Here is a 57,671-nt window from a genome sequence, read left to right as displayed (position 1 = left end):
GCTTGTAAAAAACGATGGAGTAGAAGTTCAAATCACAGGCATAATGGTGCTTTATAATAATATGCTCCAAAGTCTTTTTTCATCGCAATTTGATACTCTTATATTTGTAATTTTAGCTATTTTTATACTTTTTATCATTGTTTTTAGAGATTTAAAATTTTCAGTTGCGGCTATATTGGTAAATGTTATTCCTTTAAGTGTGGTTTTTGCTCTTATGGGGCTTTTAGGTATTCCTTTGGATATGATGAGTATTACTATAGCTGCTATTGCTATAGGTATAGGCGTTGATGATGCTATACATTATATTTATCGTTTTAGAGAAGAAATTAAAAACAAAAGCCTAGAAGAAGCCATTATGATTTCTCACCTTAGTATAGGTTCAGCACTTTATTATACTACCATTAGCATAGTTTTAGGTTTTAGTGTTATGATGAGTAGCAATTTTATTCCAACAATTTATTTTGGAATTTTAACCGTTTTTGTAATGATTTTGCTTTTAAGTGGAAGTTTGTTCTTATTACCAAGCTTTTTAATCACTATTTATTCTAAGAAAACCAAGTTTCCAAACCAACATAAAGAGCATATATTAAAACAATAATAGCTATATATTTTAAAAAATTTTTCATTTTTATCCTTTATTTAAAATCTTTAAAATGATTTTTGCAAGCTCTAAAGCTTTAAAACGATGAGAGATATTATTCTTCTCATCCACGCTAAGTTGGGCTAAGGTTTTATCAAAACCCTTTGGAATAAAAAGGCTATCATAACCAAAACCATTTTCACCTTTTTCTGTATCTATTACTTTTCCATGCATGGTTCCATGCGTACTAAATTCCCCCATCAAACCTACCATAGCAATAGCAGCAACATAATATGCCTTACTTTGTTTAAAACCTTTTTTTACCATTTCATTGACAAGTTTATCACGGTTACTTTTATCATCACCTTGACCACTAAATCGAGCAGAATAAATTCCTGGATTTCCTTCTAAAACATCTACACAAATGCCACTATCATCACTTAAAGCGATAAAATCTTTTTTTTGCTTTTCATCCAAAGCATTAAAAACCGCTCTTGCTTTAATCAAGGCGTTTTCTTTAAAAGTTTTTCCATTTTCTTCAATCTCAAAAGGCATTAAAACTTCATCAAAGGCATGAATTTCAAAATCTTTCAAAATTTCTTTAAGTTCTAAAACCTTATGCTTATTGCTCGTAGCTAGGATAATCTTCATAACAAAAGCTCCAAAATAATATCAAAACAAAAATATGATTTTATAAAATTTATCCTTGTGCATAGCTTTTAAATATCAAATGATAAAACGATGTTAATCAATGCTTAATCCATTTCATAGTAAAATTATCCTAATTTAAATTTCAAATTTAATAGGAAATTGATAATGCTAAATAATGTCTTACCCTTATCTTTCATAGTTGGAACAAGATTTTTTGGGCTTTTTATAGTTTTGCCAGTTTTAAGTCTTTATGCTTTAAAACTTGAAGGTGCTAATGAATTTTTAGTCGGACTTTTAGTAGGTGTTTATGCCTTAACTCAAATGATTTTACAGATGCCTTTTGGAATTTTAAGTGATAAAATTGGTCGTAAAAAAACCATGCTCATTGGACTGATTATTTTTATAATAGGCTCTTTAATCTGCTCTTTTGCAGAAAATATTTACACCATGCTTTTAGGAAGAATGCTTCAAGGCGCAGGAGCTATTGGAGCAGTAGCTACGGCTATGATAAGCGATTTTATCACAGAAGAAAATCGTGGTAAAGCCATGGCGGTAATGGGTTCTTTTATAGGACTTAGTTTTGCAGCTTCTATGGTGATCTCTCCTTTAATGAGTGCAAAATGGGGTTTATCCAGCCTTTTTGATCTTAGCGCAGCTTTGTCTCTTTTATGTATAATTTTACTTTATACTGTTGTACCTAAAGAAAACAAAATCACTCATGAAAATGAAAAAACTCCTTTTTTTCATCTTATTAAACAAAAAAATTTAGCCCTTATGAATCTTACTAATTTCATGCAAAAAATGCTTATGAGTATAGCATTTTTAAGCATTCCTATCATTCTGGTAAAACATTTAGGCTTTGCTTCTGATAAACTTTGGATTGTTTATAGCACTTCTATGGTGGCAGGTTTTATCGCCATGGGCTTTGCTGGAAGTTTAGGCGAAAAAAGAGGTTTAGCTAAACAAATTTTACTCTTAGGAATTGTTTTTTTCATACTTTCTTATCTTTTTTTTACTTTTAGTAATTCTATAGATTTTTTTATCATAGCAGTTGTGATTTTTTTTATAGGTTTTAATTTACACGAGCCTATTATGCAAAGTTGTGCATCAAAATTTTGTAAAGTTCATGAAAAAGGCGCAGCATTAGGACTGTTTAATGCTTTTGGATATGGCGGAAGTTTTACAGGTGGTATTATCGGGGGGATATTTTTGCATCTAGATGCCTTAAATCTTTTGGCTATTATTTTAGTAATTTTAGCTCTAATTTGGCTTGTAGCATTATTTTTCTTAAAAAATCCAGCTGATTTTAAAAACCTTTATCTACCTTTAGAAACACCTTTAAATTTCAGTACTTTTAGCGAAAATTTAGGAGTTGTAGATATTTATAAAAACTCTAAAAATCTTGTTGTTAAATTTGATAGCAAACTTACAAATAAAGAAGAATTAGAAGGCAAAATTAAGATCTAAATCTAATTTTGCCCCGTAAAACCCATTGCTTTTATCATCACTTTTGCCTTGCAATCTGCACAGCAATAAAGTGTTTTGATTTTATTTTCATCATTACCAAATTTAGGCTTCATTAAATTGGCTATTTTTTCTACAGCTTTTTTGGTGGCAAATTCTTTACCACATTCTATACAGGCAAAAAGCTCATCTTTTGCCATGGTTTGATATTCAAAATAAGAAGCTCTAAACTCCATTCCACTACGAAATAATTTTAAAGTATCTTTTTCAGCACAACTTAACTCACAATACCCACAAGTCGTACAAAGAGAAGCATTAAATTTCAAAGCATTTTCTTGTTTATCAGCGATTAAAGCTCCTACATTACAAGCACCCACGCAAGAAAGACAAAGCGTACAGGTGTTAGGATTAATTTCTACCTTACCATAACGCAACCATTCACCACTTTCTATACTGCCAAAATCTTCACTTTTTATCATTTCTTGCATTCTTTTGGCAAAATTTTCTCTTGTAGTTAAGGTGTTGTTATGAAAATCATATTTTAAATCTTGTATGAATTCTTGCTCTTTTAAAACATTTTGCAATTCTTTTTCATCTTTAGCAACAAAAATAGCTTTTTTTTGAAATTTTCTTTCAAAAAAAGTATTTAAAAGTGTAATGGCTTCATTGCTACCACGAGATACAAAATCCGTATAAAAAACTAAATTTGCTCCACTATTTTGCAAAAGCGCTAAAAAATGCACAGAAGAAAGCCATTTTTCACCCTCTATCATAAAGGGTAAAACATCTTTTGGTAAAGCAAGATTTAAATTTTCTAAAGACATTTTTTTAGGAATGATTAAAATTTTTTTATCTTTATAAAACTCACAAAGGATAAAAAAACTTTCTCTTGGCATAGGAGCATAATCAAGCGATCCGCTAGGACACACACTAATACATCCTCCACAACCCAAACAATCCACTTGAGAAAATTCCAAATGTTTGTTTTCATCATCTTTTAAAATCGCCACAGTAGGACAAATTTCAGCACATTTTGCACAATGCTCACTGCGTCTTTCGTGGTATTGGCACACGCTAGCATTATAGCTAATATAAGTTTTATAATGATATTTTGGACTTTTGCTTTGTAAAAACTCAAGCAATACTTCAAGATTTTCAAAATTTAAAAGATTATAACATCCACTTTGTCTTGTAAAATCTTTACGCACAACGCTTAAATCCTCAGCTTTAAAAAGTAAAAAATCAAAATCTATTTCCACTTCTTCGCCTTGATTTTTAACCACAGCACAAAGCTCCCCTACACTTCCAAAAACAGCTAAAATTTCTACACTGCTTAAAGCAATAACCTTAAATCCATGTTCTTTTAAAAACTCTACGGTTTGAGTATCGCTATCTACTAAAATCAAACGATTTTGCACTTCTTTGCTTTGTTCTAAATCAAGCCCTAAATCATAAACACTAGCTCTTGCTTCATAAAGCGTTAAAACATTTTTACTTTGCTCTAAAATTTCATCTTGAGAATTTTTAAGATAAAAATTAATCTCAGGGGCATAAATTTGTGCTTTTTGATTTTTATCATTGCAAACTAATGCTTCTTTATCATTTACCTGATCTAAAATTTCAATAGCATCGGGCAAAGGGATCAAAACATCATTTTTTATATAAACAAAATCTTGCATTGTCTTCCTTAATCTCTTTAAAACATCATTTTATAAATTCTATGTTAAAATAACCAAATATTTTCTTAAGGCTTAAGATGAACAAATTTAGAACTTTTCCACAGATTAACACTCTTATTGAAGATGAGAGTTTAAAATCCTATCCTTTTTATATCAAAGCATTTTTTTGTAAAAAAGTTGTCGCAAAACTAAAAGAAAATTTTTCCCAAGATGAAATTTCTAAAGATAAACTACTTTTAGAAATCAAAAAAGAAATCAAAACTTTTTACCGCAAAGATTTACAAAGTGTGATTAATGCAAGCGGAGTGGTTATACACACAAACCTTGGCAGAAGTGTAATCCATGAAGAACTTTATGAAGCGTGTAAAGATATCATTTGTAATTATTCTAATGTAGAGTTTGATTTAGAAAATGGAAAAAGAGGATCTCGCTATGCTTTGGTACTAGAAAAACTTAAAATGCTTTTTGAATGTGAAGATGCTTTAGTGGTCAATAACAACGCTGCGGCAGTTTTTTTAGTACTTAATTCTCTTTGTTATGATAAAGAAGTCATAAGCTCAAGAGGAGAACTTGTAGAAATTGGTGGCAGTTTTCGCGTGCCTGAAGTAATAAAAGCTGCAGGTGTAAAGCTTTGCGAAGTTGGAACTAGCAACAAAACACACTTAAAAGACTATGAACAAGCTATCAGTGAAAATACCGCTCTAATTTTAAAAACCCACAAGTCTAATTTCGCTCTTATGGGTTTTCACAGTGAAGTAAATATAAAAGATCTACATGAACTAGCAAAAGAAAAAGGGCTTTTGAGTTATTATGATCTAGGTTCTGGCTGGTGTGAAAATTTAAACAAAAAACTGATTAAGAATGAACCTAAAATCAAAAAACTCGTGCAAGAATGTGATATTTTAAGTTTTAGTGGAGATAAACTTTTTGGTAGCGTGCAAGCAGGCATTATACTTGGAAAAAAAGAACTCATAGAAAAGCTTAAACAAAATCAACTTTTAAGAATGCTAAGAGTGGATAAATTAACTTTATCTTTTTTAAATGAAAGCTTAAAAGCTTATTTACAAAAAGATTATGAAAAAATTATTACCTTAAAACTTTTAAATGATGATTTATCCTTTATAGAGGAAAAAGCTTTAAGAGTGCAAAAAGAATTAAAATTTCAAACTCAACTTAAAAAAAGTAAAAGTTTAGTAGGTGGAGGTTCTATGCCTGATAAAAGTTTAGATACTTATATACTAACTTTTCAAGGAGATGCTTTAAAACTACAAACTCGATTTAGAAAAGAAAATATCGTAGGACGCATTGAAAATGATGAATTTGTTCTTGATTTTAGAACTATACGAGAAAATGAACTTCAAAAACTTATTCTTACAATCAATCAAATGGAAAACTTATGAAGTCTGTTATTATAGGAACTGCAGGGCATATTGATCATGGAAAAACTTCACTCATTAAAGCTTTAAATGGTTTTGAAGGCGATAGTTTAAAAGAAGAACAAGAAAGACAAATCACCATTAATTTAAGTTTTTCAAATCTTAAATTAAAAGATAAAAACATTTCTTTTATCGATGTTCCAGGACATAAAGACTTGGTTAAAACTATGGTAAGTGGAGCTTTTGGCTTTAGTGTTTGTTTATTTGTCGTAGATATTAACGAAGGTTTAAAAGAACAAAGTTTAGAACATTTAGAAATTTTAAAAATTCTTGATATTAAAAATATCATTTTAGTGCTTAGCAAATGCGATCTTTGTGAAAATATAGAGCAAAAAAGTGTAGAAATTTTAGAAGAGTTAAAAAATTTAGATTATCCCATTTTAAAAGTATTTCACACCAGTATAAAAAATAATCAAGGCATAGAAGAATTAAAAAATTATCTTTATACCATAGAAAACAAAGAAAACGATGAAGAACTGATTTTTCATTATTATATCGATAGAGTTTTTTCTCTAAAAGGCATAGGAACTGTCGTTACAGGCAGTCTGAATGAAGGAAGTATCACTTTAAATGAAAAAATCATCTGTTTAGACACCCAAAAAGAACTCATTGTTAAAAATATACAAAATCACGATACTAATTTAGAGCAAATCAAAGCTTGTAACCGTGTGGCTTTAAGTTTAAATTGTGATTATAAAGAGTTAAAAAAAGGTTATTTGCTAAGTAAAAAAGGTTATTTTAAAGCCTTTAAAGAATGCGATGCTTTAGTTAAAGCAAAAAATTTACAAAATAGCAAAATGATTTTTTGCGTGGGTTCAAGACAAATAGAATGCAAAATAAATATATTAAAAAAACTAGAAAATGATGAATTTTTTGTGCATTTTAGTTTTGATAAAAATGTATTTTTAAGTTTTGATGAGGCTTTTATTTTATTACAAAACAATCGTGTTATAGGTGGTGGTAAGGTTTTAAATCCTTTAAGCGAACCTTTAAAAAAAGAACAAAAAAATAAATTTTTAATGTTTTTGAAAAATAAAGATTTTAAAGCAGCTTTTTCTTTCTTAAAAGACGCACATAAATACGGCTTTGGTTTGCTTTCAAGCTATCAAAGATTTAAACTCTCTCATCAAAAAGCATTGAAATTAGCAAAAGAATTAAATCAAGTATTTGTCGATGAAAAAAATCTTAATGTATATCATTTACAAAGTCTAGAAGAAATTAAAAATTTCATCAAATTCATACTTGAAAAAAATCCTTATGCCATGCTTTCAGCACATTCTTTAGCTTTAAGGATTACTTGGGCAAGTGAAAATTTTTGCGAACTCGGACTTAAAGAAATGTCAAATTTATTGGATTTTCAAAATGGAATTTATTTTAAAAAAGGCATAGATTTTGAAAAACTTCAAGAAAAAAATAATAATCAATTATATGAAATTTTAAAAAAACAAGGTATTAAACCCGAAGCTCCTTATAATCTTTATGATTTTTTAGAACTTGATAGAAAAAGCGGAGATAATATACTCAAAAAACTTACCCAAAAAGGCTTGATTGTAAGACTTTCACACAATCTTTTTATAGAAAAACAAGCTCTTGAAAAACTTATGCAAGAATGTTTAAATTTATTAAAAAATCAAAGTCTTGATGTGCAAAGCATGAAAGAATATTTTAATCTTTCAAGAAAATATGCTATTGCTTATTTAGAATACTTAGACAAATTTCCTCAAGTAAGTAAAGAAGCTGAAAAAAGATTTTTAACAAACATTTAGAAAATCATTATAGAATTAAACATAATTTATTTAAAGGATTTATAAACTATGAAAAAATTAAGTTTAATTCTTGCCTGTTCAGCATCTTTGTTTGCTGCAAGTAATTCAGAAATTAGTGATTTTTATTCAAAAAGCATTAAAGCACAATTTCCAAATGCTACCGTTAGTGTATCAAATCGTCAAAAGGTTGGTAATACGGGTTTTGAAAGTGTTATTGTAAGCGTTGAATTAAATGGACAAAAACAAGAAAACATTCTTTTTACAAAAGATAGTCTTATTACACCTGATCTTATCGACTTGAAAACGGGAATTTCTTATGCTCAAGAATATGAAATGAAAAAATTTCAAGAAGCAAGAGAAAATTTTACAAAAAATGCTAAAGCTGTAGCACAAAAAGAAACCATGGTAATAGCTTTGGGAGATAAAAATAAACCTGCAATTTATGTTTTTTCAGATCCTGAATGCCCTTATTGTAGAGAACATTTAGCTCAAATTGATAATGAACTTAAAAACTATCAAGTTAATTATATTTTAACTCCAGTACATGGAAAATCTGCTTTTGAAAAATCCGCTCTAATCTACAAAGAAGCAAAAAAAGCAAAAAATGATAAAGAAAAAATCGCAATTTTAAACAAATACTATGATGCAAATATCAAAAATTATCCAAAAGTAAGTGATGCAGAATTAAAAGAAGTTTTTTCCTTATATGAAAAATATCGCTCATTAGGTCTTAGCGCTACTCCAACTATTATTAAATAAACCTAATGTCTAAATTTGCTTTAATTTTAAGCTTTTTTATAGCACTCTTTATGAGTGCTTGCACCAATGCAACTTTCATACAAAGCTTTATTCAAACAAGCAATGAAGGCATTTTTATCAGATCACAAAAACAACAAAGTTTTAAAATTTCCTTTCAAAATCCTAGCCAACTTCGAACTACTTTGGATAGAGATTTGGCTTTAAAACTTAAAAATTTAGGCTTAAAAGAAGTAAAAGAGAATGCAGATTATGAAATTTTAATCAATCTTGTAGATATGAAAAAGCATTCTTATGCTCAAAAAATCACAACTTCAGCAAGATTTTTTTATGATTTTGATCCTTTGGAAAGTGATGGAGAATGGATGGTGGAAAACTACTATACTATGCAGGTTAATTTACAAATCAACTCTAAAAATCACAATTCTCAAAAAACAAGTCTTCTTGCAAGAACAGCTTATCTTGGAAATAAAGAACGCTGTCAATTATCTTTAGAAAATAAAATTATAAATCAAATAGTGAGTTTTTTTTATTTTTAAGAAAAGACAATCAAGAGTATAAAAACTCTTGATTTTAAGAATTATTAAGCAAAATAAGGTTTAATTTGTTCTACCCAAACATCAATTCTTGATTCAGTTTGATCTTCTTGATTATCATTGTCAAGAGCAAGTCCAACAAATTTACCATCTACAACCGCATCGCTTGCTTCAAATGTATAACCATCAGTTGAAACTTCTCCTACCAAATTTGCACCTGCATCTTTTAAATTTTGAGCTAATTTACCCATGCCGCCACAAAAAGTGTCAGAATAACTTTCACTATCACCCATACCAAATACAGCTACAGTTTTTCCACCAAGACTAAGCCCTGAAAAATCAAAACCATCCCAATCATCTTGTAAATCACCACTTCCCCAAGTTGAAGTTCCACAAATTAATTTATCGTAAGAATTCATTTTAGCTGCATCAATATCTGAGATATTAAAAACATCACTAATTCCAAGTTTTGAAGCAATTGTATTAGCCGCTCCTTCTGTATTTCCCATAGCACTACCATAGATTACTGCTACTGACATTATTTTCTCCTTATAATTTGATTTGATATTTTATACGGAACTAATTTTAACATAGTTTTGTTTAAATCACACAAAAAATGTTTTATTTCAATAAAATGTGTGAAATTTTTGTTACGCGGACAAACAATATAAAATTTTTCAAAATTGTTTTCTTTTATTAAATTCAATAATTCATAAATTTCATTTTCAATTTCTAAATTATGTGTATTAATCTCTTTGCAAAGTGGCAAAATTGCAAATTTCTTATCTATTATAATAAGATCACCATCTTGATCTATATTTTTTCCATTATTTTGAAAAGAAACCTTATCATAAACATAGGAGCTAAATAAAATTTGCGCATCAAAACAAATGCCATAAAGATAAATTCTTAAAAGTCTTAAAAGATCGACATTCTTAGATATTTTAGTATTAAAAATCAAGCTTTTTCTTTTTTGAAAGTAAAAAGCGCATGCATTAAGCTTGATATTTATATTTTGAATCTTACCAAATGAAACATGCATTATATCATGTAAAAAATTTCCAAATATCATTTTTAAACTCTTGGTATTTTTTGCATATAAAAGAGGAATTTTTAGAGCGCTATCAACGCTCGCATTATATTGAGTTAAAAAAGTCAACATAAGCTCTTGATTGTTTAAATAGCGATAAATTTGCGGTATAAATTCTTGCTTATCATCAAATCCAAATAACATCTTTAACCTTTATAGCAAGAAAATTCTTTATTAAGATTAAAAATTTTACAATATTCACAATACACACAACTTACACTTCTTTTTGCACAAACTAATGGAATTTTGCGCTTTTTAGCTTCATTTTTGATTTTTTTCATAGTATTATGATTTAAAAAGCTTGTTAACATTACTATACATTCTGTATCACAAGGAATCGGCTTACGATTAACTCTATTTTCATTACGCGCATCCCAGTGTTCTATTTTTTTAGCACCTAAATCATGTAAAACAGCTCTAATAGGAGTGATTTCATCTGCACCAATAACCAAAACTGACATAAATTCTCCTTTGTGATTTTTAAAATATATTTTGATAATTATTATTATAATATAAAAAAACTAAATTTATTTTGAAATTTATTATCAATAAAATGCAATTATTCAGTTAATTTTAATTTTTAATAGATATAATTTACTAATTAATAAAATTTATTATTTAGGAGAAAACAATGAAAAAATTGACTAACGATTTTGGAAACATTATAGCCGATAACCAAAATTCATTAAGCGCAGGCGCAAAAGGACCTTTACTTATGCAAGATTATCTTTTGCTTGAAAAACTTGCTCATCAAAATAGAGAAAGAATTCCAGAAAGAACCGTTCATGCTAAGGGAAGTGGAGCTTATGGCGAAATAAAAATTACAGCAGACTTAAGTGCTTATACCAAAGCTAAAATTTTTCAAAAAGGCGAAGTTACTCCATTATTTTTACGCTTTTCAACAGTAGCAGGTGAAGCAGGTGCAGCAGATGCTGAACGCGATGTGAGAGGTTTTGCTATTAAATTTTACACCAAAGAAGGAAACTGGGATTTAGTAGGAAATAATACTCCAACTTTTTTTATCCGTGATGCGTATAAATTTCCTGATTTCATCCATACTCAAAAAAGAGATCCAAGAACTCATCTAAGAAGTAATAATGCTGCTTGGGATTTTTGGAGTTTATGTCCTGAAAGCTTACATCAAGTAACCATTCTTATGAGTGATAGAGGAATTCCTGCAAGTTATCGTCATATGCATGGATTTGGAAGCCATACTTATAGTTTTATTAATGATAAAAATGAAAGATTTTGGGTGAAATTCCATTTTAAAACCCAACAAGGGATTAAAAATCTTACCAACCAAGAAGCTGCAGAGCTTATAGCAAAGGATAGGGAAAGTCATCAAAGAGATCTCTATAATGCTATAGAAAATAAAGATTTTCCAAAATGGAAAGTTCAAGTTCAAATTCTTGCTGAAAAAGATATAGAAAAGCTTGGATTTAATCCTTTTGATTTAACAAAAATTTGGCCTCATAGTCTTGTACCTTTGATGGATATAGGCGAAATGATTCTAAACAAAAATCCTCAAAATTATTTTAATGAAGTTGAACAAGCTGCCTTTAGTCCAAGCAATATCGTTCCTGGAATTGGCTTTAGCCCTGATAAAATGTTGCAAGCTAGAATTTTTTCATATCCTGATGCACAAAGATATAGAATAGGAACTAATTATCATCTTTTGCCCGTAAATCGTGCAAAAAGCGAAGTGAATACTTACAATGTCGCTGGTGCTATGAATTTTGATAGTTATAAAAACGATGCAGCTTATTATGAACCAAACAGCTATGATAATAGCCCAAAAGAAGACAAAAGCTATCTTGAACCTGATTTAGTCTTAGAAGGCGTAGCACAAAGATATGCTCCACTAGATAATGACTTTTATACTCAACCAAGAGCTTTATTTAATCTTATGAATGATGATCAAAAAACTCAACTTTTTCATAATATTGCCGCTTCTATGGAGGGAGTTGATGAAAAAATTATCACTAGAGCTTTAGAACATTTTGAAAAAATTTCACCTGATTATGCAAAAGGAATTAAAAAAGCTTTAGAAAAATAATTTTTACTTGCCACTTTTGGTGGCAAACTAAAGATTATAATAATTAAGGAAAAACAATGACAACTCTTAGTTTAGAAGAAGAAAAAAGATTTGAAGAGCTTTGCAAAATGGCTTTTAATTTTGCAAGAAATAATGAATGTGAAAATCTTAAAATCATGATAGAAGCAGGTTTAAATGTAAATTTAAAAACTCATAAAGGCGATAGTTTGCTTATGCTTGCAGCTTATAATAATTCTTATGAAAGCGCTAAAATGCTTTTAGAAAAAGGTGCAAAAGTAGATGAAAAAAACGATCGTGGACAAACCCCATTAGCGGGAGTTTGTTTTAAAGGATACTTACCTATGTGTGAACTTTTAGTTAAATATGGAGCAAATATTGATGAAAACAATGGTTTAGGAATGACACCTTATACTTTTGCTATTATGTTTGGACGCAAAGATGTGGCAGAATTTTTACTCAAAAAATCTAAAAATAATTTTTTAAAGAAAATGAGCCTAAAAATACTAAAATTTATCAAAAAATTTTAGTTATTTTTTAAATTTCTTCAGATACCTATAAACACTAGGTTCTGAAATTTTTAAAAATTTTGCTACGATAGGAACTGCTCCTTTTATGTTAAAAATACCTTTTTCATATAGCTTTTCAGCAATTTCTTCTTTTTGAGTAATGCTTAATTGATAATCAGAATTTAAATAACTAGAATCTACACTTTGAACTAAAATATCCTCTATCGAGTGACTTAATGTTTCTATGTTTGAATCATTTTGAGAAAAACTAATATTTCCTAAAATATCACCCATATCTCCAATTTTTTCTAAATCAATCATCTTACATATTAAATCTCTCATAATGCTAGTATCATGATTGATACATAAAATACCTACTAATTTATCATGATTTTTAATAAAAAAAGTAGATCCTCTAATTAATTTTGATTTTCCAACAAGAGCCTTATAATCACATAAAAAATCTTTTTCTAAATATTTTTTATTTTGCATAAGCTCACTTGCAAAAGCAGTCAAGGGAGAATCTAAACTTCTCCCACTAATGTGATTGTTAGCAATTGCCGCAATATAAGCCCCATCTTCAGTAATTACATGAAAAACTATCTCATATTGCTCACCTAAAACTTCTCCTAAAAAATATGTCAACTTTATAAATTGTTGTTTTTGTCCCTCATCCATAAAACTGCCTTCAATAAAAAATTAATATAATATTAAATTCTACTCTTTATACTTTAAAACATTTCTTAAAAATAAAATTTTATTATTATGATAATAAACTATTGACAAATTATTATTGTAGTGATAAAATGCATTCTGTTTAAGCTATATTTAACAAAGGAGAATTCATGTCAAACTATCCAAAGGCCATTGGTCCATACTCAGCTTATAGGGAAGTAAATGGACTTTTATTTATATCAGGACAACTTCCTATCAACCCTGCTTCAGGAGAAATAGAAAGCTCTGATATCAAAGAACAAACCAAACAATCTTTAAAAAATATCGGTGCTATCTTAGAAGAAAATGGTATCAGTTATGATAAAGTGATTAAAACCACTTGCTTTTTAGCTGATATTAATGATTTTGTAGCATTTAATGAAATTTATGCTGAATTTTTTAAAGCTCCTTATCCAGCAAGAAGTGCTTTTGCAGTAAAAGATCTGCCAAAAAAAGCTAAAGTAGAGATAGAGATCATCGCTCAAAAAGGATAAAACATGCTAGGTATTGTTTTTTCTTTATTTAGTGTTTTTTTACTTGTTTTTATGCTTTATAAAAAAATCAATGCTCACATGGCATTGCTTTTAAGTGGTTTACTTTTACTTTCCTTAGCTGCTATTTTTGGACTTTCTCCACACATTGTCGCTAAAGGTTCTTTAAATTTAGGTTTTTTTGATATTTTTCAAGTTTTCAATCAAACCATGTCAAGTACATTAGCAGGGCTTGGACTTACACTTATGACTATAGCAGGTTTTTCTGCTTATATGGATCATGTAGGGGCTTCTTATGCACTTTTTAAAGTTTTTGAAAAACCTTTAAAAGCCGTAAAATCTCCTTATGTTTTACTCATAGTTGCTTATTTTATTGTGCAATTTTTAGTTCTTTTCATCCCTTCTCACGCAGGCTTGGCACTTTTACTTATGGTTACTATGTATCCTATACTTGTACGCTCTGGTGTTTCAAAACTTTCTGCCTTAAGCGTGATTGCTATTTGTCAATATATCGATCATGGACCTGGAAGTGGAAATGTGATCATGGCGTCAAAAGTAGCCGAAGTTGATCCTGCAATTTATTTTGTACATTATCAACTCCCTACAACCTTGCCTATCATTATAGCTGTAGGTATTGCAATATATCTTTGCAATAAATTTTTTGACAAAAAAGATAATTTTGTCTTCAATGCACAAGAAATTGAAAAAGAACTAAATGAAAATGAAGGTAAAGAAAAAGAACTTAAAAAGCCTCCTAGAATTTATGCGATTTTACCTATAATTCCTTTAGTTTTAATCCTAGGATTTAGTTCCGTACTTGATAGAATCTTGGTTTTAATGGGAATAAGTAGTGCTGAAGAAGTTAAAGCAGCTGCTAGCACTGCAATTAAAATGAATGTTCCAGTAGCAATGGTGATTTCAACTTTTGTGGCTATTATTTTTGAAATGATACGCTATAAAAGTATAGTAGAAACTCTTAATTCTATTATGATTTTCTTTAAAGGAATGGGACATTTATTTGTTATCACAGTTTCACTCATCGTTTGTGGTCAAGTATTTGCAAGTGGTCTTTTATCTGTAGGTTTTGTAGATACTTTAATAGAATTTTGCAAAAATGCAGGATTTGGAGTTTTGGCTATTATTATCGCCGTTTCAATCTTGCTTGCGGTTTGTGCTTTCTTAATGGGTTCAGGAAATGCGGCATTTTTTAGCTTTGCTCCACTTATCCCAAATATAGCAAAACACTTTGGAGTTGAAACTATCACCATAATAGCACCAATTCAAATTATGACAGGCTTTGGAAGATGTGTTAGTCCTATTGCACCAGCGATTTTAGCTATCTCAGCTATTACAAAAGTAAGTCCTTTTGCCGTGGTTAAAAGAACAGCTATTCCTATGCTTGTAGCGGCTATTGTAAATGTTATTATGACTTATATCTATCTTTAAAAAGGAGAAAAAATGAACTCAAAAACTAAACTTATTCATTGTGGCAGAGGCGATCAAGGCGCTGAAGTAAGATCAGTTAATCCTACACTTATGCGTGCATCAACCATACTTTTTAAAGATCACGCAACTTGGCAAAAATACAGAGAATTAAGAAAAACAGATCGTGTTTTAAGTTATGGAGCTAGAGGAACAACAACCAATTTTGAACTTGAAAAACTTATTTGCACTCTAGAGGGTGGTTATAGAGCACAACTTTTCCCAACAGGACTTGCAGCATTAGCTATGGTGCTTTTAAACTATGCAAGCAAAGATGCACATTTTTTAATCACCGATGCAATTTATGGGCCTGTAAGAACGATTTGCGAATTATTTTTAGACAAAATGGGAGTTGAAATTGATTTTTTAAAAGCTGATGCAAGTGATGTAGAAGAAAAAATCAAACCTAATACCAAGCTTATCTTATGTGAAAGTCCAGGTTCTATACTTTATGAAATCATAGATTTACCAAAACTTTGCAAAATTGCCCATGCGCATAATATCCCTGTAGCTATTGACAATACTTATTCTAGTGGATATTTTCTAAATCCTTTAGAACTTGGAGTGGATATTTCAGTTATCGCCGCTACAAAATATCTTAGCGGACACTCTGATGTAACCATGGGTATAGTAGTAATCAACGAAAAAGAATGGAAAAATTTTGACAAACTTCCAGAAGCTTTAGGCTTTACAACAAGTCCTGATGATGCTTACTTAGTACTTCGTGGTATGAGAACACTAGATGTAAGAATGAAAGCCCATGAAAAAAGTGCTGATGAAATTGTAGAGTTTTTACAAAGTAGAAAAGAAATTAAAACAATTTTCTATCCAAAACTCAAATCCCACCCAAATCATGAAATTTTCATGCGTGATCATAAAGGTGCAAATGGTATGATTACCATAGAATTTGCAGAAGGTTATAGCAAAGATGATGCTATTAAATTTGTAGATAAACTAGAATACTTTTCAATTGGTGCTAGCTGGGGTGGATATGAAAGCTTAGCCACCGTAACTACTCCACCTAGAACTGCAACAGATTGGAGTGCAAGAGGACCATTTGTAAGATTTCATATAGGTCTTGAAGATACTAAAGATTTAATTGCTGATTTAACACAAGCTTTTGATAGTATTAAAAAATAAGGAGATAAGATGACAGGAATTAGCGTATTTGATCATAGATTACTAGCAGACTCATGGAGCACACAGGAAATGCGTGCTATTTTTTGCGAACAAAACCGCATACAAAAATGGCTCGATGTTGAAGCAGCTTTAGCAAAAGCACAAGCAAAACTTAAAATTATCCCTAAAAAAGCAGCTGATGAGATCGCAAAAAAAGCTCATTATAAATTTATGGATATGGACTTTATCTTTGCTGAATTTAAAAAGACTAAACACCCTTTAGTTCCTACTGTAAGAGGATTAGAAAAAGCTTGCGATAATAATTTAGGCGAATATGTACATTTTGGAGTAACCACTCAAGATATCATCGATACAGGACTGGTTTTACAATTTAAAGAAGCAATGACTCTTGTAAAAAGCGAATTAAAAGCTATCGCAAAAGCCTTAGCGAAACTAGCTAAAACCCATAAAAACACTGCTATGATGGGAAGAACTTTAGCACTTCAGGCTTTGCCTATTACTTTTGGACATAAAGTGGCTATTTGGTTAAGCGAACTTGAGCGTCATTTTGAAAGAATACTTGAGCTTGAAAAAAGACTTTATGTAGGTAGTATAGTAGGTGCTGTAGGAACTAAAGCAAGTTTAAGTGATGAGTGCAATGAAGTAGAAAAACTCACTTTAGAAAATTTAGGACTTGATGTGCCTAATATTTCTTGGCAACCCGCACGTGATCGCTTTATAGAGCTTGGTTTTGTACTAGGTAATATCAACGCAACCTTTAACAAAATCGCTCATGAAATTTTAATCCTTTCGCATAATGAAATTGATGAAGTTGCTGAACCTTTTGGAAAAGGACAAGTAGGATCAAGCACTATGCCACACAAAAGAAATCCTGCAGTAAGCGAAAATGCGGTTACAGTAAGCAATGCCTTTAAAGCAAATTTAGCCATTTTAAGCGATATTGAAAGACATGAACATGAAAGAGATGGTCAAGTTTGGAAAATGGAATGGAAGCTTTTACCTGAAATGTTTTTAATGCTTTCTGTGGTTTTAGCAAATATGAAATTCGCTCTTAGTGATTTAGAAGTAAAAAAAGATAAAATGCTTAAAAATTTAAATACTCTTAATGGTTTTGTTTTAGCCGAGCGTGTTATGTTTGCATTAAGCGATCATTATGGAAAACAACATGCCCATGAAATTGTTTATGAAAATGCTATGCTAGGTATAGAAAAACAAAAAACTTTTAAAGAAGTTTTACTTGCAGATAAAAGAGTATCTAAGGTATTGAAAGAAAAAGAAATTGATGCTTTACTTGATGCAACAACCTATGTAGGATATGCACCAAAACTTGTAGATGAATTTTTAGCAAAAATCAAAAATAGCGCTATCTTAAAATAGGAAAAATCATGTTCTATAGTGAAATTTTAGCGGATTTTATTTTCAATCTTAAATATGAAAATATCCCTAATACAGTTGTTCAAAGGGCTAAAGAGCTTATGTTTGATAGCCTTGGAACAGCTATAGCAGCAAGCAAAGAAGAATGTGTTTTAAATGCTTTTAAAGCTTTTGAAAATTTAAGCACAGAAAAAAATACTCCTATTTGGGTAAATGATCAAAAATTAGATCCTATATATGCAGCTATGCTAGATGGCATTGCTTCTCATGCGTTAGATTTTGATGATACGCATACAGAAGCGATTTTGCATGCAAGTGCGATTTTAACTCCACTTTGTTTAAGTTATGGTTTTCATGTTAACAAAGATGCAAAAAAAATCATCAAAGCTTTTATAGTAGGCTGGGAAATTGCAGCTAGAGTAGGCATTGCAAGCAAAGGCACTTTTCATAAGCGTGGTTTTCATACTACTGCTATTGCAGGAATTTTTGGAAGCGTAAGTGCAAGTGCAATCTTGCTAGATCTTAACAAAGAACAAATCATCAATGCCTTAGGACTTGCAGGAAGTTTTGCAAGTGGGGTTAATGAGTTTTTATCCAATGGATCTAATTCAAAAGTTTTACATATTGCTAATGCTATTAAAAACGGCATTATGGTGGCTCATTTTGCTAAAAACAATATGAGTGGGCCTTTGAGTATTTTTGAAGGTAGAGACAATATCTTTAAATGTTTTGGCATAGAAGAAGAATGCGATAAAACAGAACTTAGCAAAGCCTTAGGTAAAATTTGGCAAACCATGCAAGTTTCAATCAAGCCTTATCCAAGTTGTCATTTTGCTCATGGGCTTATTGATTGTGCTATTGCTTTAAAAAATGATGGTTTAAAAGCTGATGAAATTAAAAGTATTCATTGCTTTGTAGATGAAGTTCCTATTTCTTTTATCTGCGATCCTTTGGAAGCAAAATACACTCCAAATAGTGCTTATGAAGCTAAATTTTCCATGCCTTTTTTAATGGCTCTAGGATTCTTTGATGGTAAAATCACTCTTGAATCTTATGAAAATTTAAAGCGTAAAGAAGTACTAGAATTTGCTAAAAAAATCAGTTACGAAAAAAGGAAATCTCAAGGCTTTCCAAAATATTTTCCAGGGCATTTAGAAGCCAGTTTGCAAGATGGACGCATAATCCAAAAAGATGTTTTTATCAATAAAGGTAATTTTGATAATCCACTAAGTTTTGAAGAATTAAAAGCTAAATTTTTAGCCAATGCACAAATTTACCTTGATAATGCTAAAGCTAACAAAATTCTAGATCAAATCATCAATCTAGAAAATTTAAACCACTTTTCTTTTTAAATATTTATCCTTCTTTTTACAAGAAGGATAATTTCATTACACTTTTTTATTATAATATTTATTATTAATTTAGGAATTACAATGACTTTAAACGAGTTAAAAGATGGACAAAAGGCTATTATTGTCAATTTAAACGCTCACAAAGAACTCAAAAATAGACTTTTAAGCTTTGGATTTATAAAATAAAAACTTGAAAAAAATTCACTCCTCTTTAAAAAATGCCACCATAATGGTAGAACTTGATACAAGTTGTGTTATCCTAAGATCTGATGAAGCTAAAACCATAGAAGTGAATCTTATATGAAAAAAATCAAAATAGCCCTTGTAGGTCAGCCTAATGTAGGCAAAAGTCTTCTTATTAATGCGCTTTGCAAAGCTAATATGAAAGTAGGAAATTTTAGCGGAGTTACTATAGAAAAAGCAAGTGCAAAAACTTTTTACAAAAACTATGAATTTGAAGTCATTGATTTACCAGGAACTTATTCTTTAGATGGATATAGCGAAGAAGAAAAAATCACACGTCATTTTTTAAATCAAAATGACTATGATGTTATTGTTAATGTTTTAGATTCTACCAATTTAGAACGCAATCTTATCCTTAGTGCAGAACTTTTAAGCCTTAATAAAAAAAATGCTTTTAGCTTTAAATATGTGCGATGAAGCCAAAAAAGAAGGCATAGAGCTTGACACTTCTATTTTAAGCCAAGAATTTCAAAGTCAAGTTGTTGAAATTTCAGCAAAAACAAAAGAAAATTTAGAACTTTTGCTGCAAAAAATTATTATTTTATTTGAAAGTAAATTTATTCCAAGATCCCAATTTTACACTCCGCTTTGCGAAAAAAGTCCAGAAAAAGAAGATTTATTATATTTTATTAATGAACTTTCAAAAAAAATTATCACGCACAAAAAAGAAGAAAGAAATTTAACCAAAAAAATCGATGCCTTACTTATCCATAAATTCTTTGGCTTACCTATATTTTTATTTTTAATGTGGCTTTTATTTCAACTCACCTTTAGCTTAGGACAAATTCCTATGGATTATATAGAATCAGGCTTTAATGCCTTAGGTGAATTTGTTAAAAACAATATTTCTAATACCTTTATCGCTTCAGCTTTGGCTGATGGGATTATCGCAGGTGTTGGTGCTGTGATACTTTTTTTGCCTAATATAATGATTTTATTTTTAGGCATAGCTCTTTTAGAAACCACAGGCTATATGTCAAGAGTAGCTTTTTTACTTGATGGGATTTTACATAAATTTGGTTTGCATGGTAAAAGCTTTATTCCGCTAATCACTGGTTTTGGTTGTTCGGTACCTGCTTTTATGGCTACACGCACTCTTAAGAACAAAAGAGATAGACTTTTAACTCTTTTTGTGATCAATTTTATGAGTTGCGGGGCAAGACTTCCTGTATATGTGCTTTTTATCGGTGCTTTTTTTCCAAGTGAAAAAGCAGGAAATTATCTTTTTGGAATTTATATTTTAGGTGCGATTTTAGGACTTTTTGCTGCAAAATTTTTAAGAATGACAGCATTTCGTGGACTTGATGAACCTTTTGTTATGGAAATGCCAAAATATCGTATGCCAAATTGGCATTTAATTTGGTTTATGGTTTATAATAAAGCCAAAATGTATCTTAAAAAAGCAGGAACTTTCATACTTTTGGCCTCTTTGCTTATATGGTTTGCTAGTAATTTTCCAAAAAGTGAAGAAAATTTAAATGATTTTAATGCTCAAGAAAGAGCTATAGAACAAAGTTATTTAGGACAATTTGGCAAAGGCATAGAACCTATTTTAAACCCCTTGAGTTAGATTGGAAATTAAGCGTATCTTTAATCAGTGGTTTGGCTGCTAAAGAAGTGATGATCTTAACTATGGGAGTACTTTATTCACTAGGAAAAGATGTAGATGAAACAAATAATGATTTAAAAGGAATTATTGCCAAAAATATACCTATACCAAGTGCAGTGGCTTTTATTTTATTTGTAATGATTTATAATCCTTGCTTTGCAGCAACTATAGTTTTTTCAAAAGAAAGTGGAAAGCTAAAATACACTCTCTTTCTATTTCTTTTTACCTGTACAAGTGCTTATATAGTAGCTTTTATAGGACTTCATATTGCTAAAATTTTATTAAATTAACTTGCTTTTAATGATGAAATTTTAGCGATATTATCTTCAAAAGCTTTTAAAATGCTATAAGCAACACCTTCAAAATCAAGTCCGCCGCAAAGATAGATTAAAGTCATACGAAAAGATTTACTCACATCAAGCTTTGGTTTTTCAGCGTTCATATTTAACTTAAAATCATAAGGACTTGCATGTTTAAAAGCGTAATTTTTTGCCGCAATTAAAAAATCATTCTTATCTTTTAAAAACTCGCCTTTAACTAAAATAAAGCTTATCTCAAGATATTTCCAAAAATCTTTTGAAGGCATAGGATTTTCATCAAAATTTTGTTCTATAAAAGCATAGTTTTTTTCAAAAGATTTTTTATAATTTTCTACAAGCAAAGCACCTAATTTATTTTTAGCTATATTTTGTAAAATAAGTTTTATATTGCTTTCAAATTCAAAATCTATTTGTTCTAAAATTTTAATTTGCTCTTCTAGAAAAAATTCTTGTTTTAACTCTTCATTACAAAGTTTAGCGTAAGAAAAAATATTTGCCATAGGCTTTTCATAATTCCCAAACTCATCCCAAAAATTTTTCTCACTACAGGCTATACAACCATGTCCTGCAGCCACTGGCCAAGAAGTTTTAGCATTGAATTTCACTTTAGGACAGTTGTTGTAAGTATAAGGTCCTTTACAACCTATCTTAAATAAACAAGCCCCATTCTTTGCAGCCTCATCGTCAAAATGTTCAGCAAAAATCCCACTTTCAAATTTCGCCTTTCTTTCACACATATCATGCAAACATTTACCATAAGCCCACACAGGACGATTTTGCTCATCAAGTTCAGGCAAAACTCCAAATAAAGCAAAAAAACTTAAAGTCGCAATGATATTTATATCACTTGGAGGACAACCTGGAATATTTACTACTTTCTGACTTAAAACTTCGCTAATACCACAAGTTTTACTAGGATTTGGATAAGCAGCCTGAATACCACCATAACTTGAACAAGTACCCACTGCAAAGATAGCCTTGGCTTTAGCGGCTAGTTTTTCTAAAATTTCATAGCCACTCTCTCCTTGCGCTCCTATAGTAAGAAAAAAGGTATCAATGGCTGCAACACCACCTTCAACCGCTAAAATAAAATCTTCTTCTAAAACATACTCTAAAAGCTCTTCAGCCTTAGTGCCATTTGCCGCCATTAAAGTTTCATGATATTCTAAAGAAAAAAAATCAAAAATAAGCTCATCAAAACTTGGCAACTCAGAACGCAACAAACTCTCGCTACACCCTGTACATTCACAAAGATGAAGCCATACTAACTTTGTTTTAGGTGCGATTTGAAAAAATCTTTGAGCAAGAGCTGGAATTTCATTGCCTAAAGATAAATGCCTAGCAAGAATTTTTACACTTTCTTCATTGATAACCTTATCCTCTTTTAAAGTAGAATTCTCAAGTTTTTTAATGCGATCTTCAAGTATATTTTTTAATTCTTCATTGCTAAGCTTTGCCATTTTTTATCCTTTTTGATTATCCCAACAAAGAATAGTTTGCCCTTCTTCATTTTTTTCAACATCGCCCATACCCATGATGTTATATCCTGCATCAACATAATGTACTTCACCTGTAACACCATTTGCTAAATCACTAAGTAAATACATAGCCGAATTTCCTACATCTTCTATACTAACATTGCGTTTTAAAGGAGAATTGATTTCATTGTATTTTAAAATCATTCTAAAATCCCCTATTCCGCTTGCTGCTAAAGTTTTAATAGGACCTGCTGAAATAGCATTAACACGAATTCCTTTTACCCCTAAATCTCTTGCCAAATAACGCACAGAACTTTCAAGTGCAGCTTTTGCTACACCCATAACATTATAATGAGGTACATATTTAACCCCACCAAGATAACTTAAAGTCAAAATCGAACCCTTATCTTTTAAAATAGGTAAAAGCGAACGTGTTAAAGAAAGTAAAGAATACACAGAAGTTTGCATAGCCATATCAAAAGCTTCTTTTGAAGTTTCTAAAAAAGAATTTTCTAAAGCTTCTTTTGGAGCAAAAGCAACCGCATGCACTACAAAATCAATCTCGCCTAAATCTTTTTTGATTTTTTCAGCGATAGAATCTAAATGCTCGTTATTATTTACATCAAGCTCATAAATAAAATTAGAATTAAACTCTTGTGCTATAGGTTCTACGCGTTTTTTTAAAGCATCATTTAAAAAAGTAAAAGCAAGCTCGGCTCCTTGATCAAAACATGCTTTTGCTATGCCATAAGCGATAGATTTATTATTCGCAACCCCTACAATAAGGCCTTTTTTACCCTTCATAATCATCTTTTATCCTTTGATTAATTTTATAAAATTTTCTACTTTTAAAGCTGCAGAGCCTATCAAAACTCCACCACAATGATTTACACTTAAAATTTCTTTGATATTATTTTCATTCACACTTCCACCATAAAGCAAAGGTACCTTGGTTAAACTCGCTAAAAATTCAAGCACTTTAGCGATATCTGTACTTTGTGCGCTCACTCCCGTTCCTATAGAATAAATAGGCTCATAAGCGATGATGAGTTTTTCATAATTTAAATCAATAATTTCAAGTTGTTTTTTTAAAAACTCTAAAGTCTTGCCTGAATTTTTTGTATCTAAATTTTCACCTATACAAAAAACAATTTTATAACCATGCTCTTTAGCAAAATCAAATTTAGCCTTAATAAATTCTTCATCTCCTAAAGCTCTTCTTTCAGAATGCCCGATTAAAACACATTTGATCCCAAATTCGTCCAAATGCTCTTTTCCAAGCTCGCCTGTAAAAGCACCATTAACACAAGGATAAAAATTTTGCGCTCCTTGTATGAAGTTATTTTCATTTTCTAAAAATGCTACACTAGGTGGGAAAACGATAATATCATCACATTTTGCTCCCATAGTTTTATTTAAAATTTCAGCATAAATTTTAAAACTTGCTCTTGTGTGATTGCATTTTAAATTTGCAGCAAAGATCATTCATTTTCCTTAGATCTTAAAGCTTTTACGCCTGGAAGTTCTTTACCTTCTATAAGTTCAAGAGAAGCACCACCTCCAGTGGAAATAAAAGTCATTTCATCTGCATCACCTGCGCGCGCAACCACATCAGCCGTATCACCGCCTCCAACAACAGAAGTTGCATGTCCTTCGCTGATATAATGACTCATTTTAATGCTACCTTTTGAAAATTTATCAATTTCAAAAACACCCATAGGTCCATTCCACCAAATCGTTTGCGCATCAGAAATCACCTCTTTAAAAAGTCTCACACTCGCAGGTCCTATATCTAAACCCATCCAACCATTTGGAATTTCTTGCGCTGGAACAAATTTCATCGGCGCATCTTGTGAGCACGCAGGAGCGGCTACAACGTCTACTGGAAGATAAATTTTCACTCCTAAATTTTTACCCTTGGTAAGAATTTTATTAGCTTCTTCTAAAAGTTCTTCTTCTAAAAGTGAATTTCCTATATCATAACCTAAAGCTTTTAAAAAAGTAAATGCCATACCTCCGCCTATGATTAATTTATCTACCTTTGGTAATAAATTTGTCAATGCTTGAAGTTTTCCACTTACCTTTGAACCTCCAACAACAGCGACAAAAGGACGTGCTGGATGTTTGATAAGATTGCTTGCAAAATCAATTTCTTTTTGGAGTAAAAATCCTGCGCCTTTGTGTTTTTCATCAAAAAATTTAGTAATCGCCTCTACACTAGAATGTGCTCTATGGCATACTCCAAAAGCATCATTGATATAAACTTGAACCATAGAAGCAAGTTCTTTGGCTAAATTTTCATCATTTTTAGTTTCGCCTTTTTCAAAACGCAAATTTTCAAGAAGTAAAATTTCGCCCGCTTTTAAATTCATAGCTTTGGTTTTTGCATCTTCGCCGATAACATCTTTTGCCATAATAATTTCTTTATCTAAAAGTCTAGCAAGACGCTTAGCCACAGGTTCTAAAGAATATTTAGAGCTAATTTCTTTTGGACGCCCTAAATGAGAGGCTAAAATCACACTACAACCATTATCCAAACAATATCTTATCGTAGGAATAGCTGATCTTATGCGTCTATCATCAGTGATATTTAAAAAATCATCTTGAGGAACATTAAAATCACATCTTATAAAAACTTTTTTCTTAGCTAAATCAATGTCTTTTATAGAAATAATATCACTCATGATTAAGCCTTATTTGCAATATATACTGCCATATCTACTAGACGACTTGAATAGCCCCATTCATTATCATACCAAGCAATTACCTTGATAAAATCATCCGCAATCACTTGAGTTAAATCACTTGCTACAATGGCTCCATAAGAACAAGTGATAAAATCGCTTGAAACTCTTTCATCATCATCTACCATTAAAATGCCTTTTAAATTTGTAGTTGCAGCTTTTCTAAAAGCTTCATTGATTTCATCTTTGCTGACTTTACGGCTTAGTTGTGCAGTTAAATCCACGCTTGATACATCAATCACTGGCACACGCATACTTTGTCCATGAAGCTTGCCATTAAGTTCAGGCATAACAAGTTTCATAGCTTTTGCTGCGCCTGTAGAAGTTGGAATGATATTTTGCGCTGCAGCACGAGAACGGCGTTTATCTTTAGCTTTAGCATCAATAATACTTTGTCCATTTGTATAAGCATGTATTGTTGTCATAAGTCCTTTTTCTATGCCAAAATTATCTTGTAAAACACGACAAACAGGACCTAAACAATTTGTTGTACAACTTGCATTAGAAATAATGCTTTCACCCTTGTAAAGTTCTGAATTTACTCCTAAAACATAAGTAGGAGTATCATCTTTTGCAGGAGCACTCATGATCACTTTTTGTACTCCCATATCTATAAATTCTTGACATTTTGCCATAGTTAAATGCGCTCCTGTGCACTCTAAAACAATTTGTGCGCCGTGTTTTGCAAAGTCAAGATCTTTTACATTGCGACTTTTAAATACTTTGATTTTTTTACCATTTACCACTAAATCATCGCCTTCACTATCAACACTGCCTTTAAATTCACCATGTACTGTATCGTATTTAAAAAGGTATTTTGTAAGTTCAATATCCGTAGTATCATTTATCGCCACAAGCTCAATATCATTTCTTTCTAAGATGATTCTTGCAACACATCTGCCTATGCGTCCAAAACCATTTATAGCAACTTTTACAGCCATTTAATTTCCTTTTGCAAAATATAATGTTAATATTCTACAAAAAAAAGGTTAAAATTTTAATGAAGATAGCACTTTTTGGTGGCAGTTTTGATCCACCACATAATGGACACAATAGCGTTGTTTTAGAGGCTTTGGAAAAATTAGATATTGATAAACTTATTATTATGCCTACTTATATCAACCCTTTTAAACAAAACTTTAGTGCTGATGAAAAGCAAAGATTCTTATGGGTTAAAAAACTTTGGGGACATTTTCCAAAAGTTGAAATTTGTGATTTTGAAACCAAGCAAAAACGTCCTGTTCCTAGCATAGAAAGTGTTAAGTATCTTTATAAGCTTTATAATCCTAGTAAATTTTATCTTTTAATCGGCGCAGATCATTTAGAAAAACTTCATCTTTGGCATGATTTTGAAAAACTTAATTCTTTAGTAGAATTTGTTATTGCTAATCGCAATGATATAGGAATTCCTAAGAATTTCAAAGATTTAAAAACCAATAAAAAAATCGCTTCTTCTTTCATACGCGACACTTTAAATACAAATGAGGTTTGTGAAGAAATTAAAGATGAAGTAAAAAAATATTATGAAAAATTACAAAAAAATTGATACAATTTCAAAAATTAAAGGACAATAATGCAAGAAAGAATAGATTTAATCGTTAAAATTTTAGATGAAAAAAAAGCTGAAAATATCAAAACCATTGACATGAGCGAGCAAGAATACTTTGTAAAATATGTCATTATTGCAGCTACTTTAGGAGAAAGACACGCTCTATCCTTGATCGATGAGCTTAAAACACAACTTAAAGCCAAAGGTGAGGAATTTTTAAACATAGATAGTAGCGAAGAATGGAGCGTGATTGATCTTGGCGATATTTTAATCCATCTTTTAACACCAGAACACAGAGGAATTTATAATATAGAAGAATTACTAGAAAACCTTAAAAAAGGCAGGGTTTAAAAAGGCTAAAATTTAATTAGCCTTTTTAATTTTTAGAGATTATCGATATATTCTTCAATCTCTTTTTTAATTTTCTCTTTTTGCTCTTTTAAAGCTTTTTTCTTAGCCTTATACTCAACCTTGCTCATATAGTCTTTTTGATCATGTAAAGCATCGAGTTCTTTTTCGATTTTTTCCACTTCTTGTTCTTTAAGTTTTTTAGCTTCTAGTTTTTTATCATAAAACATAGGATCTTTAGTACAATCATTTTGCACTTGCTTTAAAGCAAGTTCTAAACTTAAAGTTCTAGCTGTGTCATTATGTGCTTTAGAAAAACTGATTTCTTTATTGATACGATCGATTTTTCTATCACATTCACTTGCACCAAAAGCAAAAGCACATAGTGTAAGTAGAATAAGTATTTTTTTCATTTTTAATTCCTTTTTAAAATAAATTAAATCGCGGAATATTATCTCATCAATTCTTAAATCTAGCTTTTATATCATTAAACAAAGTAAATACCATACTTTCAAGCTCTTTTGCTCTTTCTAAAGATGTTGCCTCAAAGCGTGTGATAAGATAAGGACTGGTATTAGATGCACGAAGTAAAGCCCATCCATCGCCAAAATCTATCCTAGCTCCATCAATTTCACAAAGACTTTTAACACCTTTTAAAGCTCCTTTTTCAATCTCTTTTTGAAATTCTTCCACAAGTTTGAATTTTTCTTCTTCATTTACAGGAATTTTAATTTCAGGTGTAGTATAAAGTTTTGGTAAAGCTTTAATCATACTTTCTAGATCAAAACCTTTATAAACAAGCTCCAAGGCTCTTAAAAATGCATAAATTCCATCATCATAACCAAAATATCTATGTTTAAAGAAAATATGCCCACTCACTTCAGCAGCTAAATCAATATCTTTTTCTTTCATCATTTTTTTGATATTAGAATGTCCTGTTTTTCCCATAAAAATAGTTCCAAATTTAGCCACTTCATCAAAAAGATTTTTAGAACATTTTACCTCACCTAAAATGCGTGGATTAGGGATATCTTTAGCAAACAAATAACAAAGCTCATCCCCACAAAATACATGAGTTTTACTCAAAGCAACCATTCTATCAGCATCCCCATCAAAAGCAAAAGCTAAAGAATAATCTTGATTTTGATTTAAAAATTCTCTAATCGCACTTAAGTTTTCTTCTTCTGTAGGATCTGGAGCATGGTTTGGAAACTGTCCATCAGGCTCTGCAAACATTACATGAGCTTTTAAATTTAAAGCTTTAATTAAAGGCTCTATCACTACTCCAGCCGCACCATTTGTGCAATCAACACCAAATTTATAATTAAAATCCTTTAAAAAGCTAAATTGCTCGCACATAAATTTCACATAAAGGTTTAAAATATCGTATTTTTCTACTTCTAAATTTTCTTCAATATCATCATCTAAATGCTTATAAACTTCTTTTGAAAACTCTTTTAACTCTACGCCAAAAAAACTTTCTTTATTGATAGTGATTTTAAAACCATTATAATCTTTTGGGTTATGAGAGCCTGTTATCATAACATTTGCATCAAATTTCAAGCCCTCATAAAGACTAAAATACCCCAATGGAGTTGGCGCAAGCCCTATATCACAGATTTTTATTCCCGCTTTGTTAAGTCCACTCACTAGATAATTAAAAAGTTCATTTGCACTATATCTTGCATCATAGCCCACACTTACATTTTTACAGCCTTTATTTAGCATGGTTTGTCCCAAGCAAAAACCTATAGCTTTAACGCTTTTTTCATTCAGTTCTTTGCCATAAAGTCCTCTTATATCATATTCTCTAAAAATCACATCTAACATTTTTTTCCTTCAAATTCATCTCTTCTTTAACCTAAATTTATCGTTTTTCTAAAGCAAATTTGGATAGAAAAGAAATTTTTGCTACAATTTTACATTAATTTCACTAAATGAAGGAAAATTTATGGATGAAGAATTAGAAAACGAAGAAACGAAAAAGAAAAAAGGCGGTTCACTTGTAATTATTATTGTTATTTTACTTTTTGTTTTACTTCTTAGTATTATGGGAGTAATTGCTTGGCTTATTTCAAGCAGTTCAAGTGATGAAAGTGAAGTCAAAGAAGCCCCAAAAGAAGAGGCAAAAACTGATAAACCTAAAGTTTCAGCTCCTACTCAGCGAGGTAGTGATTTTGCTAATATAGGTCCTATGTATCCACTTGATCCTTTTACCCTAAATTTACTTAGCGATAGCGGCTCAAGATATGTAAAATGCACTATAGAACTAGAACAAAATAGCGAACTTTTAAAACCTGAACTTGATAAAAAAGTCCCAGTGATTCGTGATATTATTATTCGTACATTAACAGCTAAAACCTTTGAAGAAGTAAGTACACAAAAAGGCAAAGAACGTTTAAAAGATGAGCTAGTTGGAAAAATCAATGAAATTTTAACCGATGGCTTTATTAAAAATGTTTATTTTACGGATTTTGTAGTTTCTTAATGCGTGTAGGCTGTGATATCATCGCCATTTCTAGAATAGAAAAAATTCATTCTAGACATGGCAAAAATTTTTTGGATAAATTTCTAAGCCCAAAAGAACAAATACTCATTAAAAATCCAGCAACTCTAGCAGGTCTTTGGGCTGCTAAAGAAGCCGCTAGCAAGGCTTTGGGTGTTGGAATTTGTGAATTATGCAGTTTTTTTGATATTGAAATATCAAAAGATGAAAAAAACGCGCCTAAATTAAAATATTCTCAAAAAATTACAAAAGATTTTAATATCACTCAAACTTCCCTAAGTATTTCTCATGATAATGGTTTTGCTATAGCCATAGTGGCTATAGTTTGATTATTTTCCTATAGTTTGCTTGTCTAAATTTCTTGAAAGTATGAAATCCACCACAGGTTGTTCTCTTTTGTTTGCTCTTTTACAATGATCTTTTTGAAAAAAATCTGTGATTTTTATAACAATCCTTGCCCATTTTTTGCGATTTCTTTCACGCCACGCATGAGAAGAAACGCTCTCCCAAGCATAGCCATTAAACAAGCTTGCATTTACAAAATGATCTAAGGCTCTAACACCCTGTCTTGCTCGTGCGGTATTAAAAAAAATTCCTATAATCACGATAAAAAGATATCCTAAAACTGCTAAAGGTACTATTGCACAAAGCAGAATAGTCCCTGCTAATTTTTCTTTTAAGCTTCCTTTTAAGGTGCGTTTTACACGACGACGAAAATTGGCGCGAATTTTAGTTCTAACTCTTTTCATAGCTTTCTTTTGCTAAATTTTATCCTCATACCATTAGCCGAACGCACTGTTAAACGCCCTACTACATCAGGTACAAAACCTTCTTCAAGTTCTAGTTTGTAAGTTTTTAAAATATTAGCCAAAATCAAAATCGCTTCTTGCATAGCAAAACCTTGTCCTATACAAATTCTTTCCCCTACCCCAAAAGGCAAATAAGCATCTTTTTTGTACTCTCCTTCAAAACGAGAAGGATTAAATCCATGCGGATTTGTCCAAAATTCTTCATGTCTGTGTATCAGCCAAGGAGCAATCACCACCCCAGAACCTTTTTTAATAAGCTTATCTCTAACTTGGGTATCTTTTTTTGCCTCTCTTGCAAAAAAACCAACAGGAGGATAAAGTCTTAAAGATTCTTTAAAAATATTTGTTAAGTATTTAAACTGTCTTAGATGCGAAATTTCAATGGCTCCACCCTGTAAAACCTGAGTAATCTCCTCGTAAGCTTTTTCTTGCTCCTTAGGATAAAGACTGAGCAAATAAAGCGTCCATGTCAAAGAACTTGCTGTGGTTTCATGTCCTGCTAAAAAAAGCATAGCCACTTGATCTAAAATTTCCTCAAAAGAAAAACGCTTATTTGTATCAGCATCCACTACTAAAAGCAAAGATCCTAAAATATCTTCAAATTCTGCATTATCTGCCATATCATATCTTGGTTTTATGATATCACTTAAAACCTGTCTGATCACATCTCCGGCTTTAGCACGCTTACGATCTCCTAACACATAAGAAAGCCATTTTGGAAAACAAAACATACGACGCATGGCTGTATGCACGCTTTGCTCTTGAAAAGTCACAAATGCGTTTAAGATTTTTTTACCTTTTTCCTCATCGAGTTTTGAAGACATAATGGTGCGAAAAATCACATCAGCGGTAATAAAAGTCATAGCTTCATCTACTTCGATAACAGCATGATTTGGATACTTGCTAAAACGATCCATCATATCTGCCACAGCTTCACTCATAAGATTAAACACTTTATTGATACGAGTCATTTCAAAACTTGGACGCAAAAGCTCTCTTTGTTTTTTCCAAACTTCACCATTTGTAGTAAAAATACTCTCCCCTAAAAGCGGACTTAAAAGCTCATGTAAAAATGCACTTTTAGGAAATTCTCTAACCTCATCAACCATCATTCTTTTAACTTCTTTAGTGTCATTTATGACATAAAGATCAAAATTTGGCATCTTCACATAGCCTGTTTGCATTTTATAACTACGCTCATAAAGCCCATCAAGCCAAGATCTACGCTTTAACAAAAAAGTTAAAAGCGTAGAAGCTTTATTTTGATAAGGTTTTGGAAAAAAGGGGCATTCACTCATATTTTTACCTTTTCTTCTAAAAATTTAGGCATTATGATGAAAGAAAAAAAATCATAATCACCTTTAACACTAATACTATAAAGATATAAAAAGTGCGCTTTGTTTTTATCTCTTTTTATTTTTTTATACTCATGTTTTTCATATAAAGCGTGAAATTTAGTACTTAAAAATGGGGGTGTAAATTTAGCATTTACGCCACTCGTGCGGAAAAAATCCACTTGAGGAAAACATGCTCCATCAATAATCGATGTGTAATCATACCATTTTAAATCAAACCTTGAAACAAATTCAAGCTTCTTTCTAAATTCATCCGCTTTTTTTTGATAACTCACTAAAGGAATGCATTCTCCTAGAGTAAGAATTTTTAACTTATGAAGTAAAGATAAATCTAAATTTTGTCTTAAAATACACTCCAAAACTTCTATACAAACTATAGTTCCAACACTATGTGCTACTAAAACAAGTTCATAATCTTGTTTATTTTCATTTTGTTTTAGCTTATCTACTATGGTATTCGCAAAAAGCTTGATTCTTTCTTGCATAGTGCCTGTTTTTTTATCTTGCCAAGTAGCACAAAAAGCACAAATTCTTGCTATCCAAAATACAGCTAATTTCTTACCTAATTTAAATAAAAAATGATTTAGTAAAAATCCTAAAAAACATCCTATGATGATAGCTAAAGAAAAATGCATATAATTTTGCAAAAAAGCAAAACTTCCAAAAGCCAAAACCAAAGAAAATAGTAAAGAAAATAACACATAAAAAAAAGGATAATAACCTGTGATAAGTTGATAAATCGACTCTTTGCCAAATTTGATAAAAAGTCCTGTGATAGTATAAATTCTAAAAAAACTATAACAATCTGCCAAAGCATCTTTATAATTTTCTGACCAATTTTTCTTAACAATATCATTCCATGTTAAAAAATGATATTTAGTTTGTACTCCTTCGCAAGAAATTTGAAAAAAAGGAAATTGCTCATTTTTTTCAATTTTACTTAAATCAGCTTTAATGTTAAAAGCATGAGAATAATCTTTTAGGTTTTTTTTAAATAAATCATAATAAAATCTATAACTTTTAGGATCATATCCTGCTATATAAAATACTTCCCTATCCATACAATAATTTCTTTTTGCTTTTAATTATAACAACTTTGCTTTAAAAGCTCTCTTAATCAAAGCTTTTTAGTCTTATTTGTCTAAAAAGAAATTTTTATAAAAATTGCCGTTGAATTGATTAGTTTGTAAAAGATATTTCTTAAAATTACATACCAAAACAGGATTGGGTTTATAAGCATGAGCTTCACGCCAAAAAAATTGAAGTTTTTTTGGATAAGATAAGCCTTCAAAATTATAAAAAGCATTGCCACAAACCTTAGTCGGACAGCCTTCTAAAATAGCACTAAGGCCTACTGTTGAATTTATAGTAATACAACCCAAAGCCTTTCTTAAAAGAACTGGCAAGTGGGTATCATGAACATATAAAACCCTTCCTTCTACATGATATTTTCGACTTAAATCATTTATAAGTTTAAAATAATTCTTATAGCCCCTATCCATGGGATGGTGTTTAAAAACTAGATAAGATTTAGCTCTTGCATGGTTTGCAAAAGAAAGTATGGTTTCCTCTATAAAGTGCTCTATGCTTTTTTTGTAATGATATTTAATTTGCGTATCGCTATAAACTTGTAAAATCGCCAAAAAGTACTTTTTTTCTAAATTATAAATCTTTTCATTTAGTTTTTTTTCTGTAATCTTATAAAGATACTTTCTATACAATGATCTAAACCAAAATAAAAATTCAAAAGGATATAAAGTGCGATGATGAAGTTTGTTGTTAAAAAATGGAGCCAAAATAAAAGCAAACAACCAATACAAAAAAGCATCAAAAGCCATAAATTTAAATCCACCTGGAATTTCTTTTATGCTTTCTTTGGTAAAAATATTTTGAGAAAGATAAAAATTTTTATCACGCGGTAAAGAAGAATTTGCATTCACCCCATCTTTTTCCAAAGTAATACAATAAGGCCTTAAATATCCTTCTTCAAAAATCCATATTTCAATTCCTAATTCTTTAGCCACTTTAATAGCCTTAGCATGTATAATGCGACAATCATTATACATTAAAATAGCATCGATTTTTTTATTTTGAAAAAAATCTCTATAGAAATTTTCAAGATCTTTTTCATCACACTTACACCTCGTTCCGCTAGGATAGAAAAAAAAATCTCCGCCGTTAAAATTGAGTTTAAAAACTTTGGTTTGGTTTTTTCTCATTTTCACTGCAAGATGATGAAAAAAATTTCCCACAGGCCCTTGCAAGAGTAAAACATTTTTACCGCTAAATTCTTTTTTAATTTTAGTGCTAAATCTCATTTCTTTGCTAAAAATTCATAAAATCTTCTTATTTTTCTAAGCATAAAAGTTTTAAAATCTATTGCCAATTTTATATATTTTTTTGAAAAATAAGCTTTTTGTAAATTTAGCATTATATCTAAACAAACTTCAATTTCACATAAAGTTTTTGTTTTAGGATTTATATATCTTGGATATGTGATCAAAGCACCTGCTACAAGCTCTTCTAGGCTTAGTTTTCTTATTCTTCTTTCACATCTATATTTATCTTTTGTTAAACCCCAGCCCGCATAAAAAGGCATACCATAGGTAAAAACTTTTTTAGCCCTTAAAAGAGCATCAAAACCACTTGTAGAAGTAATAGTGTGAATTTCATCAGCAATTTTTATAGCGCTATCAATACTGCAATCTTTTACAATCTCATCACAAAATTCCAAGATGAGTGTTTCATCTTTTAAACCTACACGGTTACCGCTTAACACATCAGGATGGGGTTTAAAGATGATATAAGCATCTTGATTTTTAGCACGCACCTCCTTAAGCAAATCAAGAGTAGATAAGCCAAAACCCCCTAAAATCATCGAAGCATCATCTTCAACTTGAGCAGGGATTAAAATAATCTTTTGTCCTATTTTGGCATTGATTTTTAAGTCTTCATGCTTTAAGCCATTGTATTTTGAAAAGCGGTTCTCAAGTAAGATTTTTATAATATTTTTTGCCCTATTTAGCATATTTTCATCAAAAATTTCGTTTTGCAAAAGCTCTTCTAATTTACTTGCTTTATTTGGATCTATGTAAAGTCCTTTATCATCAACAATTAAAGAAAAAGGGCGCGTAAGATCAGAACCTAAAGAGATTGAGCGAATAAATCCATCTTCAACTAAAGAAATTTTGGGAGTAAAATGGAGCAAATTCTCATCTTGCGCTTTTTTTATAAGAGTAGTTTTAAGAGCGTTATAATCTATCCTTTTACCCCAAATGAAAAATTTATCATTTTCTTTAAGTTTATATCTAGCTAAAGATTTTAAAGAATTTAAAAAAATAATTTCATTATCTTTAGCCTTAAAAAAAGGCTTGATAAAATGCCTTTTCCATAGGGTAAAGCCTAGCATAAAAAGCTTGTTAGAATTTACCTTTTCTATATCTTTATATTTTGCTAAAGTTTGAATAGTATCAAAAATATTACTTTTTTGATTTAAATAAGGATTAAAATACTCAGCATAAAGTATATAAGCAGCATAGAAAACTTCTTCTAAACTTCTTTTTTGCATCCTTCTTTTACACTCTAATTTATCTTTTGTTAGACCCCAGCCCGCATAAAAAGGCATGCCATAACAAATACACTCACATTCTTGCATCAAAGCTTCAAAACCCATACCAGAAGTTTTGGTATAAACCTTATCAAAAAACTCAAGCAAGGCTATGGGATTAAAATTTTCAGTGATTAAAATACATTCTTTAGGTAAGGAATTTAAATCTAAATCACTTTGTTTTTTACCACTTAAAACATCTGGATGGATTTTTATATAAATTGTAGATTTAGGATTTTCTTTTATGGCATCTTTTATCATATCAAGAGTTTTAAAATCTTTAGCAAGCCCAAATTCAAGAGAGGCATCATTGGCCGTTTGAGTGATGATTAAAACGCGTTTTTCATCTTTTTGAAAATAATTATCTGGAATATCGAGATTGTTATTATACTTGCTAATTTTATATTTTTTGATAAGCTCTATAGCTTTTTTAGCTTGCTTGATTTCTTCATCTTTAAATTCACAAGTATTTAAAAGATTTTCAAGCTTTGAAGGCATTGTTGCATCATAATAAATGCCTATATCATCTTTAACCATAGAAAAACTTGGGCTATTTTCAACCCCTAAGTTTAATGAGCGGATAAATCCATCTTCTAAAAGTATGAATTTAGCCTTATATTTTTTAGCTAAATTCATAGCTTTTAAACCTGATTTTTTGCGTCCCCAACCAAAGAAAAGATCATCTTTTTTGATTTTTAAATTTTTCTTATACAAAGAAATGGTGTAAAAATTTCTAACATTAGCAATAAGTTTTTTTGATATTGAGTAATACTTCACAATGCCAATTTCTTTATTATAAGTTCAACTTTTTCTTCTAAATTATTTCGACAAGAATTATTGATCACTAAATCAGCCTCTGGTTTATCAAATTCTATATCAACACCAACTACATTATCAATTTCTTTATTTAAAGCCTTAGTATAAAGCCCTTTTTGATCTCTTTGTATTAATTCATGCATATCGCATTCTATATAAATTTCATAATATTTTTTTAATTGCTTTCTATTGTAATCATAAATCTCATTAAACATTGAAATCGTAGTGACAATAACCATCATACCTTGATCGTTTAAAAATTTTGCAAATTTAGCTCTTTTCAAAGCCATATCTATGCGACCTTGTCTATCGTATGCATAATGTCCTAATATTTCTCTTAACTCATCTCCATCGAGATAAATAAGGTTTTTATATTTTAATTTTAATTTTTCATACAAAGCTTGACCTATAGTTGTTTTTCCACTTCCAGCTAAACCAGTAAGCCAAATAATATAAGGATTATTTTTCAATTTGCACCTCTAAATCACTCATAAAATCAATTTCACACCAATTGCCATCAATTTCCACTGCTTTTGCGTTGTTGTATTTTTCAATTAAAGCTTGCAAAAAACTTGTCATGTACATATTTTCAAAATTTTTATTATCATATAAAATATCTCGATCAAGCATTTCATAAAAAGCAATAACTTCGGAAAGAAATTGATAAGAAAATTTAAAAAGTCCTATATATTGAGCTTCTATCTCATCATAGGCATTAGCTTTTTTTCCAAGTTCTATAATATAACCATTTGTCATCTTTAATGTTTCAGCATCTTCTAAAGGATTTGCAAAGCGTTTGCTCCAAAGCTTACACCAAGACTTATCAACTACTATAGCAAGTTCTTCTTTGGCATTTATAAGCTTTTGCACGCAATCTTGAAAATAAACAATATCCGCATAAGAAATAATCAAATCTTGTTTTTCTTCGATGCATTTTAACATAAAATCTTTAGCGCAAAAAAAAGTATGAACCATATTGGTTTTATCATATTTTGAATTAATAAAAAAATGCTCAATATCATATTTATTAAGATAATTTTTTAGCACATCGTTTAAATATCCACCCACAACAGCTATTTCATTTATACCTGCTGATTTTAAAGCTTCGATTTCATAATCTATTATTTTTTTATTCTTATACTCAACCATACACTTTGGTTGATCTTTTGTTAAAGGCATCAGCCTTGATCCAAAACCTGCTGCTAAGATAATTGCATTCATATTATTCCTTGATTAAACTAAACCACTCTTTTAAAATTTGAATATTATTAAGTCCATTTTCTCTTTCAATATGCCACATTATACCAAAAATATTTTCATACTTATGTTTAAAAGCTTCTATGGTATTATCTTTTGCTAAGCAAAGTTCTACAAGATCTTCGCCTAATTTTTCAATAGCAAAATTATGAAAAGAATTGCTTATAAATTTTTCTTTTGAGAAAAATACTTCATGTTTGCCTATATGATTTTCACAAGGACTTATATGGCTGTTAAAATAATGAGCTATCATCTGAGCCCCTCTGCAAATTCCTAAAAGTGGTATTTTTTCTTCTAAACAAATTTCTATAACTTGCTTTTCATATAAATCTCTCTTTTTGGATAAAACATTAGGACTATAAAAACTTAAATCATTGCCACCACTTAATATCACAGCTTTTATTAGATGTTTATAATAAGAAAAATCTATTTCATAGCTAAGAGGAAGAGGAGTAAAATTTTTAAATAAATCTTTATTAAATAATTTTCCCCAATCCAAAGCCAAACATTCTCTTTTTTCATGATAACTATCGTTGCAAATAAGCCTTTGAGTAATACCTATAAACAAAATATTTGCTCACTTTCACATTCTATATTTATTTTTTTAGCTTTTAAATATTTTTCAAAATTTTCTTCTCCAACTCCTATAACAGCAGGCATTCCAAGTTCTGAGGCACGAATGGCCATATGTGAATTAGCACCCCCATAACATGTAATAAGTCCTGCTATATTTTTTGTAAATAAATAATCATATCCAGGATCTGCTGCATAAATTAAAACAATCTTTCCTTCTAAATCTTTATCATTTTCCTTCGCCGTAAATGCAGTAATGCTCTTTTGTGTAATAAAATTTGGAATAATGCTATGATTATAAAAAGAAAAAATTTCATCAGCATTACAAAGTAAAGAAGGAAGTTTTATAGCTTGTGTAAGTTCATATTCTTTTTTATTGCGATTAATTTCTTCTATAAACTGCTCTTTTGGATTTATAGAATAAAGACTAGAATAAAGATTTAAAATGCTTTTTATATCAAGATGAGCCAAATCTTCTTTTTCAATATCATAATATTTGCCTAATTCTTCTATATAAACTATGGCTTTAGAAAGCAATCTAGTAAATTCAAATTTAACGAGCTCTCTACCCTCGATAGCCTGTTTTAAAAAATCAAAAAATTCACAAGCATTAATTTCTAGTCCATGTTCTTTAAGTAAAGCATTTAAAGCTCTTGTCTTTTCTTCTGAAAAAACAAAAGCTTTATCTTGTAAATAAACTTTACTATCTTTTTGATCTGCATCAAAATAAAGCTCAAAATCTTCATCATACCTTGGCGATAAAATATTATAAGTTCCTGCTCTTAAATGTCCAAAATCTTTTAAAAATTGATCTTTGTTGTGAAAATTAAGATGGTTTGTTTGTTTGCTTAAATTTTTGCTCACTGTATTGAGTGAATTTAAAAAATCATCTTTTTCCTCTTTGGTTATAAAATCAATCTCAACTAAAGAATTTAAAAGTTGCATTGCTACAAATGCAGCCCTAGCCACCCCAGCAAAAGGCAAGGTTCCATAACGCTTGCATTCTTCAATAAGCCAATAAATTTTATCAATTAAAGAAAAATTAGAATTAATAATGCCATCATATCTTTCTTTTAGCTTATAAGCTTTTTGTATGTCTTTTAAATAAAACCCTGATCTAGGATTAATAATCTTATTTGTAAGTTCTAATAATGAAAATTCTAATCTTTTGATTTCATTTTCATTAAAACCATGATTTAAAAGTTCTTCTAATTTTTTAGAACTATTAAAGTCATAACAAGAATAAACAATATTAAATTCAATCTTATCGTGCAATTCATGATTTTTATTAAGCTTATCTAAGTAAAAATTGACAAGTTTTTGTGCAATATTTTCATCTAATTTTTTTGGTATAAAAGAATTAAAAGATAATCTTACATCCACATAAGGAATGCCTAAAAAAGAATGGATTAAAGGATGGGATCTTAGATCTCTATAACCATAATTATCTCTTTGATACGCCCAGATATTATCTGTGATGATTTCTTTATATAAACTAAAAGCTAAACGCTTAGGTCTTAACCCTATAATTTCAGCTGGATTCCAATCAGGCATTACTCCAAAAATGGCCTTATCTCCCAAAACCCTAGATCTAGCTTCTTTTAAAGACTCAAAACGCTTATAAAATCTATATAAAGCTTCTTTTGGTAAAGAATGAAATAAATTATTTTTTTCATGCATAACCAAAGGACGAACTTGCAAGCAAAAAAGTTCTTCCTTATCATCTTGAATAGCAAATGCAAATTCAACATCCAAAAAACAACAGTCATATAAAACTTCTAATTCTTTTATAAGTTCTATAATTTTTTGAAGTCTAATATCTTTAAATTCTAAATAATCTCTGTAATGATAGTAAGTTTTTGCAGTCTTACTACTTCCATCTGTAATAGAGCTATTTGAACCATTTTCATCATATTGAAGACAAAAATAAGGGGAAAAATTATCTTTATCAACACTAAAACCGACACCACAAAGTGTAATGTTTTCAAGCATGGGTTGGACTAAAATTTCATCGCTTTTTGACGGCATGGAATTAGCAACTTCATATAAGGCTGCTAGTAATTCATCTTTAGAATCGGCTTTAATATTTGCCAAAGAAAGAAAAGCACCTGCATTGGAGTTTTTCATACTATCTTCACTTAAAGAAGAACTTCTTATAATGAGTCTATTAGCCTTTAAGGTTTGAATATCCTGTAAAACTTTATCTTCATTTGATATTAATTCTTCAAGCGAAGTTAAAACCAAAGGTAGAACTTTTGCTTTTTTTAATTTTGTTTGTAAATTTTTTAAATTTTGTGCTTTGGTTTTAAATTTTAACTCCGCCATATTTTTCCTTAGTTTTATATTTTTTTAGCACTCCAACAACGAGTGGTATATTTTATGCTAAATTCCTTAGGAAGTCTTTGTGAAATTTTATCACTAATTTTATTAAACAATTCGTTTCCTTCATCAGTCTCCAAATCCCAGTAAGGATTTTTAACACTCTTCCATGCATTAATATAATTTTCAATGCTTTGATGAAAATAAAAATCCTCTTCAATATAAACAATATTATCAAAAAGATCCTTTCGACTCTCTATAATTGGTCTTTGATCTTCTCTTCTTGTTCCCCTTGTATAATTTGGTACAAATTCTACAATAGTATCTTCAGCTATTTTTTGTACAGGATCGTTTAAATCCCTGTGATTCCACATACAAGAAAAATATCCCTCTGATTTTAATAAGCGATGCGCTTCCTCTAAGGCTTCATTTCTATCCATTACATTAAAACTACTACCAAAAGTCACCCAATCAAATTCACTATTTTGAAGTGTTGAGTTTAAGCCTGTTGCTCTAACCCAGTCAATCTTCTCACCTTTAGTTCTTTCTATCCCAATCTCACGCATCGCATCATTTGGTTCTACAGATACTACCTTACATCCTCTTTCTAAAAGCATAATGCTTAAATTTCCAGTTCCTGCACCGATATCAGCCACCTTGATATCTTTTTTTCCAATAAGACTAATTAGCATATCTATAGTTTTTGGAGCATAATTTGGTCTATAGCTATAAAATTTAGCATGCTTGGTATAATCCCACACTTGTTCTACTAGTTTTTGCATTTTATTTCCTTTTTTTCATCTTTGACAAGCTTGATGAAAAAAGGAGGTATTTTATGCTTTTCTAGCTGTCCATGCTCTTATTTTATAAGGAATCTCTATACTTTGCATATGAGAAATTTTAGCTTTTATCATCTCTAAAATTTCCTTCCATCTTTTTTCACCTGCTTGTGCTTGTATATCATTTACAGAATGCCAAGCTCCAAGATAACGCTCTTTATCCCAAAACTCTTTATAATCACATTCCATAAAAAAGCAGTCTATGAAATCTCCTGTTGAAACAAGAATTTCTTCCCATTTTTTAACATTTTGAGTACCGCTACTTACACGAGCAAGCTCTGGAACAATATGTTTAATCTCCTTTTCGATTTCATCAAAAACCGAACCCTCTACAATGTGGCGAGGATTCCAAATCGCGGTGAAATACCCCCCCCCTGTCAATATACGATTAAATTCTGGGAGAGATTTTTTAGGATCTGTCCAATGAAAAGAACTAGCCATGATGACCCAATCAGCTTGATTATTGCTCATGCAGGTTTCTTCGCCACTCCCTTTATGCCAAGAAATATTTGATAAATTTTGTGTAAATTTTTGCCCTTCTTCACGCATATTATCGTTTGGTTCCACAGCGCTAATTTGACATCCAAACATTTCTCCTAACATCTTAGTAAGTTTTCCAGTGCCAGCTCCTACTTCGACAATATTTAAATCTTTTAAATTTTTATTTTTATCATTGATACAAGCTACAAGTTTTTCAAGTAAAAACGGACTATAAGCAGGTCTATTATGATAATGCTTTGCAACCTCTGTAAAATCCCCTTGTTTCATATTGTCTCCTTTCTCTAAATTAAAACGTAATTATATCTTTTTTTTATTTAATTTGAAAATCTTTTTCATGGACATCACCATCCAACTCTTTACACATCTTCTCAAATTCTTGATAGTATTTCCAAGATGCTACTATATCTGGACGATGTTGTTTAATATAAACCAATTCTTCATCCAAGATATTTTTAGCACTTACTCTAGCATTTTTATTATTATATAAATGTCTCAAAACATCTTCAACTTTAAGCATCAAATCTTCTTCTATTTGAATTCTATTTTTTAATTCATAAGCAAAATTCCGAAGATAATCTATTACTTGCTTATAAAAAATACTATCATTTTTTAATTTATTATAATCTTGCTTATCGATATAAAAACCCACTGAACTATCCATATCCAAAATACTAAGCTCAGAATATAAATTAAATAAGTTATTATCATTTTGAAAAAAATTAATATTAATTATCAAACTATTGTTTTTATTAATCTTTTTATTCGGAATATTTGTATTTAAGTCTTCTTTATTTAAATACAAAGTCAAAGGCAATAGAAAATATAAATTTCCTTTAAAGTAACTTTTTGTTACAAACTCTTTATCGTTAATCTTAATTTGTTTCAAATTAAATTTATTTGATAGATAATTTAATGTGTGAATAGTTTCTTCACCTCTTATCTTTGAGATATCTAAATAAAAACAATCATTAAATTTATCAAAACATTCGATTAAAGATTTCCATAAAAACGATTGCGGCCTTTGTCCTTCCAAAGTATTAGGCAAATTATAATTATATACTTCTACTTCCGTTATGATATCATTAAATTGATAACTCAAATCAAATTCTTTTGTTTTGGCTAAATTATTTCCCCATTTTCTACCATAAGCATGTTTAATCAATTCTATAGGATCCCTTATCTGAAATAGAATAGGAGTTATTTTTTGAAAAGATGAAAATAATTTATCTCTTTTATGCTGATTGCCATACCATGATGGGTCTATATCATTTATAGTAATAATATTTCTTTTATCTTTTAATTCTAACAATTTATTATAAAATTTATAATAACGGATATCCCCGTCTCCTCCACAAAAATAATCCAATATATTAATTTTAAACAAATGATAAAAAAATTGACCTAAAGTAAACGCGCCAGCACCATGGCTAAAAAACCACATAAACTCATAATTGGGTGGTAAAGGCAAATTCATCTTCCAAGCAAGTTCAGCAGGTATGTTATGATAATTGATTTTTTCATTTTCATCATTAAGTTTTTTAGGATCAAGTAATGAAGGATAAGGATGGTTTTCTTTTTTATATTTTTCTTTGAAATCATCTGATAATAACCATTCTTCTATAAGATCGAAATTTTTTATAAAATAATTAAAGTTGTGAAAGATATTATCTAGTATAGGTTGATAATCTTGATGTGTTTTTAAGATATTTTTTATTCTTGGAAATTCTTTTAGGAATAATTGTTTATTATCTTGAATAGCTTTTAAAGTTTCACCATTTAATTCTTTAAATTCTTTTAGAATTTCTCTAAAAATTTGAAATTCTTTATTTGCTTTTTTAATATTATTTTTTAATTTAAATCCACCTCCTTTATACCAATTCTGATAAGCCTTAATTAAAACTTCACCTATCATGTAAGATAAATGGAATTTACATCTTAAAGCTTCATTATAATCAGAACATGTTTCTAAACTTGGGTATTTAAGTTGGGGAAAGACTTGTATGATTTGTTGATAAATTTTTTGTTCTTTTTTATGTTGTTTTTTGATTTTATAGAGTTTTTTAAATAATGCTATATACCCCCCCCCCGTTATGTCTATGTTCTATCACAGTTTGACCTAGTTTATAAGCTAAATGGTTTTTTACTCTTTCTATGGCTGAATTTGGGTTGAGCATGGGTTTTTCCTTTAAAATAAATCAATCAAAAAAACAAGAAATAATTATATTCAATTATTGATTAGAAAATGATAATAATCCTCAGGCACACCAATATCTATAAAATAATCATCAAAAATACAAGCCCTAGCCTTTAGTTTTTTATAATTTTCTTGTAAAAACTCTTCAAAAGAAAATTTTTCCTGCAAAGCAAAATCATTAAAAATATCTTTAGTTAAAAGATAAATTCCACCATTGATTAAACCTTGCTTTTTAAATACCTTTTCCTCAAAAGAAATTACAAGATCTTGTTCATCAACATTTACTGTGCCGTATCTATCAAAATCATTCATTTGTTTTAAAGCAAGACAAATTTTACTTTCATTTAGCTTTAATTTACTTAAATCTATGTCAAAAAAAGTATCACCATTTAAAACATAAGCTTCATTTTTTACAAATTTCAAAGTCTCTTTTATGGCTCCACCTGTTCCTAGAGGCTCTTTTTCGATGCTGTATTTTATTTTTATACCTAAAAACTCATCTTTAAAATACTCTTTTATCACTTCATATTTGTATGATACTGCTAAAATTACTTCTTTTATACCTTGCTTTTTAAGATACTCAAAAATAAATTCTAAAAAAGGCTTATCATTTATCGGTGCCATAGGCTTTGGAATGTCTTTTATAATACTTTTAAGTCTTGTTCCTAAGCCGCCACAAAGTATTATTGCTTGCAAGAAAAACCTTTACCAAAAAGCTCTTCTTCGACAATAGCACAAATAATATGTCCTATTAAAATATGCGCTTCTTGAATTCTTGGCGTGCAAGTTGAAGGCACTTTTATACAATAATCACAAAGTTCATTCATAGCCCCGCCACTAGCTCCACTTAAGCCTATACTTATGATTTCTTTTTGTTTGCAAAACTCTAAAGCTTTTAAGATATTTTTACTATTTCCACTTGTTGAAATGCCTATAAAAACATCTCCCTTAACACCTTGAGCTTGCACTTGTCTAGCAAACAAATTTTCATAACCATAGTCATTACCAATAGCTGTTAATATGCTAGTATCTGTAGTAAGTGCAATACTTGCGATACCGGGTCTATCAAAATAAAACCTACTTACAAATTCTCCTGCGATGTGCTGTGCATCAGCTGCACTACCGCCGTTTCCTGCTAGTAAAGTTTTGTTATTATTTTTATAAGCTTTTATGATTTCTAATGAAGCATTTTTAATAAGAGTTATTAAATTCTCATCTTTTAAAATTTGCTCTTTTAATAAAATTGATTCTTGAAAATGTTCTTTTATATAATTATTTATAATTTCCATGATTTAACCCCCTCTTTTGTAAATGAAAAATCTTGCACCCAGCCTTGCTCTTTACTTAAAGCTTTGATTAAGTTGTATTTTTTAGTAGGATCTACGAAGAAAAACATAAATCCACCTGCTCCTGCTCCACTAGTTTTGCCACTATAAGCTCCATTTTGCATAGCTAAATGATAAATTCTTTCAAGTTCATCATTACTAACAATTTCAGAAATAATTTTTTTTGACTGCCAAGACTTGCCTAAAATTTGTGCCAAAGTATCAAAGTCCGCCTTAAATAAAGCTTCCTTCATCTTTATAGCATCTTGTTTTATAGCGTGCATTGCTTCTAAAGACTTTTCATCTCCAAGCTTTCCTTTTTTATGTTCTTCTATGTCTTTTGCTTCTCTTGTAATATTTGTAAAATAAAGCACAATTCTAGCTTCAAGCTCACTTGCAATCCAGTTTTTAATACGCAAAGGATTAACAATGACTCTTTTATTATCATAAAATTCCATAAAATTAAAACCACCAAAAGTTGCGGCGTATTGATCTTGCGCTCCACCTACTATACCTAAATCTTCTCTTTCTATCTCATAAGCAAGTTTAGCGATTTCATATTCCCCTAAAGGAAGATTAAGCCACTCTGCAAAAACCTTTATAACCCCTACAACTAAGGTCGAGCTTCCACCTAGCCCACTACCACTTGGTACATCTGAATAAGTGTGCAAAGAAAAACTTAAAGGTTTTTTTGTAAAATCTTTTACAATACGATTATAAATACTTTTAAAAATATCTAATTTTCCATCATTTTCTAAGAATTCTTTGCTTTCGTACTCACAATGAGAATTTGTATCAGGTGAATCAAAAATAATTCTTCTATCTTCTCTTTCGATCAAAGTGCAATGTATATATAAAGATATAGTCGCATTTAAAACATAACCTGTATATTTATCACAATACAAATTAATATCAGTTCCACCACCTGCTAAACCAAGACGAAGAGGAGTTTGTGTGCGTATGGTTTTCATCTATTTAATGGTATCCTTCCTTTTTTTATCTCATCCCTCCAATGATTTAATAGATCCTCAAACATTTTTCTAGCTGGAATTTGGGGTTTCCAGTCAATAAAACTTTTGATTTTTGTGTTATCAAACATTTGATAATCCGCATCAATTGGGCGCAGTCTTTGCTCATCTTGCTCTATTTTTATATCTTTTCTTGTAGAAAATGATAAAAGAATTTCTATAACTTCAGGGAGCTTAAAAACCTCTTCTCCCGCTATATTAAAAGCTTCCCCGCAAGGAATATTACCTTTTTGACTTTCCAATGAAAGTAGATAATAAGCCCTTATGGCATCTCTGGCATCTTGAAAAGTTCTTATGCTTGAGAGATTTCCAACCTTAATAATAGGCTCTTGATAACCCGCTTCAATGAGTGCGATTTGTTTTGCCACCGTGCTTTCAAAAAACACATCACTTCTTCTTGGACCACTATGCGTTCCCATTCTTGTAACAAAAGTGCGAATCCCATAAGCTTCGCCATAAAATCTTCCCAAATAATCGGTGCCAATTTTGCTTATACTATAAGGACTTGCACCGTGAAAGGCTGTTTCTTCATTAAGTTTAATGCCTACTTTCGCCTTACCATAAACTTCGCTTGAAGAGCATACATGAACCACAGGGTCATACCCCTCTTTTGCCTTTAAAATTCTAATGTTTTCTAGGATATTTGCCGTGCCTATTATGTTGGTTTGTAAAGTTTCTATAGGTATATCAAAAGAAGTTTTTGGATAAGATTGGGCTGCTAGATGAAAGATAAAATCAGGTCTTTTGCTTTCAAAAAGCTTTTGAAGACTAGAGTAATCATTTAAATCTGCATAAAAAATACTTATTCTATCTTTTTTATTTATCCTGTCGCTTAAATGATAGATATTGTCCATACTCTCTTGCCAACGCATCATTCCTATAACTTCATAATCTGTGTTTTCTAGCAAAAAATCTGCCATTTGCGAGCCAACTTGCCCTGTAAATCCTGTAATTAACGCTGTTTTTTTCATAATTTTTCCTATTGTCTTATATTTTGCTCTTTTAAATACCATTCATACATCATCTTAATGCCATCTTCAAGCTTGATTTTTGCCCTCCAGCCTAAATTTTGCAACCTTGAACTATCTAACATTCTATCCATTGTAGAATCTGGTTTTGAATTGTTAAACACAATTTCACCCTTAAATTCAACAATATTTTTTATCAAAAAGGCAAGTTCTTTTATGCTTAAAAATTCCCCACTTCCTACATTAAGATGCGGTTCATTAGATGAAGCAATATCTTTAAAATTTATATTTTTCATCACATAAATAGAAGCGTCAACTAAATCTTTTGCATGAATAAATTCCCTAATTACACTACCACCACCCCAAATTTCCACACTATCTTTACTTACACCAAATTTTTGCAAATATTCCATTGCTTGTTCTAAGGAATTCATTTGCAAATCCTTTAAAACCTCATCAATTTTATTTTCATCTAAAAGTTTTGCTAAATGAAATTTACGCAACAAAGCTGGTAAAACTTTTGCTTTTTGCAAATCAAACTCGGTTGTTTCTCCATATAAATTTGCAAGATATAAAGTGATAAAATTTGTTCCATATTGCAAATTATAACTTTCGCACATTTTTGTTCCTATAATTTTTGGCAAACCATATGCAACAGCTTTTAAATCTAACTTTCCATCTAATAAATTCTCTTCTTTAATAGGATTTATAGCTTTTTGAGGGTAAGCCCAAGCAGAACCATAAAAAACAAGCTTTTTAACATTATTTTGATAAGATGAATGAATAATATTTGCTTGAAGTACACTATTTTCATAGATTACATCAGCTGGAGTAAAAAGCCCTAAAGTATCAAGCTTAGCAGCACATAAAAAAACATATTCTGGTTTTTCTTTTGCAAAAAAATCAGCTACAGCTTTTTGATCTACTAAATCCAATTCTTTTCTTGTTTTTATGATAATATTATTAAAACCCTCATCTTTAAGTGTATTATAAAGAGTTTTTCCTAAAGTGCCGCCATGCCCTGCTATATAAATTTTAGAATCTTTAAGCATTGCAAACCCTTTTTGTAGAATTTGCAAAATCATAAATATTATTTGTATAAAAAGATTGAATGCTTGAAAAGATAAAGTATTCAAAGCTTAATCCCCCCCCCCCATCTAATCGAGCTGTTATTATTATTCTGAGTTTCTTGATTATTTTTATACCATTCATACATCATTTGAATTCCTTTTTCTAAATCAATTTTATGTTTCCAACCTAAAGAATGAATTTTTGAGCAATCTGTAAATTTCTGCATTGCACCATCTGGGCGATTTAAATTAAAAACTAAATTTCCCTTAAATCCTACTATATTTTTGATTAATTCTGCTAATTCTTTAATAGTGATATTCTTATGTGGGCCTATATTTAAATGAGTGTTGATAATCTCAGTATTACCACCTTTTAAATCTTTAAAATCTATATTATTCATGATAAATAAACAAGCATTTGCTAAATCTTGACTATGTAAAAATTCTCTTGTCGGTTTTCCACTACCCCAAATTTCAACATTATTCTCATCTACACCAAATTTTTTTAAATAATTCTTAGCTTCTTCAATGGAATCAAATTTTAAATCATTTAATAAGTCCTCATATCGTTTTTCATTTAAAAGCTTCGCTAAATGCATTTTTCTTAAAATTCCAGGCAATACATGAGATTTTTCAAGATCAAATTTATCGTTATTGCCATATAAATTTGTAGGAGTGATTGCTATAAAATTTGTATTGTATTGCAAATTATAACTTTCACAAAGCATCAAGCCTGAAATTTTAGCGATTGCGTAAGGTTTGTTAGCATACTCAAGATCTCCACTTAACATTTGATCTTCACTAGTTGGTAATGTTGCATTTTTAGGATAAACTGTAGTTGAAGCTATGAAAAGTAGCTTTTTTACTTTATGCAAATAAGCATTATGAATAACATTGCACTCTATCATTAAATTTTGATAAATAAAATCAGCACGATAAGTATTATTAGCTAGAATTCCACCCGCTTTAGCTGCTGCTAAAATAACATATTCTGGCTTTTCTCTCTCAAAAAAATCAGCCACAGCCTTTTGGTTTGTTAAATCGAGCTCAAAGTGAGTTTTAAAAACAAGATTTTTATAACCTTGTTGCTTAAGTTCATTAAGTATAGCACTGCCCACAAGACCACTATGACCCGTTATGTAAATTTTAGAATCTTTTTGCATCATTTATCCTTGAAATCTTAATGGAATTTCAGGATTAGATGGCCAAACTGGAAAATCTAAATTTTGCAAATTTCCGCATTCTTTTCTGTAATGTAAACCCTGCATTAAATTTAACTCATTTCTTCTTAGATAACTTACTTCTAAGGTAGTGCTAAAAAATAATCCCTTAGAATAAAAAATCTTTCCGTGATTATTTAAATGTGTATGTATTGGAATAAAATATTCATTAAGTTTTTTTAGTAAACTTATTCTTTTTTCAACCCCATCTTGCTCTTCAGGATTACACCCATGAAATTCGAATATAACTTGTGAAAAATATTTATTTAAAATACTTATATCAATATTTTCAAGCATATCCCATTCACAATTTTCAATATCACATTGCAAAATATTTGGCCTACTCTCATCTAAATTATTATCTTTTAAAGCTTGTGCTAAAGTAATTGTATTTTCGTTATTTGTATTGCCTATAAATTTTTTATGAAAAATAATATTTTCATGACTATAAGGACATTTTTCTATGCTAGCATCATATTCAATTACCTTAAATCCTCTTTGAGCCATTTCCAAATCCCAAGGGGAACTGTCTGAAACACCCAAAGAAAGAGCTTTTGCATCAATATTGCTCATACACCCCCCCCCATTATACATTACATAACCACCATCTCCATTACCACCAATTCTTAGTAAATTATACAAAGGCAGTTCCAAAGGTCGAATAAGATTTAAATAATTTACAATATTCCTATAACACTGCTCATTGTTATTTATGCGAATATAATTTCTATCTCTATCTTGTAATAATAGGAATAAAATTTCCTTATCTCTTTTATCAATATTTAAATTTGAAATAATATTTGACATTAAAATTTGATAAGACAATTGATTGCCAACTTTAATATTAACATTTAACTCTTGTAATAATTTTTCCATATTTATCCTTTATTTTTAGTTGCTAAAATATCACGTTCTGAAAGAATAGGAGAATTTGTTGGCCAATCTATACCGATTCTTTCATCATTCCATGCATAAGTAAATTGATCAGGTGCATCCACATAATCTCCTTTATATGCGCATTTATAATAATAAACTGCACTTTCACTACTAACATAATGTGCATTTCCAAAACCTGCTGGAACTAAGATAATTTGTTGATTATCTTGATTTATGATAAATTTTTCATACTTTAAATAGGTTGGAGAATTTTTTCTACAATCTACCACAACTTGATGAATTTCTCCATAAACACAAGTAGCAAGCTTGTAAGTTTTTACATCACCATGGATACCGCGGATAACATTATGTTTAGAATGTATAAATTTATCGTGTATAAATTTTAGTTCACTTGGCAAAAGCTTATCTACAGCCTTGCTTGTAAAAGCTGTCCAAATTTCACCTCTTAAATCTCTAAATTTATTAGGAGTTATGATATACACTCCTTTTAAAATTTTTGATTCTTGTATATCAAATTCTATTGCCATTATTTTCCTTTTTTAAATTCTTTTTTTAATTTTTTAACCTCAAACCACAACATAATATATCCTCCTTTATGCCAATTTTTATGAGCTTTGATTATAATCTGTCCTAATTTATAAACAAAACCCTCTTTTTCTTTTAAAGCCGACTCATAATCAGAATAATATTCTAAACTAATAGATTTTTTATCCATTTTATTTTGGCTTTCTTTATGCATATCTCTTATGTAAGACAAAACATATGGCATCCTTATATATCCCCATAAAGATTTAGAATTTTTAATAGCAGCAACGCCAAGTTTATAAGCTAAATGATTACGAATCTTTTTTACAGCACCTATTTCTTGATCGCTTTTAGGAAGATCTTTAAAAATAAACATTTTAAATTGATCAAATATTATAGGATGAAAATTAGGATAATAAGTATTGACCCTAGATTCTGGAATATTAAATTCAGAAAAAATCCTACATGCAACATAGAAAATATTACTATACTGATCAAAATCTTTAAAATAATAATTCATATAAATATCGTAAGGAAAAGTTGGATTTTGGCCATATCCTAGCAATAAGTCGAAAAACTTTTTTTTATTTTTACAAATTACTTGCTCCAACCTATCATCTGCTTCTTTAAATTTTTCATTTTGCAACAACAAATTAATATAAAACACTTCAGAATTTAAGCTACCAGAATCATACCTTAAAGATTTACTTAAATATCTTAATTTTATATCAAAATTTAAATTCAATTGTTCCGAAAGTAAAAAAAGGAAAAAATAATTGCACGATCGATACAAGTCATCAATATTTTCAATATCAATATATTTTAAAATAATCTCATATTGTTCAATGAGCGACAAATGATCGAATATATTGATAAAAATTTTATTTTCTATCCAACTAGCACATCTTGAAAATCCTGTTGTCCCAGAACCAAATATATACTCAGATTTAGACATTAAAACCAATTCAAAAAGTAATCTATCATATCCATTATCTAATTGTTCGAAAGCTATGATATCATCTATTGAAAAAATATTTTCTTGAGCTTGTTTATTGAAAGAACAATATTCTTTTAAATTCTGTATTAAATTAAGATCATCTCCAAAAAAAATAACACGATGTCCTTTTTTTATTTCTTTTAGAGCAATCTCTAAAGCAAATGGGTATGGAAAGATTTTATATCTACAATGATATAGTATATTTCTATAAAATTCATCATGAATAACCTCACCTGTTCTAATATGTATAGCAACAAACTTTCCAATGTCTAAAAATTTACTATGAGCTTTTTCAAAAATTTTTTTAACATGAGATGAAAAATCTATTTGTTTCCAACATGAAACCAACTCTGTTCTATATTCGCCCTCGTCAACATCTGTAAAATATTCACTAAGATCACCTTGAGTTGAATACCACCCCCATTCTTTTTCGTAAGGTTTTTTCAAAATATTTTTAATGCTTTGTCTATACAAACTCCACAATACTGGTGTTTCATAAGCGAATTCTATATCTTGTCTATAATAACTTTTAATAAAATCTTGATCAAACAAATACTCTCTAGTTGGCAAATTTGCCCAAGGAATCAATACTTTACCATCTAATAAATTTTGAATATTATTAATATCTCTCCATACAAAACCGAATTTAAAACCAAATTTTTTAGATATATAAAGAGCATTTAATAATGCTCTCATTCTCTCTCCAAATCCATCATCCCTTCCTGCAATTATGAGAGGTTTTGAATTATCCATTATTATCCTTTCTTAAATTTCTTTCTATATAGCTGTGCAATCTTATAAGGTAAAATCACTATAGCTAAAACATTCCATTTTCTAGATGTTTTTAAAATAAGCTCTCCAAGCTGATAGGAAAAAAAATTTCTAACCATAATTGCCTCATTGTAATCTTTATAAAAACTCAAATCTATGTTTATTTTTTTTTCAGTTAAATAAATTTTTTTTTGCTCATGATGAGAAAAAATTAAAATAGGAATTAAAACTATCAGCTTTATCCATTTTAAAGGATTTTTAATATTTAAAAGTATAACTTTACCCAATTTATAAGAAAGATGAGATTTTATAATATCTACAGCACCGATAAGGCCAAAATAACAATCATTATCCATATTATATTTAACTCTAATATCTTTACAACTTCTTAAAACAGACCAGTTAAAAAAAGAATTTTTTTGATCTAATGTTATTTTGTTGTTTAACCTAGGAGCGAAAATACCCACTCTATCTTTTACTCCATTAAGAATAAATGGAACATTTCCCATAATTTCGATAAATTTTTTATCTATATAATTATTGCTTAAATAATTCAGATATAAAATAGTTACATTCATATTGTCAAAGATTTTTTCATAATTATCAGTTTTTACTATATACTCCATAAAAAGCATTACCCCATCGATATATTCATCATATCTAAACTTTTGCAAAGCCTCCCCTTCTAAAAAATCAAAAACAGGAATCACTCTACCATCTTTTTTATCATATCCTAAAACCTGACCTTGTAACGAACGAACAAATAATTCTATACCATAAGTATAATTTTCATTTAAAGGGAGCATAAATAAAGATTGAGTTTTAGTTTTATTTAATTTACTACGATATAAATATAAACTGCCAAAAAACATATTTTTAAATTGTTGATTACTTTCAATTCTTTTTACAATATAATCCAAAGTTTCACCCGTGCCACAGCACTCAACAAAAGCAAAAATTTCTTGTTTATCAATTTCTTGATCCAAATACTCATCAATTAGCTGTATTTTTAACTTATCTTTATTTCTAAAAGGCTCTCTCCAAGACTCTCGAGAACCATACAAGTATTTTGTTTTAATATTAATTTTTTTTGCTTGAATTAACATATCGGTCATTTTTTGCAATACATAACCATCTCTTGCTATAAAATATAAACATCTAATAGAGTTTTTTAAAGCAATATTTAAAATCCACTGAACATAAGGTAATAGCATAGGGGCACCAAATGAAACTCCTATCTCTTGCAAGTTAGTCAAGGTATTCTCAAGTCTTATCTTTTTAGATATTCCAATTATTTTTTGCAAATCCATATCTAATGAATTACGGTTTAATGCAAATTCTTCATATGGAAGCAACTGATTAATATAAAAATTTGTAGAAATTTCCAAATTTGAGGGCTTAAGATAATCCCCCACCCAATTATCGCCGCAATGAATCCATTTTTTTGGATCAACTTTTTCTAAATTTAATATAGCCTTAAACAAATTCCCGCTATTTTTTTTTAATCTAAACTCTGATGACATATATATTGGAATATTATTAAAAATAGGGGAAAATTTATTTAAAAAGGTTCTAATAATAGAAGAACTAAAATACATATCAGAAATTAAAACAACTCTCTTTTCATTTTTAATAAGCTCTTCAACCAATTCTATATTTTTTTTAATTGGATATAATGTCTCTTTTTCAGTATTAATTTCGAGTTTCATTAACTCCTCTTTTTGTTGAAAACTTAAAGAAAAATTCTGCTGTAATAAATTATAAATTTCATCAAAATTGGTATCTTCATATTTATTTTTACACACATTTCGATAATAATACTGCTCAACCTCCACTCTTATTCTATCAAAATTTTTAACTAAATTTAAAGGAAAATCCATATTTCTCATTTTTTGTTTCATTATTAAAAATACAGCACTAGGTTTAGCTATATTTCTAGAAATTAAAGTGTCAAAAATATCAAAAGAAAAAAGTACATAATTTTCTTGATTAATACGATATAAATATTGATTTTTACAAATTTCATCTCGAACCATTTTTAAAATATTTTTTTCATAAATTTCATAAGTGGATGTTTGAAGATAATTATTCCTAGAATTTGCACCCATTGCATCTAACTTATTTTTATTTTTATACGCTTGTATAAAAGCATTTTTTAAAGAATCTACGCTACCGGTTTTAACCAACCATCCACTATTTTCATCTAAAATATATTTAGCTCCAATATTTTCAGTTAATATCAATGGTTTAGACATCATCGCACCTTCCAATGCAACCAAAGAGCACGATTCATCTCTAGATGGTACAACCATAACATTGCATTGGAAAATCAAAGAGTGTATTTTTTTTCTATCTCTTAATTCCCCGTGATAAAAAATGTTTGGAAATTTTTTGGCTAATGATAAAATCTTGGGGAAAAAATCTTTAGCTCCCTCCCAAAATCTTCCAGCAAAATGAAGCTCACATTGATCCCTTATATCTACTGGAAGATCAATGAAAGCTTGTAACAACACATCATAACCTTTTCTTTTTTCAATAGTCCCTAAAGCTAAAAATTTTAATTTATCTGACTTTATCTGTTTTAAAAAATCGTCATGCTTTTCATAAAAAACATCATCTACATAATTATGTAAAACCTCTACATTTTTATTATAATTATGAATTATAAAATCCTTTGCATACTCACTAACCACATAAAGTTTTTTAGCTTTTTCTAAAGCCAACTTCCTTTCTGGCTTCCAAAAAAAATCAGGAAGATTTTCAGCCTCTCTAATATACCAAACAACAGGAGTTAAATTTTGGATCAACTCAACACATTTATATACTACTATAGTATTTGCTATGACCAATGAATATTTTGAAATTCTTTCATGCACCCATTTAGAATCAATATCATCTTCTGAAATAACTTCAACATATACGCCTAATTTATCAAACTCACTAATATAAGGTCCTTCATTATAGGTCCAAATATCTACAGCATATTTATTATTCAATAATACTTCACATATTCTTTTAAAACTATTTAAAGCTCCTGTATATTCTAGTTCTGGAGTAATAAGAAGAATTTTTTTTATCATAATACACTTTCAAATTAAATATTCATGTTTTGTTTTATTGCTAGAACGCCATTTTCCAATTTCTGCCCATTGTGATACCTTGCAATATCTACAAAAAGGAATAGGCTTAGAAAGAAAAAATAAAATTTCTTGATAATCCTTGGCTTTATAAATATCAATAAAGTCAAATTCGCAAACTTCAAAATGATTTCCATACTTTTTATTAAAATGCTGTACATGTGCAGGAAAGGTACAAGTAAATAGCTTTCCATCTTTAAACTGAACACAGTGATTTGCCATACTACAATTTGTAAAACTATGGTAATTATCACAATTTCCAGAAGGATCTAGAGAAAATTTCCAAGAAGTTTTTTCCAACTCTCCATTGTTAAAAAATATCAAGGGGATATCATATTGATCACACTTATCTTTAATCAAATCCCAATTAATTTTTATAGGATACTTTGTTGGACGAATTTGCATTTTATTCCTTTGGCATGAATTCCAAAAATCCTCATTTTGCTTATCAAGTAAAATACCATTAGTTACCAACCAAATGGCACTTTTTGGAAAAAAATATCTTGTAATGTCAAAAAACTGTATACAATTGGGATTTAAAAGAGGTTCGCCACCCATCAATCTAAAAGTTCCGACAATACCTTTAGATATTTCTGAAAGTCTTTGCATATCTTTTTTAAAAATTTCTATATCTGGAAATTCTTTTTCAGCTATTTGTGAAAAATGATTACAACCAAAACAATTTAAATTACATGATTCGGCTAAATGAATTTCAACAATCTCTAAAAAAGCTTGAGGTGTAATTTTTCTTAAATGAAAATCTAATACTTTATAGTGCTCTTTTTTTAATTGCGATAGTTCTATCTTTGTATTATTAAGATCTATCTTTGTATTATTAAGATCTATCTTTGTATTATTAAGATCTATCTTTGTATTATTAAGATCTATCTTTGTATTATTAAGATCTATCTTTGTATTATTAAGATCTATCTTTGTATTATTAAGATCTATCTTTGTATTATTAAGATCTATCTTTGTATTATTAAGATCTATCTTAATTTTTTCATGTTGCTTGAAATTTTTTATGATAGACAAAAACCATTTTTTAAATCGCTGCATTAAAACATCCTTTAAAACAAACTGCCAAAAATATTATATCATCTTATTCTTATATTCCTTATATCTTTTTTTTAACATAAATGGCAAAATAAAAATCTTCCCTTTATACCATCCCTTAAAAGAAAGCAAAATCAATTTTCCAAATTTATAAGATAAATGCTCTTTTATAACTAATGCTTCATGATAATCCAAATAACACTCTAATGGAAGAAGCTTCAAATCTGGTCTAAATTGTACAATAGACCTATAAACTTTATGCTCAAAATTATGCTCAAGGCAAATTTTGAGCATAAGAAAAGGTAATTTAATAATTTTATTAAATGACTTTGCCTCAACAACAACTTTACCCAATCTATATACCAGCTGGTTTTGCAAACGAGCTCTAGCTCCTCTAGAAAAATAATAATATATTACAGGATTTTCAATTATTTTATTAATTCTTTGCATATTTATATTTCCGAATAAATTCTCATCAAGCTCTTTATCTTTTAAAATCTTGCGAAAATCTTGCGAAAATCTTTTTAAAAAATCCAA

51 protein-coding genes and 5 pseudogenes (1 of these 56 running past the window's edge) are annotated in these 57,671 nt (G+C 29.6%); 19 read left to right on the top strand and 37 right to left on the bottom strand.

Annotation, left to right across the window (positions count from 1 at the left end):
- Nucleotides 1-598, top strand: partial view of an RND family transporter gene (locus ELQ04_RS07270; RefSeq protein ID WP_044777887.1) — the end only. The gene continues 1,874 nt to the left of window position 1, outside the view; 598 of the gene's 2,472 nt are visible here — the last part of the coding sequence; the start codon falls outside the window, past its left edge; it ends in the stop codon at nucleotides 596-598.
- A gap of 30 nt (nucleotides 599-628) precedes the next feature.
- On the opposite strand, the gene rdgB is transcribed toward ELQ04_RS07270, so the two are convergent.
- Nucleotides 629-1,231 (bottom strand): RdgB/HAM1 family non-canonical purine NTP pyrophosphatase, encoded by a 603-nt coding sequence (gene rdgB / locus ELQ04_RS07265; RefSeq protein WP_002893956.1) that lies wholly within the window; start codon nucleotides 1,229-1,231, stop codon nucleotides 629-631.
- A gap of 165 nt (nucleotides 1,232-1,396) precedes the next feature.
- On the opposite strand from rdgB, the gene ELQ04_RS07260 reads away from it, so the two are divergent.
- Nucleotides 1,397-2,698, top strand: a complete 1,302-nt coding sequence (locus tag ELQ04_RS07260; RefSeq protein WP_044777888.1) for an MFS transporter — start codon at nucleotides 1,397-1,399, stop codon at nucleotides 2,696-2,698.
- Between the two features lie 2 nt (nucleotides 2,699-2,700).
- On the opposite strand, the gene ELQ04_RS07255 is transcribed toward ELQ04_RS07260, so the two are convergent.
- Entirely contained in the window at nucleotides 2,701-4,374 is a 1,674-nt protein-coding gene (locus ELQ04_RS07255) for a 4Fe-4S dicluster domain-containing protein (RefSeq protein WP_002936342.1), read from the bottom strand.
- Nucleotides 4,375-4,451: 77 nt separating this feature from the next.
- Here ELQ04_RS07255 and selA point away from each other — a divergent pair, with 77 nt between their 5' ends.
- Genes selA through ELQ04_RS07235 form a run of 4 tightly spaced genes read left to right on the top strand, consistent with a single transcriptional unit; the run spans nucleotide 4,452 to nucleotide 8,871 of the window.
- A complete protein-coding gene (gene selA, locus ELQ04_RS07250) occupies nucleotides 4,452-5,774 on the top strand; it encodes an L-seryl-tRNA(Sec) selenium transferase (protein WP_002893951.1) in 1,323 nt (440 codons plus the stop codon).
- Nucleotides 5,771-7,576, top strand: coding sequence for a selenocysteine-specific translation elongation factor (gene selB / locus ELQ04_RS07245; RefSeq protein ID WP_044777891.1), 1,806 nt, complete (start codon nucleotides 5,771-5,773; stop codon nucleotides 7,574-7,576). The genes selA and selB overlap by 4 nt, the downstream gene beginning before the upstream one ends.
- Before the next feature lie 48 nt (nucleotides 7,577-7,624).
- On the top strand, nucleotides 7,625-8,335 hold the full coding sequence (locus ELQ04_RS07240) for a DsbA family protein (RefSeq protein WP_002867291.1): 711 nt from the start codon (nucleotides 7,625-7,627) through the stop codon (nucleotides 8,333-8,335).
- A gap of 5 nt (nucleotides 8,336-8,340) precedes the next feature.
- Complete coding sequence (locus ELQ04_RS07235; protein WP_002884155.1) at nucleotides 8,341-8,871, top strand: hypothetical protein; 531 nt, start codon at nucleotides 8,341-8,343, stop codon at nucleotides 8,869-8,871.
- A 44-nt stretch (nucleotides 8,872-8,915) separates the two neighbouring features.
- Here ELQ04_RS07235 and fldA read toward each other — a convergent pair whose 3' ends face one another.
- From fldA to ELQ04_RS07220, 3 genes are read right to left on the bottom strand one after another with little or no spacing between them, the layout of a single operon-like run.
- Nucleotides 8,916-9,407, bottom strand: a complete 492-nt coding sequence (gene fldA, locus ELQ04_RS07230) for a flavodoxin FldA (RefSeq protein WP_044777894.1) — start codon at nucleotides 9,405-9,407, stop codon at nucleotides 8,916-8,918.
- Nucleotides 9,407-10,102, bottom strand: coding sequence for a hypothetical protein (locus tag ELQ04_RS07225; RefSeq protein WP_002936344.1), 696 nt, complete (start codon nucleotides 10,100-10,102; stop codon nucleotides 9,407-9,409). Before ELQ04_RS07225 ends, fldA begins: the two co-directional genes overlap by 1 nt.
- A gap of 2 nt (nucleotides 10,103-10,104) precedes the next feature.
- Entirely contained in the window at nucleotides 10,105-10,419 is a 315-nt protein-coding gene (locus ELQ04_RS07220; protein ID WP_002855637.1) for a DUF2325 domain-containing protein, read from the bottom strand.
- A 170-nt stretch (nucleotides 10,420-10,589) separates the two neighbouring features.
- Here ELQ04_RS07220 and ELQ04_RS07215 point away from each other — a divergent pair, with 170 nt between their 5' ends.
- On the top strand, nucleotides 10,590-12,014 hold the full coding sequence (locus ELQ04_RS07215) for a catalase (protein ID WP_002936345.1): 1,425 nt from the start codon (nucleotides 10,590-10,592) through the stop codon (nucleotides 12,012-12,014).
- A 56-nt stretch (nucleotides 12,015-12,070) separates the two neighbouring features.
- Entirely contained in the window at nucleotides 12,071-12,541 is a 471-nt protein-coding gene (locus tag ELQ04_RS07210; RefSeq protein ID WP_002862058.1) for a Cj1386 family hemin-binding protein, read from the top strand.
- On the opposite strand, the gene ELQ04_RS07205 is transcribed toward ELQ04_RS07210, so the two are convergent.
- Nucleotides 12,542-13,198, bottom strand: coding sequence for a transcriptional regulator (locus tag ELQ04_RS07205; protein WP_002936346.1), 657 nt, complete (start codon nucleotides 13,196-13,198; stop codon nucleotides 12,542-12,544).
- A gap of 167 nt (nucleotides 13,199-13,365) precedes the next feature.
- Between ELQ04_RS07205 and ELQ04_RS07200 the strand changes: the two genes are divergently transcribed.
- The 7 genes and pseudogenes from ELQ04_RS07200 (at nucleotide 13,366) to feoB (ending at nucleotide 21,215) form a co-directional block, all read left to right on the top strand.
- The gene (locus ELQ04_RS07200) at nucleotides 13,366-13,728 is read left to right on the top strand and encodes a RidA family protein (RefSeq protein ID WP_002852401.1); all 363 of its coding nucleotides are present in this window, start codon (nucleotides 13,366-13,368) and stop codon (nucleotides 13,726-13,728) included.
- 3 nt (nucleotides 13,729-13,731) lie between these two features.
- Nucleotides 13,732-15,171: a C4-dicarboxylate transporter DcuC gene (gene dcuC, locus ELQ04_RS07195; protein WP_002936348.1), complete on the top strand. Its 1,440-nt coding sequence runs from the start codon at nucleotides 13,732-13,734 to the stop codon at nucleotides 15,169-15,171.
- Nucleotides 15,172-15,183: 12 nt separating this feature from the next.
- Entirely contained in the window at nucleotides 15,184-16,347 is a 1,164-nt protein-coding gene (locus tag ELQ04_RS07190; RefSeq protein ID WP_002871981.1) for a PLP-dependent aspartate aminotransferase family protein, read from the top strand.
- A gap of 9 nt (nucleotides 16,348-16,356) precedes the next feature.
- Nucleotides 16,357-17,724, top strand: a complete 1,368-nt coding sequence (gene purB / locus ELQ04_RS07185) for an adenylosuccinate lyase (RefSeq protein ID WP_002892895.1) — start codon at nucleotides 16,357-16,359, stop codon at nucleotides 17,722-17,724.
- 8 nt (nucleotides 17,725-17,732) lie between these two features.
- Nucleotides 17,733-19,073, top strand: a complete 1,341-nt coding sequence (locus ELQ04_RS07180; protein WP_134224486.1) for an MmgE/PrpD family protein — start codon at nucleotides 17,733-17,735, stop codon at nucleotides 19,071-19,073.
- An 81-nt stretch (nucleotides 19,074-19,154) separates the two neighbouring features.
- A pseudogene (locus ELQ04_RS07175) lies at nucleotides 19,155-19,377 on the top strand (ferrous iron transport protein A).
- Nucleotides 19,374-21,215 (top strand): annotated as a pseudogene (gene feoB / locus ELQ04_RS07170) (ferrous iron transport protein B). The pseudogenes ELQ04_RS07175 and feoB overlap by 4 nt, the downstream one beginning before the upstream one ends.
- On the opposite strand, the gene ELQ04_RS07165 reads toward feoB, so the two are convergent.
- Genes ELQ04_RS07165 through gap form a run of 5 tightly spaced genes read right to left on the bottom strand, consistent with a single transcriptional unit; the run spans nucleotide 21,212 to nucleotide 26,408 of the window.
- On the bottom strand, nucleotides 21,212-22,705 hold the full coding sequence (locus tag ELQ04_RS07165) for a hydrogenase small subunit (RefSeq protein ID WP_032582314.1): 1,494 nt from the start codon (nucleotides 22,703-22,705) through the stop codon (nucleotides 21,212-21,214). The pseudogene feoB and the gene ELQ04_RS07165 overlap by 4 nt on opposite strands.
- A 3-nt stretch (nucleotides 22,706-22,708) precedes the next feature.
- Nucleotides 22,709-23,533 (bottom strand): enoyl-ACP reductase FabI, encoded by an 825-nt coding sequence (gene fabI / locus ELQ04_RS07160; RefSeq protein WP_044777912.1) that lies wholly within the window; start codon nucleotides 23,531-23,533, stop codon nucleotides 22,709-22,711.
- A gap of 3 nt (nucleotides 23,534-23,536) precedes the next feature.
- Nucleotides 23,537-24,208: a triose-phosphate isomerase gene (locus ELQ04_RS07155; RefSeq protein ID WP_002859678.1), complete on the bottom strand. Its 672-nt coding sequence runs from the start codon at nucleotides 24,206-24,208 to the stop codon at nucleotides 23,537-23,539.
- Nucleotides 24,205-25,407: a phosphoglycerate kinase gene (locus tag ELQ04_RS07150; RefSeq protein WP_002783833.1), complete on the bottom strand. Its 1,203-nt coding sequence runs from the start codon at nucleotides 25,405-25,407 to the stop codon at nucleotides 24,205-24,207. Before ELQ04_RS07150 ends, ELQ04_RS07155 begins: the two co-directional genes overlap by 4 nt.
- 2 nt (nucleotides 25,408-25,409) lie before the next feature.
- Nucleotides 25,410-26,408: a type I glyceraldehyde-3-phosphate dehydrogenase gene (gene gap, locus ELQ04_RS07145; protein WP_002868484.1), complete on the bottom strand. Its 999-nt coding sequence runs from the start codon at nucleotides 26,406-26,408 to the stop codon at nucleotides 25,410-25,412.
- A 59-nt stretch (nucleotides 26,409-26,467) separates the two neighbouring features.
- Here gap and nadD point away from each other — a divergent pair, with 59 nt between their 5' ends.
- Both nadD and rsfS read left to right on the top strand, forming a co-directional pair.
- Nucleotides 26,468-27,013, top strand: a complete 546-nt coding sequence (gene nadD, locus ELQ04_RS08795) for a nicotinate (nicotinamide) nucleotide adenylyltransferase (RefSeq protein WP_044306227.1) — start codon at nucleotides 26,468-26,470, stop codon at nucleotides 27,011-27,013.
- Between the two features lie 27 nt (nucleotides 27,014-27,040).
- Complete coding sequence (gene rsfS, locus ELQ04_RS08790) at nucleotides 27,041-27,367, top strand: ribosome silencing factor (protein WP_002825802.1); 327 nt, start codon at nucleotides 27,041-27,043, stop codon at nucleotides 27,365-27,367.
- A 32-nt stretch (nucleotides 27,368-27,399) separates the two neighbouring features.
- Here rsfS and ELQ04_RS07135 read toward each other — a convergent pair whose 3' ends face one another.
- Both ELQ04_RS07135 and pgmL read right to left on the bottom strand, forming a co-directional pair.
- Nucleotides 27,400-27,777 carry a DUF1090 domain-containing protein gene (locus ELQ04_RS07135; RefSeq protein ID WP_002868486.1) on the bottom strand — a complete coding sequence of 126 codons (378 nt, stop codon included), beginning with the start codon at nucleotides 27,775-27,777 and terminating at the stop codon, nucleotides 27,400-27,402.
- A gap of 46 nt (nucleotides 27,778-27,823) precedes the next feature.
- A pseudogene (gene pgmL, locus ELQ04_RS07130) lies at nucleotides 27,824-29,213 on the bottom strand (phosphoglucosamine mutase PgmL).
- A 102-nt stretch (nucleotides 29,214-29,315) separates the two neighbouring features.
- Here pgmL and fliL point away from each other — a divergent pair.
- Together fliL and acpS are read left to right on the top strand one after the other, a co-directional pair.
- Nucleotides 29,316-29,852, top strand: a complete 537-nt coding sequence (fliL, locus tag ELQ04_RS07125; protein ID WP_002868488.1) for a flagellar basal body-associated protein FliL — start codon at nucleotides 29,316-29,318, stop codon at nucleotides 29,850-29,852.
- Nucleotides 29,852-30,199 carry a holo-ACP synthase gene (gene acpS / locus ELQ04_RS07120; protein WP_002825806.1) on the top strand — a complete coding sequence of 116 codons (348 nt, stop codon included), beginning with the start codon at nucleotides 29,852-29,854 and terminating at the stop codon, nucleotides 30,197-30,199. The genes fliL and acpS overlap by 1 nt, the downstream gene beginning before the upstream one ends.
- Here acpS and ELQ04_RS07115 read toward each other — a convergent pair whose 3' ends face one another.
- From ELQ04_RS07115 to ELQ04_RS07000, 24 genes and pseudogenes are all read right to left on the bottom strand, one after another.
- Complete coding sequence (locus tag ELQ04_RS07115; protein WP_002780440.1) at nucleotides 30,200-30,619, bottom strand: hypothetical protein; 420 nt, start codon at nucleotides 30,617-30,619, stop codon at nucleotides 30,200-30,202.
- Nucleotides 30,616-31,977: a cytochrome P450 gene (locus ELQ04_RS07110; RefSeq protein WP_044306229.1), complete on the bottom strand. Its 1,362-nt coding sequence runs from the start codon at nucleotides 31,975-31,977 to the stop codon at nucleotides 30,616-30,618. Before ELQ04_RS07110 ends, ELQ04_RS07115 begins: the two co-directional genes overlap by 4 nt.
- On the bottom strand, nucleotides 31,974-33,095 hold the full coding sequence (locus tag ELQ04_RS07105; protein WP_134224485.1) for a DUF829 domain-containing protein: 1,122 nt from the start codon (nucleotides 33,093-33,095) through the stop codon (nucleotides 31,974-31,976). Before ELQ04_RS07105 ends, ELQ04_RS07110 begins: the two co-directional genes overlap by 4 nt.
- A 72-nt stretch (nucleotides 33,096-33,167) precedes the next feature.
- The gene (kpsS, locus tag ELQ04_RS07100) at nucleotides 33,168-34,352 is read right to left on the bottom strand and encodes a capsule polysaccharide modification protein KpsS (protein ID WP_002857981.1); all 1,185 of its coding nucleotides are present in this window, start codon (nucleotides 34,350-34,352) and stop codon (nucleotides 33,168-33,170) included.
- Nucleotides 34,349-36,418: a capsular polysaccharide biosynthesis protein gene (locus ELQ04_RS07095; protein ID WP_002936395.1), complete on the bottom strand. Its 2,070-nt coding sequence runs from the start codon at nucleotides 36,416-36,418 to the stop codon at nucleotides 34,349-34,351. Before ELQ04_RS07095 ends, kpsS begins: the two co-directional genes overlap by 4 nt.
- Nucleotides 36,415-36,927 (bottom strand): cytidine diphosphoramidate kinase, encoded by a 513-nt coding sequence (locus tag ELQ04_RS07090; RefSeq protein WP_002936397.1) that lies wholly within the window; start codon nucleotides 36,925-36,927, stop codon nucleotides 36,415-36,417. The genes ELQ04_RS07095 and ELQ04_RS07090 overlap by 4 nt, the downstream gene beginning before the upstream one ends.
- Nucleotides 36,917-37,678 carry a CTP:phosphoglutamine cytidylyltransferase gene (locus ELQ04_RS07085; protein WP_002858404.1) on the bottom strand — a complete coding sequence of 254 codons (762 nt, stop codon included), beginning with the start codon at nucleotides 37,676-37,678 and terminating at the stop codon, nucleotides 36,917-36,919. The genes ELQ04_RS07090 and ELQ04_RS07085 overlap by 11 nt, the downstream gene beginning before the upstream one ends.
- 1 nt (nucleotide 37,679) lies before the next feature.
- Nucleotides 37,680-38,282, bottom strand: a complete 603-nt coding sequence (locus ELQ04_RS07080; RefSeq protein ID WP_002858074.1) for a gamma-glutamyl-CDP-amidate hydrolase — start codon at nucleotides 38,280-38,282, stop codon at nucleotides 37,680-37,682.
- On the bottom strand, nucleotides 38,273-40,612 hold the full coding sequence (locus ELQ04_RS07075; RefSeq protein ID WP_044777935.1) for a PEP-utilizing enzyme: 2,340 nt from the start codon (nucleotides 40,610-40,612) through the stop codon (nucleotides 38,273-38,275). The genes ELQ04_RS07080 and ELQ04_RS07075 overlap by 10 nt, the downstream gene beginning before the upstream one ends.
- A 14-nt stretch (nucleotides 40,613-40,626) precedes the next feature.
- Entirely contained in the window at nucleotides 40,627-41,388 is a 762-nt protein-coding gene (locus tag ELQ04_RS07070; protein ID WP_002936407.1) for a class I SAM-dependent methyltransferase, read from the bottom strand.
- 51 nt (nucleotides 41,389-41,439) lie between these two features.
- The gene (locus ELQ04_RS07065) at nucleotides 41,440-42,213 is read right to left on the bottom strand and encodes a class I SAM-dependent methyltransferase (RefSeq protein ID WP_002936412.1); all 774 of its coding nucleotides are present in this window, start codon (nucleotides 42,211-42,213) and stop codon (nucleotides 41,440-41,442) included.
- A 43-nt stretch (nucleotides 42,214-42,256) separates the two neighbouring features.
- Nucleotides 42,257-44,120: pseudogene (locus ELQ04_RS07060) on the bottom strand (DUF2972 domain-containing protein).
- A gap of 50 nt (nucleotides 44,121-44,170) precedes the next feature.
- Nucleotides 44,171-44,836, bottom strand: a complete 666-nt coding sequence (gene hddC, locus ELQ04_RS07055) for a D-glycero-D-manno-heptose 1-phosphate guanosyltransferase (RefSeq protein WP_002857908.1) — start codon at nucleotides 44,834-44,836, stop codon at nucleotides 44,171-44,173.
- Nucleotides 44,824-45,429: a D-sedoheptulose 7-phosphate isomerase gene (gene gmhA2, locus ELQ04_RS07050; RefSeq protein WP_044778297.1), complete on the bottom strand. Its 606-nt coding sequence runs from the start codon at nucleotides 45,427-45,429 to the stop codon at nucleotides 44,824-44,826. The genes hddC and gmhA2 overlap by 13 nt, the downstream gene beginning before the upstream one ends.
- The gene (hddA, locus tag ELQ04_RS07045; protein ID WP_044778296.1) at nucleotides 45,417-46,436 is read right to left on the bottom strand and encodes a D-glycero-D-manno-heptose 7-phosphate kinase; all 1,020 of its coding nucleotides are present in this window, start codon (nucleotides 46,434-46,436) and stop codon (nucleotides 45,417-45,419) included. The genes gmhA2 and hddA overlap by 13 nt, the downstream gene beginning before the upstream one ends.
- Complete coding sequence (locus tag ELQ04_RS07040) at nucleotides 46,433-47,464, bottom strand: GDP-mannose 4,6-dehydratase (RefSeq protein WP_044778295.1); 1,032 nt, start codon at nucleotides 47,462-47,464, stop codon at nucleotides 46,433-46,435. Before ELQ04_RS07040 ends, hddA begins: the two co-directional genes overlap by 4 nt.
- 8 nt (nucleotides 47,465-47,472) lie before the next feature.
- Nucleotides 47,473-48,513, bottom strand: coding sequence for an NAD-dependent epimerase/dehydratase family protein (locus tag ELQ04_RS07035; RefSeq protein WP_044778293.1), 1,041 nt, complete (start codon nucleotides 48,511-48,513; stop codon nucleotides 47,473-47,475).
- A gap of 80 nt (nucleotides 48,514-48,593) precedes the next feature.
- The gene (locus ELQ04_RS07030; RefSeq protein ID WP_044778291.1) at nucleotides 48,594-49,694 is read right to left on the bottom strand and encodes a GDP-L-fucose synthase; all 1,101 of its coding nucleotides are present in this window, start codon (nucleotides 49,692-49,694) and stop codon (nucleotides 48,594-48,596) included.
- Nucleotides 49,695-49,697: 3 nt separating this feature from the next.
- Nucleotides 49,698-50,627, bottom strand: coding sequence for an FkbM family methyltransferase (locus tag ELQ04_RS07025; protein ID WP_134224483.1), 930 nt, complete (start codon nucleotides 50,625-50,627; stop codon nucleotides 49,698-49,700).
- Between the two features lie 2 nt (nucleotides 50,628-50,629).
- Nucleotides 50,630-51,175 carry a dTDP-4-dehydrorhamnose 3,5-epimerase family protein gene (locus ELQ04_RS07020; RefSeq protein ID WP_044778289.1) on the bottom strand — a complete coding sequence of 182 codons (546 nt, stop codon included), beginning with the start codon at nucleotides 51,173-51,175 and terminating at the stop codon, nucleotides 50,630-50,632.
- Nucleotides 51,175-52,923 carry a capsule biosynthesis protein CapA gene (locus ELQ04_RS07015; RefSeq protein ID WP_002858440.1) on the bottom strand — a complete coding sequence of 583 codons (1,749 nt, stop codon included), beginning with the start codon at nucleotides 52,921-52,923 and terminating at the stop codon, nucleotides 51,175-51,177. The genes ELQ04_RS07020 and ELQ04_RS07015 overlap by 1 nt, the downstream gene beginning before the upstream one ends.
- A 2-nt stretch (nucleotides 52,924-52,925) precedes the next feature.
- Entirely contained in the window at nucleotides 52,926-56,021 is a 3,096-nt protein-coding gene (locus ELQ04_RS07010; RefSeq protein ID WP_002852392.1) for an HAD-IA family hydrolase, read from the bottom strand.
- A 9-nt stretch (nucleotides 56,022-56,030) separates the two neighbouring features.
- The gene (locus ELQ04_RS07005; RefSeq protein ID WP_002864445.1) at nucleotides 56,031-57,137 is read right to left on the bottom strand and encodes a radical SAM protein; all 1,107 of its coding nucleotides are present in this window, start codon (nucleotides 57,135-57,137) and stop codon (nucleotides 56,031-56,033) included.
- A 33-nt stretch (nucleotides 57,138-57,170) separates the two neighbouring features.
- Nucleotides 57,171-57,671 (bottom strand): annotated as a pseudogene (locus ELQ04_RS07000) (glycosyltransferase family 2 protein); the annotation flags it as partial.

The sequence above is a fragment of the Campylobacter sp. CH278 genome, assembly GCF_004378845.1.
Classification (GTDB): Bacteria; Campylobacterota; Campylobacteria; order Campylobacterales; family Campylobacteraceae; genus Campylobacter_D; species Campylobacter_D jejuni.
Note: the sequence above shows the minus strand (reverse complement) of the source record. Positions and strands in the feature narration are given on the sequence as shown.

Bases quoted from the DNA above. Each gene is read 5' to 3' on its own strand.
- rdgB (WP_002893956.1), bottom strand. From the start codon at position 1,231: ATGAAGATTATCCTAGCTACGAGCAATAAGCATAAGGTTTTAGAACTT.
- ELQ04_RS07260 (WP_044777888.1), top strand. From the start codon at position 1,397: ATGCTAAATAATGTCTTACCCTTATCTTTCATAGTTGGAACAAGATTT.
- ELQ04_RS07255 (WP_002936342.1), bottom strand. From the start codon at position 4,374: ATGCAAGATTTTGTTTATATAAAAAATGATGTTTTGATCCCTTTGCCC.
- selA (WP_002893951.1), top strand. From the start codon at position 4,452: ATGAACAAATTTAGAACTTTTCCACAGATTAACACTCTTATTGAAGAT.
- selB (WP_044777891.1), top strand. From the start codon at position 5,771: ATGAAGTCTGTTATTATAGGAACTGCAGGGCATATTGATCATGGAAAA.
- ELQ04_RS07240 (WP_002867291.1), top strand. From the start codon at position 7,625: ATGAAAAAATTAAGTTTAATTCTTGCCTGTTCAGCATCTTTGTTTGCT.
- ELQ04_RS07235 (WP_002884155.1), top strand. From the start codon at position 8,341: ATGTCTAAATTTGCTTTAATTTTAAGCTTTTTTATAGCACTCTTTATG.
- fldA (WP_044777894.1), bottom strand. From the start codon at position 9,407: ATGTCAGTAGCAGTAATCTATGGTAGTGCTATGGGAAATACAGAAGGA.
- ELQ04_RS07225 (WP_002936344.1), bottom strand. From the start codon at position 10,102: ATGTTATTTGGATTTGATGATAAGCAAGAATTTATACCGCAAATTTAT.
- ELQ04_RS07220 (WP_002855637.1), bottom strand. From the start codon at position 10,419: ATGTCAGTTTTGGTTATTGGTGCAGATGAAATCACTCCTATTAGAGCT.
- ELQ04_RS07215 (WP_002936345.1), top strand. From the start codon at position 10,590: ATGAAAAAATTGACTAACGATTTTGGAAACATTATAGCCGATAACCAA.
- ELQ04_RS07210 (WP_002862058.1), top strand. From the start codon at position 12,071: ATGACAACTCTTAGTTTAGAAGAAGAAAAAAGATTTGAAGAGCTTTGC.
- ELQ04_RS07205 (WP_002936346.1), bottom strand. From the start codon at position 13,198: ATGGATGAGGGACAAAAACAACAATTTATAAAGTTGACATATTTTTTA.
- ELQ04_RS07200 (WP_002852401.1), top strand. From the start codon at position 13,366: ATGTCAAACTATCCAAAGGCCATTGGTCCATACTCAGCTTATAGGGAA.
- dcuC (WP_002936348.1), top strand. From the start codon at position 13,732: ATGCTAGGTATTGTTTTTTCTTTATTTAGTGTTTTTTTACTTGTTTTT.
- ELQ04_RS07190 (WP_002871981.1), top strand. From the start codon at position 15,184: ATGAACTCAAAAACTAAACTTATTCATTGTGGCAGAGGCGATCAAGGC.
- purB (WP_002892895.1), top strand. From the start codon at position 16,357: ATGACAGGAATTAGCGTATTTGATCATAGATTACTAGCAGACTCATGG.
- ELQ04_RS07180 (WP_134224486.1), top strand. From the start codon at position 17,733: ATGTTCTATAGTGAAATTTTAGCGGATTTTATTTTCAATCTTAAATAT.
- ELQ04_RS07165 (WP_032582314.1), bottom strand. From the start codon at position 22,705: ATGGCAAAGCTTAGCAATGAAGAATTAAAAAATATACTTGAAGATCGC.
- fabI (WP_044777912.1), bottom strand. From the start codon at position 23,533: ATGATTATGAAGGGTAAAAAAGGCCTTATTGTAGGGGTTGCGAATAAT.
- ELQ04_RS07155 (WP_002859678.1), bottom strand. From the start codon at position 24,208: ATGATCTTTGCTGCAAATTTAAAATGCAATCACACAAGAGCAAGTTTT.
- ELQ04_RS07150 (WP_002783833.1), bottom strand. From the start codon at position 25,407: ATGAGTGATATTATTTCTATAAAAGACATTGATTTAGCTAAGAAAAAA.
- gap (WP_002868484.1), bottom strand. From the start codon at position 26,408: ATGGCTGTAAAAGTTGCTATAAATGGTTTTGGACGCATAGGCAGATGT.
- nadD (WP_044306227.1), top strand. From the start codon at position 26,468: ATGAAGATAGCACTTTTTGGTGGCAGTTTTGATCCACCACATAATGGA.
- rsfS (WP_002825802.1), top strand. From the start codon at position 27,041: ATGCAAGAAAGAATAGATTTAATCGTTAAAATTTTAGATGAAAAAAAA.
- ELQ04_RS07135 (WP_002868486.1), bottom strand. From the start codon at position 27,777: ATGAAAAAAATACTTATTCTACTTACACTATGTGCTTTTGCTTTTGGT.
- fliL (WP_002868488.1), top strand. From the start codon at position 29,316: ATGGATGAAGAATTAGAAAACGAAGAAACGAAAAAGAAAAAAGGCGGT.
- acpS (WP_002825806.1), top strand. From the start codon at position 29,852: ATGCGTGTAGGCTGTGATATCATCGCCATTTCTAGAATAGAAAAAATT.
- ELQ04_RS07115 (WP_002780440.1), bottom strand. From the start codon at position 30,619: ATGAAAAGAGTTAGAACTAAAATTCGCGCCAATTTTCGTCGTCGTGTA.
- ELQ04_RS07110 (WP_044306229.1), bottom strand. From the start codon at position 31,977: ATGAGTGAATGCCCCTTTTTTCCAAAACCTTATCAAAATAAAGCTTCT.
- ELQ04_RS07105 (WP_134224485.1), bottom strand. From the start codon at position 33,095: ATGGATAGGGAAGTATTTTATATAGCAGGATATGATCCTAAAAGTTAT.
- kpsS (WP_002857981.1), bottom strand. From the start codon at position 34,352: ATGAGATTTAGCACTAAAATTAAAAAAGAATTTAGCGGTAAAAATGTT.
- ELQ04_RS07085 (WP_002858404.1), bottom strand. From the start codon at position 37,678: ATGAATGCAATTATCTTAGCAGCAGGTTTTGGATCAAGGCTGATGCCT.
- ELQ04_RS07075 (WP_044777935.1), bottom strand. From the start codon at position 40,612: ATGGCGGAGTTAAAATTTAAAACCAAAGCACAAAATTTAAAAAATTTA.
- ELQ04_RS07070 (WP_002936407.1), bottom strand. From the start codon at position 41,388: ATGCAAAAACTAGTAGAACAAGTGTGGGATTATACCAAGCATGCTAAA.
- ELQ04_RS07065 (WP_002936412.1), bottom strand. From the start codon at position 42,213: ATGAAACAAGGGGATTTTACAGAGGTTGCAAAGCATTATCATAATAGA.
- gmhA2 (WP_044778297.1), bottom strand. From the start codon at position 45,429: ATGGAAATTATAAATAATTATATAAAAGAACATTTTCAAGAATCAATT.
- hddA (WP_044778296.1), bottom strand. From the start codon at position 46,436: ATGAAAACCATACGCACACAAACTCCTCTTCGTCTTGGTTTAGCAGGT.
- ELQ04_RS07040 (WP_044778295.1), bottom strand. From the start codon at position 47,464: ATGAAAAAAACAGCGTTAATTACAGGATTTACAGGGCAAGTTGGCTCG.
- ELQ04_RS07035 (WP_044778293.1), bottom strand. From the start codon at position 48,513: ATGCTTAAAGATTCTAAAATTTATATAGCAGGGCATGGCGGCACTTTA.
- ELQ04_RS07030 (WP_044778291.1), bottom strand. From the start codon at position 49,694: ATGCAAAAAGATTCTAAAATTTACATAACGGGTCATAGTGGTCTTGTG.
- ELQ04_RS07025 (WP_134224483.1), bottom strand. From the start codon at position 50,627: ATGGAAAAATTATTACAAGAGTTAAATGTTAATATTAAAGTTGGCAAT.
- ELQ04_RS07020 (WP_044778289.1), bottom strand. From the start codon at position 51,175: ATGGCAATAGAATTTGATATACAAGAATCAAAAATTTTAAAAGGAGTG.
- ELQ04_RS07015 (WP_002858440.1), bottom strand. From the start codon at position 52,923: ATGGATAATTCAAAACCTCTCATAATTGCAGGAAGGGATGATGGATTT.
- ELQ04_RS07010 (WP_002852392.1), bottom strand. From the start codon at position 56,021: ATGATAAAAAAAATTCTTCTTATTACTCCAGAACTAGAATATACAGGA.
- ELQ04_RS07005 (WP_002864445.1), bottom strand. From the start codon at position 57,137: ATGCAGCGATTTAAAAAATGGTTTTTGTCTATCATAAAAAATTTCAAG.